General features: G+C 55.0%; 37 protein-coding genes (1 of these 37 cut by a window edge). 11 read left to right on the top strand and 26 right to left on the bottom strand.

Annotated elements, in window-relative coordinates:
* Together EAH74_RS28240 and EAH74_RS28235 are read left to right on the top strand one after the other, a co-directional pair.
* Positions 1-252 (top strand): transposase domain-containing protein (locus EAH74_RS28240; RefSeq protein WP_140683057.1); only part of this gene is annotated, 252 nt, incomplete at its 5' end.
* Positions 253-322: 70 nt separating this feature from the next.
* Positions 323-934, top strand: coding sequence for a tyrosine-type recombinase/integrase (locus tag EAH74_RS28235; RefSeq protein WP_205012929.1), 612 nt, complete (start codon positions 323-325; stop codon positions 932-934).
* Positions 935-1522: 588 nt separating this feature from the next.
* Here EAH74_RS28235 and EAH74_RS28230 read toward each other — a convergent pair.
* From EAH74_RS28230 to EAH74_RS28180, 10 genes are all read right to left on the bottom strand, one after another.
* Entirely contained in the window at positions 1523-3724 is a 2202-nt protein-coding gene (locus tag EAH74_RS28230) for a hypothetical protein (RefSeq protein ID WP_140683051.1), read from the bottom strand.
* Positions 3725-4882 (bottom strand): ATP-binding protein, encoded by a 1158-nt coding sequence (locus tag EAH74_RS28225; RefSeq protein WP_140683048.1) that lies wholly within the window; start codon positions 4880-4882, stop codon positions 3725-3727. It lies immediately after the preceding gene.
* A 770-nt stretch (positions 4883-5652) separates the two neighbouring features.
* Positions 5653-5865, bottom strand: coding sequence for a HEPN-associated N-terminal domain-containing protein (locus EAH74_RS28220; RefSeq protein WP_140683045.1), 213 nt, complete (start codon positions 5863-5865; stop codon positions 5653-5655).
* Positions 5866-5981: 116 nt separating this feature from the next.
* On the bottom strand, positions 5982-7586 hold the full coding sequence (locus EAH74_RS28215) for a DUF2357 domain-containing protein (RefSeq protein WP_140683042.1): 1605 nt from the start codon (positions 7584-7586) through the stop codon (positions 5982-5984).
* Between the two features lie 3 nt (positions 7587-7589).
* Entirely contained in the window at positions 7590-9851 is a 2262-nt protein-coding gene (locus EAH74_RS28210; RefSeq protein WP_170206643.1) for an McrB family protein, read from the bottom strand.
* Positions 9852-10522: 671 nt separating this feature from the next.
* A complete protein-coding gene (locus tag EAH74_RS28205; protein WP_161600344.1) occupies positions 10523-12259 on the bottom strand; it encodes a GTPase in 1737 nt (578 codons plus the stop codon).
* Positions 12252-16112 carry a GTPase gene (locus tag EAH74_RS28200; protein ID WP_140683033.1) on the bottom strand — a complete coding sequence of 1287 codons (3861 nt, stop codon included), beginning with the start codon at positions 16110-16112 and terminating at the stop codon, positions 12252-12254. Before EAH74_RS28200 ends, EAH74_RS28205 begins: the two co-directional genes overlap by 8 nt.
* A gap of 409 nt (positions 16113-16521) precedes the next feature.
* Positions 16522-17178 carry a helix-turn-helix transcriptional regulator gene (locus tag EAH74_RS33495; protein ID WP_240050578.1) on the bottom strand — a complete coding sequence of 219 codons (657 nt, stop codon included), beginning with the start codon at positions 17176-17178 and terminating at the stop codon, positions 16522-16524.
* A 206-nt stretch (positions 17179-17384) separates the two neighbouring features.
* Positions 17385-18152, bottom strand: coding sequence for an NACHT domain-containing protein (locus EAH74_RS34015; protein WP_430539803.1), 768 nt, complete (start codon positions 18150-18152; stop codon positions 17385-17387).
* Positions 18153-18358: 206 nt separating this feature from the next.
* On the bottom strand, positions 18359-18691 hold the full coding sequence (locus EAH74_RS28180; RefSeq protein ID WP_140683027.1) for a hypothetical protein: 333 nt from the start codon (positions 18689-18691) through the stop codon (positions 18359-18361).
* Positions 18692-19340: 649 nt separating this feature from the next.
* On the opposite strand from EAH74_RS28180, the gene EAH74_RS28170 reads away from it, so the two are divergent.
* Positions 19341-19805: a helix-turn-helix domain-containing protein gene (locus EAH74_RS28170; protein ID WP_140683025.1), complete on the top strand. Its 465-nt coding sequence runs from the start codon at positions 19341-19343 to the stop codon at positions 19803-19805.
* 177 nt (positions 19806-19982) lie between these two features.
* Here the strand turns inward: EAH74_RS28170 and EAH74_RS28165 are convergent, their stop codons facing one another.
* The 11 genes from EAH74_RS28165 to EAH74_RS28115 form a co-directional block, all read right to left on the bottom strand.
* The gene (locus tag EAH74_RS28165) at positions 19983-20246 is read right to left on the bottom strand and encodes a hypothetical protein (RefSeq protein WP_240050577.1); all 264 of its coding nucleotides are present in this window, start codon (positions 20244-20246) and stop codon (positions 19983-19985) included.
* Positions 20239-20754: a hypothetical protein gene (locus EAH74_RS33490; RefSeq protein WP_240050576.1), complete on the bottom strand. Its 516-nt coding sequence runs from the start codon at positions 20752-20754 to the stop codon at positions 20239-20241. The genes EAH74_RS28165 and EAH74_RS33490 overlap by 8 nt, the downstream gene beginning before the upstream one ends.
* A 912-nt stretch (positions 20755-21666) precedes the next feature.
* Positions 21667-23619 carry a TniQ family protein gene (locus EAH74_RS28155; protein ID WP_140683022.1) on the bottom strand — a complete coding sequence of 651 codons (1953 nt, stop codon included), beginning with the start codon at positions 23617-23619 and terminating at the stop codon, positions 21667-21669.
* Between the two features lie 151 nt (positions 23620-23770).
* Positions 23771-24703, bottom strand: coding sequence for a TniB family NTP-binding protein (locus tag EAH74_RS28150; protein WP_161600343.1), 933 nt, complete (start codon positions 24701-24703; stop codon positions 23771-23773).
* A 29-nt stretch (positions 24704-24732) separates the two neighbouring features.
* Entirely contained in the window at positions 24733-26634 is a 1902-nt protein-coding gene (locus tag EAH74_RS28145; RefSeq protein ID WP_140683016.1) for a transposase family protein, read from the bottom strand.
* A gap of 9 nt (positions 26635-26643) precedes the next feature.
* Positions 26644-27195: a hypothetical protein gene (locus tag EAH74_RS28140; RefSeq protein WP_140683013.1), complete on the bottom strand. Its 552-nt coding sequence runs from the start codon at positions 27193-27195 to the stop codon at positions 26644-26646.
* A gap of 391 nt (positions 27196-27586) precedes the next feature.
* Positions 27587-28429 carry an amidohydrolase family protein gene (locus EAH74_RS28135; protein WP_140683010.1) on the bottom strand — a complete coding sequence of 281 codons (843 nt, stop codon included), beginning with the start codon at positions 28427-28429 and terminating at the stop codon, positions 27587-27589.
* A 28-nt stretch (positions 28430-28457) separates the two neighbouring features.
* Positions 28458-29747: an MFS transporter gene (locus EAH74_RS28130; protein WP_140683007.1), complete on the bottom strand. Its 1290-nt coding sequence runs from the start codon at positions 29745-29747 to the stop codon at positions 28458-28460.
* A gap of 135 nt (positions 29748-29882) precedes the next feature.
* On the bottom strand, positions 29883-30614 hold the full coding sequence (locus EAH74_RS28125; protein WP_140683004.1) for a GntR family transcriptional regulator: 732 nt from the start codon (positions 30612-30614) through the stop codon (positions 29883-29885).
* Between the two features lie 298 nt (positions 30615-30912).
* On the bottom strand, positions 30913-31056 hold the full coding sequence (locus EAH74_RS33705) for a hypothetical protein (protein WP_193560152.1): 144 nt from the start codon (positions 31054-31056) through the stop codon (positions 30913-30915).
* Positions 31057-31129: 73 nt separating this feature from the next.
* Complete coding sequence (locus tag EAH74_RS28115; RefSeq protein ID WP_140683001.1) at positions 31130-32032, bottom strand: LysR family transcriptional regulator; 903 nt, start codon at positions 32030-32032, stop codon at positions 31130-31132.
* Positions 32033-32198: 166 nt separating this feature from the next.
* On the opposite strand from EAH74_RS28115, the gene EAH74_RS28110 reads away from it, so the two are divergent.
* From EAH74_RS28110 to EAH74_RS28100, 3 genes are all read left to right on the top strand, one after another.
* Positions 32199-32396 (top strand): tautomerase family protein, encoded by a 198-nt coding sequence (locus EAH74_RS28110; protein WP_140682998.1) that lies wholly within the window; start codon positions 32199-32201, stop codon positions 32394-32396.
* Between the two features lie 84 nt (positions 32397-32480).
* Entirely contained in the window at positions 32481-32834 is a 354-nt protein-coding gene (locus EAH74_RS28105; RefSeq protein ID WP_170206642.1) for a putative quinol monooxygenase, read from the top strand.
* A 70-nt stretch (positions 32835-32904) separates the two neighbouring features.
* The gene (locus tag EAH74_RS28100) at positions 32905-33519 is read left to right on the top strand and encodes a nitroreductase family protein (protein ID WP_140682992.1); all 615 of its coding nucleotides are present in this window, start codon (positions 32905-32907) and stop codon (positions 33517-33519) included.
* A 293-nt stretch (positions 33520-33812) separates the two neighbouring features.
* Here EAH74_RS28100 and salA read toward each other — a convergent pair whose 3' ends face one another.
* A complete protein-coding gene (gene salA / locus EAH74_RS28090) occupies positions 33813-35096 on the bottom strand; it encodes a salicylate 1-monooxygenase (RefSeq protein ID WP_140682989.1) in 1284 nt (427 codons plus the stop codon).
* Positions 35097-35271: 175 nt separating this feature from the next.
* Entirely contained in the window at positions 35272-36612 is a 1341-nt protein-coding gene (locus EAH74_RS28085; RefSeq protein WP_140682986.1) for an MFS transporter, read from the bottom strand.
* 338 nt (positions 36613-36950) lie between these two features.
* On the opposite strand from EAH74_RS28085, the gene EAH74_RS28080 reads away from it, so the two are divergent.
* Positions 36951-37853, top strand: coding sequence for a LysR family transcriptional regulator (locus EAH74_RS28080; RefSeq protein WP_123364014.1), 903 nt, complete (start codon positions 36951-36953; stop codon positions 37851-37853).
* 190 nt (positions 37854-38043) lie between these two features.
* Here EAH74_RS28080 and EAH74_RS28075 read toward each other — a convergent pair whose 3' ends face one another.
* From EAH74_RS28075 to wrbA, 3 genes are all read right to left on the bottom strand, one after another.
* On the bottom strand, positions 38044-38721 hold the full coding sequence (locus tag EAH74_RS28075; protein ID WP_140682983.1) for a dTMP kinase: 678 nt from the start codon (positions 38719-38721) through the stop codon (positions 38044-38046).
* A gap of 7 nt (positions 38722-38728) precedes the next feature.
* Entirely contained in the window at positions 38729-38824 is a 96-nt protein-coding gene (locus EAH74_RS34010; protein ID WP_430539802.1) for a hypothetical protein, read from the bottom strand.
* Positions 38825-39222: 398 nt separating this feature from the next.
* The gene (gene wrbA, locus EAH74_RS28065; protein ID WP_008155417.1) at positions 39223-39825 is read right to left on the bottom strand and encodes an NAD(P)H:quinone oxidoreductase; all 603 of its coding nucleotides are present in this window, start codon (positions 39823-39825) and stop codon (positions 39223-39225) included.
* 1041 nt (positions 39826-40866) lie between these two features.
* Here wrbA and wecB point away from each other — a divergent pair.
* The 4 genes in view from wecB to EAH74_RS28045 are tightly spaced (at most 41 nt apart) and all read left to right on the top strand, a layout consistent with a single transcriptional unit that may run on beyond the window.
* Positions 40867-42105: a non-hydrolyzing UDP-N-acetylglucosamine 2-epimerase gene (gene wecB, locus EAH74_RS28060; protein WP_140683066.1), complete on the top strand. Its 1239-nt coding sequence runs from the start codon at positions 40867-40869 to the stop codon at positions 42103-42105.
* A gap of 41 nt (positions 42106-42146) precedes the next feature.
* Positions 42147-44360 (top strand): hypothetical protein, encoded by a 2214-nt coding sequence (locus EAH74_RS28055; RefSeq protein WP_140682980.1) that lies wholly within the window; start codon positions 42147-42149, stop codon positions 44358-44360.
* A gap of 12 nt (positions 44361-44372) precedes the next feature.
* Positions 44373-46487 carry a glycosyl transferase family protein gene (locus EAH74_RS28050; protein ID WP_140682977.1) on the top strand — a complete coding sequence of 705 codons (2115 nt, stop codon included), beginning with the start codon at positions 44373-44375 and terminating at the stop codon, positions 46485-46487.
* Positions 46484-47741, top strand: the 5' portion of a protein-coding gene (locus EAH74_RS28045) for a bacteriophage N4 adsorption protein A (protein ID WP_140682974.1). The gene runs 1286 nt beyond the window's last position; the window shows 1258 of its 2544 coding nt (coding positions 1-1258); the start codon lies at positions 46484-46486; its stop codon lies off the right edge, out of view. The genes EAH74_RS28050 and EAH74_RS28045 overlap by 4 nt, the downstream gene beginning before the upstream one ends.

The following is a 47741-nucleotide window of genomic DNA, read 5'->3' as shown; positions in this document are numbered from 1 at the left end:
ATCGATAACAACAAGGCCGAGCGAGCGGTAAAACCCTTTGTGATTGGTCGCAAAAATTGGATGTTCAGCGACACGCCCAAGGGCGCGACGGCCAGTGCGCAGATCTATAGCCTGGTCGAAACTGCCAAAGCCAACGGCCAAGAGCCCTATACGTGGCTGCGCCACGTACTTGAACGCCTGCCACAAGCTACTTCGGTAGAAGACTTCGAAGCCTTGCTGCCGTGGAACTGTTCCCCGACTATCTCGCGCTAAATGCACACATCGGTTTTTTGCCATGTGTGGTTTATGGGTCGCTTACCTACTAACGCATCTCGAACAGGCCGTGAAATGGTTGGAAACAGAAGCCGCCGCCGCGCTCGATCGCGGTGACTACAAGACGCTCCTGCGCCACCGCCGCTCGGTGGCAATGGTGCTGATCGGATTCTGGCGTGGGTTCCGCGGGGATGAGCTGGCCAGGCTCACGGTGGAAAACACCAAAGCCCATAGCGGTGAAGGCATCACGTTTTTCCTGGCTCACACCAAGGGTGATCGCCTGCACGAAGGGACAACCTTTCAGACGCCGGCGCTGACAATGCTGTGTCCGGTCGAAGCCTATATCAACTGGATTACCGTAGCAGGCCTCACGAAGGGGCCTGTCTTCCGCCGCCTGGATCGCTGGGGGAATTTGGCGGACAAGGCCATCCAACCTCATAGCTTGATTCCTATGCTGCGCCGGATCTTCAAGGAAGCCGGGCTGCCCGAAGAACTGTATAGCGCGCACTCGATGCGACGGGGCTTTGCAACCTGGGCGTCGGCCAATGGGTGGGACATCAAGGGGCTGATGAGCTATGTGGGCTGGAAGGATATGAAATCGGCGCTTCGTTATGTCGATGCGGGGGTATCGTTTGGCGGCCTGGCTGCAAAGGCCGCTCCCGCCCGCTTGGGGGCATCCTGATCGAATTCGCAACGCGCCAGCAGGTGAGTCAGGAGCGCACATCGATCGCACGATTACCGCAGAGCTGTCCTTTGATCCTGGTCATGGCGCCCAGAGCGAACACCTGCAATTTTATCTTAATCTTGCTGGTAGAGTATGACTTCCTGATACCGATAGACTAGTGCGCGCCGACAGCAGTTATCGCGCCATGCCGAAACCTATGCATGTTGCTCTGCGCAGCACATGGGGTGGCTTCATACATTGGCAAGCCGCGCCAACGTGGCTTCCTGCCACCTCGCGTCGTTCGGCGCTTTCTCCCCATCCACCGTGCTCACAACCTATGGATTATAGGGGCTCCATAGCCTTGCTTGAGGTTCATCATCAGTGACAGTCTGGCTGTGGTCACTCGACAACGCTCAGGTCAGGATCGTCAGCTCATGAAGACGTTTCGGAGGGGGTGTGGACATCATATGGTTAAGCGCTGCTGCTGCGTTTTGCGCAACCGCGATCAATCTTTCCTCCTTGGCTAGGTCGTCGACATTGGAACCTCCAAGTAAACCAGGCCTTTACAGCAGCAACACTCGGCCACTGCAAAGGCCTATCAAAAAACTAAAGAGCCTCTGAATCTTTAGTGAACAAGGTATTAATACCCTTCAGGTGCGATTCCATGTGAATGCAAATAAACTCGTTCAGCTTACTCGCAACATTTGAATGGAGAGCAATTTTACCGATGCAAAGCGCGACAATGAATTCGAGTGCTGCCTCTCCGCGTGAAGACCCATAGCCCCGGACTATCCGCTTGATGATGTCAGACATCGCCATGCTGTAGCCTTCGTGCTCTCTATAATCCATTTCTGCCGGGTGAGCTGCCCGAAGAAAGGCGGCCTGAATCACACCATCGTCGTAGCGTGAGAAAACTTCCGGAGAAAGCAAAACCTGCTGAAGCTCGATGGAGGCCAACTTCTTGCCCTCCTCAACTTTAGCGGATTGCCTGGCATTCTGAAGCACCCAGTTTATCGTCAGGAAAATCTCAACGCTGGTACTGGATGTCACATCTGTTTTGTCATTTACAAATGCAAAACCTTTGGTGATCTTCATTGGGTCGCCCGTGCGACTTGAGCGCCAAAAAGCGGACTCAATGAGACCAGAATCACCCGTGATCTTTAGCTCACTGGCTCGCTCGATGACGAAAGCCGGTGGTCGAGAGCTTTGGCTGATAATCCGCGATAACAGGTTATCCTCATCTTCCCAATGGCTATTGCAGATTGGATTTGAGACAGGGAATTCCAGATAGCTCTTGACCGAATAACGCTTAGCGCCACTGGGTGGCTGGGTCAAATTAGAGGACAGCTCTGTAATCTGATCATACGATCGACCAAGGAGTGCTCCGACGAGATAAACCCGTGTCCCACTTTCCTGATTGCTTCTCAACCGTCGGCTCACGCTCAGTAATCGAGACCCCCTCTCGGCCGCCGCCGCCAAAATCAGAGCACCACCGACAAATGTCTCCAAATTCTCCAGATCGTCAAAGCTCAGAAAATGGAGAATCGTGAGCCCGTACCCCTCCAATAGCGACTTGGCACGCGTCGCCATTGCCAAGCTAGCGGGGTCATCATCATAGATAATGGTATTCGTCGATAGCGAGACTTCTTCAATGACGCAATCACTGAGCCACTTCTGAAACTCTTCGTCTGCTGCCAGCTTTGCCCTGTCTGCCCAAACAGTTCTTCGATTGCCAGTTACGCCTTGGCCATAGCATCCAAAAAAACCTTTGCCGACAAATTTTTCAAACCGTTCTTGCAACTTATCATGAGCATGTTTGACAGAGATGTTTAGAAATTTTGTCTCGGAATGCTGTGCTACGAAACGCTCACCTTGAATTCTGATCAATGGCCGAGGGTCTGAACCGTCGCTGGTGCTGAAATCATGGGGTTTCTCCAAGGGTAAAACGATTGAGCAGTATGGCGACTTCTTCAGAAATGACAGGATGGTGATTATTTTTGAGGCATCGAAACCATTCTCTTCGTACCATTTCTGCGCGAGGCCGCAATTGGTTGATGCCGAGATCAGGCAGAGCGCAACGCTGCCCGAAGGAGCGCATCCCGACATACCTTCATATGATTTGAATGACCGAATGGCAAGAGGGCTATTTTTGCCAAAAGTGTTCAGTAATAGCTTTATCGACAAAGCGACAGGGAGAAACGAAATCGTGTCTATGTATATTACCTTTGGGGCTGTGGAAAGCTCCGCGGGGGCTACATGTTTTAGGCACGCCAGTGCAATGAAATGAGAGTTGGCGGCCTCTGCCAATAAAGCATCTGCCCTTATGAAATAGTTCGCCGCGCGGGACGATGGCTTTGAAAATAAAAAGCCGGATGGCGCCCTCTCTAGCACATTGCATTTTTTTGCCAAACACTTCAGGCCGGCATCCAAAATATAATCGAAGGAGTTGATGATCCGCTTGCTTAGGTCTTTGTCAGTGCCTTCATATATTTCGTGGCTTGAAAGTCGTCCATCATGACTAAAAAAACCAAACCCATACTTGACATTGGATGATTGGCCTTTGCGCTGCAGGGCTATAGAGATATCCGAGCTGTCCTTTTTTAGCTCATCCTTGACCTGCCCCCGGAAGATATCAGGCGTCAGAAACAAAACATGATCTGGAAGGACATACTTTTGAAGCTGTACCTGCAATGCATACGTGATTTGCTCGGGAGTTATCCGGTCAGGCCCATTAAAAAACACCACAATATTGATGGCGTTAGGAGAACCTTCATTGAGGCAAGCCTCAAAATCCAAGAGATCTGTCATTTAGTTCACCGGGATGCATATAGTGAAGACAGTTCCTTCCACAGCTGACAGTTCTCCATCTGCTTTCCATGGCTTAGGGGCGAATTTTGCAGTCTGCGGCTTTCCGCTGAATGTTTGCTGAAGGGACAATCTCCCGGTGCGGAGCCTGACGAATGCTCTGAGATCGTTCATGGCCTTCGTAGCTCGATGAAGTCCCATGCCAGATACCTCATCATCTTTTGATGTCACATGCTTCTCAAAGCATTCCATGGTTGCTGCCAATTCTTCTTCGATAGTGACGGTCGTGAGATCGTTAATGATCCGTCCGTGTTTGTGCGATAACCATCTACGCGCCATGCCTGGGCCGCTATCAATAACTGAAACCTCCAAAAGGTCGAGGGTATCACCCTGCGTCATATTGTTAGCTAGAAACCGTTCAAACGTCGCAGCCGACCCGGTAAATTTATCTTTCAGCTGACTTCTCTGAACCTTGGTGTATTTAATAGTTAGCCCGCGCAATCCCTTTTTATATTTTTTACCATCAAGACTAGTAGTAGCATGCTGATCAGCGTTTAATATTAGCTCAAAAATTACATTACCTAATGAGGCCAGACCATGCTTCATCAAGGCACGCCTATCTGCTTTGGTCTGCATCAGAGTGGATGCCTTGTCAATGATGCCTGCAAAAGCATCACTAGGATGTACTGTGGGCGCCACACCTCCAGCGTAAAAAGGTTTGATATACTCTCGTCGTGCGCTGCTTACGCTAAACAGGTTGATGACCGTGGGACGGGCACCTCTTGTGTTGCTCGTTTCTTTTAAAACTCCGTCATACATCGCCTGAATCATTGGTAACAGTGTCAATAAAGCATCGCTTTTCTCGATCTCGACATGGCTTTTTGTGTCAACTTTAGTGCACATGACCAAACCGGCGAGGCCGGCGCTGGATCGACCCAGCGTGGCAACATGGGATGCCCATTCGTCTTTATCGCAGTGGAGGTGTAAAACCTTCTCACCCTCCCCTTTTGCCCAAGTGATGATGAGCTGGGTCAAGGCCGCTTCGATACCGAATATTCCGCCATAGCTGGTGTTAAGCGGAATGCGTACAGAATCATGCATTGACTCTGTGGCCAGCAGTTCTTCAATGCTGTCTATGGTTACAGATTTTTGAATGATCACTTCGCGTCCTTGTGCAAAGACTTGATACGGTGACTCGGTTGGCGACGTTCAACTAGGCTTGAGGCAAATGATCCTCAGCTCAGCTTGCCGTGATGGTTACAACTACTAGATCGAAAAACCTTATTCATTCGCGTCTGCAGCCTCTTCATGATAATGCCAAATTGCTAGCGGATGATCCATCGCGCTGCCGTTCGGCCGCCGACAACTCAATGGTGATGGGATCCGCGAGAAACCCTACGAATGGGTCAGCTCACCACTGTCGATGCATCGAGCTTGGCATTGGATGATCGCTCATCCGCCTTGAAGGGGTCTGAAGAAAAGCGCTCGCATTGTTACGAACGCCCTCCTGCTACATGCAAAGGATCTGACCATCAGGGCTTAGAAAGTATATGTGAAACCCGTTTGAACGGTGCGAGGTGCACTCTGGCACCCGCCGTTTTCCATGCCATGGAGCACGAAGAGGGGATTTCCCCTGCCTGGCCATTCAGTTATGACGAGCTGGAGCCGTGGCACGCGCAAGCGGAGTCTCTATAAAAAGTGCGCGATGCGCTGAATCAAATCCAACCGGGCCCCACCATTCAAAGCCGTTTGACTACCCGCCTATTCCAATCGCTTGGGAAATCTGGCGGACACCGCCATCCAACCTCATAGCCTGATTCCGATGCTGCTCAGGCCGGATTGCCTGAAGAGCTGTACCGCACCCACTCGATCCGGCGAGGCTTCGCATCCTGGGCGTCGGCAAGTGGCTGGGACATCAAGGGGCTGATGAGCTATGTGGGTATCCATGATGAATAACTACGGGGGGGTTGCTCGGCATAGGTAAATGACGCCTGAATTGCTTCTTCGAGCTCCTCAACCAGCTCTTCCAGCGTTACGACCGGCCGCTCCTCGTTGCAGTAGTCGCATTCGTCGACATCGTTGTCGGCAAAATTCGTCTGTAAATAACTGTCAGTGATGCAATCGACACATACCTGCTTGCTCATGGATTCTCCATTTTCCTGTGAACGATGGCCTCGCCAACCAATACGCCGGGAGCCGAAGACTTTATTTCGGGTTGCGGGATCGTCAGCGAGTTGAGCGCTACCGGGGACGCAATCGATTACTTCGCCGTTCCAGTTGCAATTGTACGCGCCGGAGCGGCCGCGATTGGTATTGCACTCAGAATACGTTTGAGCTCGATCCCCAGTGCCTCCCCTTCTGATTCAGCCCCGATTTGCCAAGCTCCGACCCCATAGTCCGCATGATAGGTCGGGCTGACAAGCGCCGTTACTTTGTCTGCCCTAGGTATCAGCAGCAATGAAACGTCAGGCTTGATGCCCTTCCACCGGAGACTGTCGTGATAAATGTGCGCTGACTCCATTGCATCCAGGACGCTGGCGCGGGCGCTGCGATACTTCGCGTCGAAAACCAAGAAGCGCTTCGCCGAAGGCGAGTCCAACGTCACGACGATGTCCGGATATCGCTCTCGCGATAAGCTTTGAAAACCGCGATGCGCAGGTTGATCAATCGCTGGGCATCGGACTTGGTAACACGCCTCAACGGTCACATCAGCCGCTATTCCCCGCCACACGATTTCTTTTAAACCCACCGATCGATATTCACGACTCCAGACGAGTTCAGGAAACTGACGTTGCAGCTGTGAGACTACCGTCACAAAGCACCACCGCTCATAAATCTCCCATGTTGGGCTGACCCACAGCGTCTCATCAGGATCCTTTCCAAACCAACCTGAACGCAACGCGTACCAACCAAACCGATAAGCTCGCGCGTATGCAGGGTGAGCAGAGATCGCATTCAATCCAGAAGCCGATAGACGCCTGGCAGTCACGATGCAGAAAGGTCTCGCGCGTTGAAGCCGTTCAAGCTTGCGAGCAAGCGACTCGGTGAACGCGATTCGACGTACGAGCCTTGGCGTTAACGCTGATCGGGTTTCGCAGACCACTTCAGTGGCAGCTGCATGCTGAAGCCCCCTCACCACCTGCCGACAACGTCTAAGGAGATCGAAGAGAACAAGTCCAATGGCCTGATTGGCCGGATTGTCCTCTTCCTCGTAAGATCTGCTGACCTCAAAGCGAACAGTATTCAAGGCCGGACGCTGAGTGCTAGCAGGATGCAAGAGTGCCTGTCCCGTCGGCCCTCTGAGTGCCTTATGCACGGATGCGGAGTCCAACCGCTTGACCGTGTGGGCACTCACCGACGTGCGATCGCTCTTCAAGGTTGTTAGCGGCCGCTGAGATATCTGTTTGAGCGCGCGGTGAAGCCGATCCCCATAGCGCCTCAGCCTCGCATACTGCAAATGCGGGTTGGTTAGTGCTCCATCATGGCCAATTCCAAACTGAGCCTCTTCTGTGCCCATAACGAGAGCCGGGTCGAAATCCAGAATCGCCTCAACCATGGCAGCGAATGCCTGGCCTCCGAGCTTATTATCAGCTGCTGAGACGTCCAGCCGGTAAATGGCGGCAGTCCGCCCCTGGTCATCCAGAAGCTCTGCCGCGACCTCTCCTGCATAAAAGCCTGGCGACCATAACCACGCACACGCCCCGTTTTCGTCGACCGTCTCGATCAAGACGTCATCAATGTAGAAGGAGAAGCCTTCAAGCGCGGTAAAACGATAAGCCTTCTTCTCCATGAAACCTGGGTTCAACTGACCTGGGTGCACGTCAAATCGAGCATCCCCCTGCTCTACCTGCAAGATGATCGACATGGTCTACCGCCAGAATCTGGTCGAGCCGGAGTGAGCCAGGTCGTCGGCCATTTCTTTGACCTTGCGCAGCGACATTCCCATCCCCGCATGTTTGAGCGTGGTATGGAGCAATGTGAAGACCTCCTGCAGTCGAGGGCTGTCTTCACCGCGCAACTTGGGGAGTATCTTCGAATAAATGGCATGGTCGAGTGCACGTGAGAACTCGATGACACCACCCGCCTGCGTTTGCTGCAGATAGCCAATCACGTCGTTGAGCGTGCGCCACCCGAAATGCAGTCGAGCTGGACGAAGCACATCCATGAGTGAGGACATGAGATTTCTGACGATTGAAATCTGTTCATCCTCAAGCGAGCTCTTCTGCCAGCCAGGAAATGCTTTGACCTCAATGTCCCAAAATTCGATCACAGAGGCTCGATCCAGCACCTTGTCGCTCAATCCATGAGTGGTCTCGTCCATGTTCACGGTGCCGATGATCACGAGGTTGCTCGGATATGGAATACCTGGAGGAACACCATCGATCTCGTCGACTTGACCGTGAAAGACGATCGTTTCGCCGGTTTCCATCGCTGAAAGCAGAGGCGCCAGATATTGTTCCGGATGAGAGAGGTTCATTTCATCAAGAACCAGTGTGTAGGGCTTCGTCGGGTTGGCGCTTGCCTGCAGGAGGAAATCCAGAACGCCGGTACGCACATACGCGTCTGACTCCAGCGGATTAACGTAACCCAGCAGACTCGTGTAGTCGTGCCAGCCTGGCTGGACAGGAACGATCAGCAACCCTTCACTTGGCTCGGGATCGTCCTGCCACAGACTCAGCGCATAGTTACGGGCAAGTTGCGTCTTTCCCGCACCGCTCAAGCCTGTCAGCACCGCGAAATGACGCCTCGGATGCCCCCACAATCCAGCATCAAGTTGTCCGATCAGCTCTTCTGGGAAGCGAAACTCTTGATCAAATCGGGCAATCACGGCACCTAGCTTCGGCCTCTCAATTTCGATATCGAGCTGTACTGGGGCTACTTGAGCCAAGGACGAGCTGATACCTGGAATGCTCGCGAGGCCCTTAGGCTCCCAGTGAATGCGATTAACCCACTGCTTACCCCTTTCGGTAAGGCTGAGCACTTTCTCGGAGATCGTGACCAGATCAAGGTATCTGAACCAACCAATAATCGCTGATGGGGCGAAATCAGTTGTCCATCCAGGGTTTGCCTTTCTGAGTGTGAGGATGGCATCACGGTTGGATAACGGTGTGTCACGCAATGCCGCTAGCAAATAGTCAAACCCCAAGATGCGGGTGATCATCCAGTCAATGATCTCATCTGGATCACCCGACTCCAGGAATGCCTCACCGCGGGGTGTTAATTGCAAGTTATTTGCGTTGGCACGCAGCACGCCCCATTCGGCGATCAGAGCGTTCAGCTGAGTGTTGCAAGTCGACGTTTTTGATTGAGGGCTGATCGATTGCAAGTGTTGGATGAAGTCTTCACGAGTGCATCCATCTGTTGCAAAGTCGATCATGCTTTGAATGGTGGCCGTGCCTCCGCCAATCGCCAGCAGACCGCGCCTCCTCCTCTCAGGAGGCAAGGGCTTGAGTACTTCGTCACCTGTCTCTAGATCGGATATTTCGGTGGCTTCGCCTTCTGGGTTCTGAACATAGTTAACGAACATTAGCCAAGGCAACGTCAAACGTGAGACGCCCTCCCTGGAATAAACGTCAGCCACTTCCCCCAGCACTTCATTTAACCGGTTCAATACGAGTCGGTGCAGATGACGCCTCTGACCGCTTAGTGGAAGCCCCAAGGAATGAGCCAGCTCGCGCAGTTTCCGATGATGCGCTATCGACGTGAAAGCGCCTGGACAAAGCAACGCGAAGACGCGGTACATCTTGAGTCGAGGGTTTCTTTTGGTCAGCCCAGCAACCGCGGATGCAATTTGAGACCAAGCGTCAGCGATGAGCATCTCATTCTCAATAGGATCCCGGGTCTGCGCGTACTTTTGCTTCAGTTGCCAGAGGCTTTCTGCGATTGCCGAATTTTCGGCGACCGCAGAAATGTTGATGCGCCCCATGCCTGTTGCCGAAACGGCCTCGGTGTCCCAGAGCGCCAGTTGGAAGTCCTTGCTTAGGAACTCTTCATGAGACACATCCCTGACACGCACCAACCATTTCTGGAATTCGGTGATCCAGCTTTGATTGCCCGCCAAGGACATCACCTGCTCCTGGAGGCTAATACATGCAGCCCTGAGCTGTTCGTCATCCTTAAGATCCAGCAAGTCCATTCTCCACCAGCGATATTTATAGATGGCGAGATAATGTCATCACTGAGAGGCGGATGCCAGATTCGGCCTCTGCATCAAGAGAAGGCACAAAACAGAATTTTCGCAGGCCCTGCACTGAGTAAGTCGTCGTTGGGGGGGGGAGATCACCAGCAGTTGCAGCTAAACGTAATGACCTTTCAGAAAATGGCGTTCCCCGACCAAATCTGCTGATTTGCTTTGTCAGCGAATGAGCAAGGTGGGTTGAAGGTCGAACGTCGCCACATACCGCCGTTGAAATCTACCCGGTCGGATCGAGTGCTCTATTTGGTTGGAGTGACGCAGCAGGGATCCAAGTTGTAGCGAGACGTTTTCGACGTCGCGAATGGAGATGTTTCGACCAGGGGCACGCAGCAGCTAGGCTCCTATTACCAAAGTGACGGTCGCCGCCCACTTAACGAAGCTGGGTAAGCGAAGAAGAATAAAGGACTGTTCGCTTCATCGAGGCCGACTCATCTGGTGTCTCTGCCCTCTGCAGGATAGTGCGCTAGCTCACCAAAACTACAGAAGTGCAGGGGCATTCTCAACGCTATGCCGCGTTACCATCCAGCGCCACACAATCTGAGCACGAACGATCAGGGGTTTAGGCCCGGATCGGCTGGTGCGTTGCGCATACGACGATGTTGGGGTCAGTCGAGCAAAGCTGTTAGCCCTGTCAGAAAGGTTTCAGCCTGTAGGCGCTGATCCAGCACTTCCTGCTTAGCTTCGACGCACTCCTGCTGACGTGCCAGCAATTGTTGATCCAAGGCGCGGCTTGAATCCGTGTAAAAGCGCAAAGCCTGCTCCCGAATAACACCTATATTCTTATCAAGCTGTCTTTGGAGCGACTCGCGCTTTTGGATTCCCGCTTCAATCTGCTGTTGACTTAAATGCTGCTGCAGCAGGTCAGTGCCTACAGACGCCAGTTCTGTGACAAGCGGAGCCAATGCAGTAATCGCCGAAGTCCAGCGCACGTAGCTGCTGGCCTTTTCCATTGCCTCCTTTGACTTAAAGATTTTGGCGATTGCGTCCTTCAATTCGTCCCCGGTCAAACCGACAAGCTCCCCGAGCTTGACACGCGCCTCCTCGATCGACATTCCAATGTCAGACTCAGCTAACTTTTTTACAGACTGGCCGAGCACAGGAAGGAAACCGAACAAGCGCTTGCTGTGCTGGGAGAAAGACCCCGACTCAGCCTCGTCTTTATTGGAAGCCTGGGCCGCAAACCCCTCCTTATTTAACAGGCTGCCGATGTCCAACCGGCTATTGGACTCACGGATTTCAAGTTCTATTTCCTGCGCCAGTCTCTGCAGTGTTGAGGTGCTGTCCGTCGCCCACAGCCCGATAGTTTCAGCAAGCGTAGCCTCCAATTGCTCCAACACCCTGTGTATGTCCTCCATATCTGCCTGTGCGGTGGGGCGAAGCGCTTCTTCGATGCGGCCTCTCAAGTCCATCTCAGCGTGGGCCGCTTGGCTTTGTAGCCTTTGGCTAAACAACGCGTACCGTTGCGAGTCATTGTCAAACCGCTCTGCTTGCAACTTCAGAACACCCGACTGGGCCCGCACCGCCTCTTCCAGCTCTGCGGCTATCGAATACACAAAACGCAGTCCCGAGAGCTCGCGTAAGCGTGGCTTGTCTTTTTCCAAGCTATGGAGCGTCGTTTCAAGAGCGGCAATTCCGTCCCAGTCCCGGCCAATGTCATACATGCTTCTATCTGGATCAGACATGTTGCCAACCATTTGATACGGGTCGGCCACGACGCAATGAACCACCGCAACGTTTTTTGCCAAGTCATCCTTGGAGAGCATACTGGCAAGCTCTTGCAGCTTTTTCTCAACCTGGCCTGCATAGCCATCCGGACTGTCGCCGGGATCCACCCCTGCTTCGTCCATGCGGGAGATGACAGCAACGGTCACGCCTTTCAGCGCGGTAGCTGGCAGTTTCGGGTGAAAGAACCTACCACTGATCAGTGAGACATAATCAGACTGGCCAGAAGTAACGAGTTGCGGTGGCATTACCCAGATGTAGGCGTCAGCAAGCTGCAGTGTCTTGCGGGTTATCGTGTCATGCTCAGCGTTACCGCTTCCCAAGCCAGGCGTATCGATAAAGGTGATGGAACCCGCGCGGGTTTCTGCACTTTCGAACGTTTCACGTCGAGCACTGATCACAACCCAATCAGGCACCGGGCTACCGGAATCGACCAACAACCGCTTCAACAAGCTACTTTTGCCAGCATCGTAAGCACCGAAGATGACGAATCGGGCGGTAGGTATCTCGGCAATCGTCAGCCACTGGTCGCGGTACTTCGCCACCACATCCGTGGACGGGACGTAACTCAGTAGGTGTTGCCAGATTCGGTCGATCAGGTGTGCTGTCGAGTTACTCAAGTTCGTCTCCATTCTTACCTAAAAGTATCAAGCCCCTGCTGCATAGGCTTCGATACACATCAACACGTTCTGAAGTCGTTTCATACTGCTGGCTGAGTATCAGAATATCGCGCCCCAACGCCTCGTCGCACTCTCGGAACCTGCCGACAAGCTCATCCTTTCCTCTTATGAGCCCTGGAGCGTCGTCTGTACCCTCGGTCAAGATTTCAATCAACTGATCCGAGGATTTATCCAGCGAATCGGCCAGTGCTTTCCGGGCGGATTCGCGCTCTGCGACTCGCTTCTCGTCCACAAAAATGAAGGCGAAGTCCACCACAACTCCGATCACTGCAATCACCGCCCCCGCTTTGGCGAAGGTTTTGGCCAGCTTTACTGCGCCCCATGGTCGGAACTTGAAACCAAGCGATTTGCCAATGCTGTAAACGACATCCCGGGTAGCGCCGCCAAATGAACGTCCGACTTTATCGAAGATCTCAAACGCCCACCCCTTACCTTTGGCATCGTTAATTTTTTCGCCTCTAGGCTGTTCGCGTTTGAAGGCATGCCGAAAAGTGACAGATTCTATCCGACGAGAAATACGTTCATTCGATAAATGCTGCCATCGCTCCAGATCCTTACTGAACATTGTCTGCCAGTCGATAATATCCGCTTCAAGCTCCGGGTCGCTCCACCAGTTATGTAGGTGTTCCGCTTTTGCTTTCAGCTTGACTGGATCACGCTCCGAAAGCATCGATTGCTTAAGCGCGTTCGCCTTGTTGTGCACAAGAGATCGGAGCCTGAACCGATAATTCTCACCAAGCCGATCGCCTTGGTCGATGCATTCCAGGATGAGCAGCTTGAGTTGTTCGAGCTCTGTAGTTTGCCTGCGCATCTGTTCCAGCTCAGATCGCAACACCAGTATTTGTTGCCACAGCCGATGGATGCCTCCGTGCAGGATCGAATGGGCTATGCCCGACACCGACAAACCTTGTCGCAATGCACGAAGCTCCACCATAAAAGGCGTGAAACCATCCCAGTTTCGATAGGGATCAAAAGCTGACGCGTCTGCGTCACTGCGGTCGCCGACGAGCCCATAGGGATCGCTCGACATGAAAAATATCTGCCTTTCATCAACATTGACAGAACGCGACGCCAGCGCCTGTCGCAGTTCTACACCTTTGCGTTCTACCAATTTCAGATAGACGTCAGGAGAAAGCTCCGGGTCGACCCCCAGTTCGTCTGAGCGGTTGACAATGAAGTACGTGCTGTCTCGTTTATCAACGATTCCCTTGCCGTAGTCGCCAGAAATGACCGTACGCAACGGTGAATCATCTCCCACTATCAGGTTGGGTTGCAGGAGGAAAATGACGATGCTGGCGTCAGCCAACGCGGCCCAAGCTTCTTGAGTATGCACGTGGTGGCTGCTTTGGAAGCCAGGACTGTCAATAAGGTCGACACCGTCAATGTCGTACGTGTGCGAAACATCCGTCAATGGCTTGCCGGCCACCTTGAGCGTATCCGGCACTGGGAGGCCAGCATCTAGCAGCAGCCGCTTGATGAAGCTGGATTTGCCGGTGTTGTAGTCGCCTATAACATGAATGCGCGGCCTGCCTGACCGCGAGTAATCCACGAGGGTTTTCAGAACGTCTTCGTCTCCTGGGTAACGCGCACAAGCTTGCTGCACATCATTGAGCCACGCCAGGGAGTCCGGAAGTGTGAGATCGCGGGTAAATCGACTAAGGAAGCCGCGCATGCCCAGAAACAGCTTCTCGAATACGTTGAGTTCGTAAGTTCTGGCTCTTCCAGCGATTGAGCCTCCCTGAGTCAGCGTCAGGCCGTGCGGATCCTCAATCCAATCCTCACCTAACCAGTAAAGCGCGCCAGCATTAGGACGTTTGCTGAACATCTCCCGCTCGCGATTTTGGGCGATCTCCCATACCAGCAGCTGTGCGTTGCGTGAGACATCAAGAGAGCCAGATTGCTCGTTAATGGTCTCTATGACTGTCGCGCATCTCTGCGCGACCAGGCGCAACGAAAGCGCGTTACGAACAGCTGGAAACAACAGATCGCGTGTAGCACTCAGTAGGACGAGCTCCGATTGTGCAAGCACCTCTTCCCTTACACCACTATATGCCTTGTATATGAGCTGATGCAGCTCGGCCGTGGCCCCCCGCCTTCCTTCCAGATGCTCACGCTCTGCCTGATCTCGCGCCTTCTGCCCTCCCCAACCGAAGAAGCTAGCGGCGACAGCGCCAGCAAGACCTATGGCCGCCGCTGCACCAGCTGCCCACCCGAAAGGATTCCAGGCGTTGATGGCAGCGAAGCTTCCTAATGCGCCAATTACACCGGCCAGTACACCGCCCCCCTTTATCGCCCAGGCGCTGTACTTCCAACCACTGCCCGCATCACCATCGATCGTGCATCCTTGAAGCCGAATATCCATTTCCAGCTTGGCATCACTGAGTGTCAGTCGCGCTTTAGCTTGAAGAAACCGCAAGCCGCGCACCAGCACGGACTGCGCTTGCTCGATAATTTCTTTTTCATCGAAACACTCTGCCCTGACGTCTTCCGAAGACAGCTTTTTACGACGTTCGAATGCAACGCGGACAATGCGATCGGCTTTACTGAGCGAAGCGTGACATAGGTTGCCCAACGTGGTGCCGAGCATTAGTGAGATTTGCTGAGCGTATTCCCCCTCCTGCGACGCCTGGAACCTTCCGCCTCTGATCTGTTCAAGTTCAGTCAACAAGTCCACGTCATCAACTGCCAGAGTTTTTCTTCTATCCGAATCATCTAATGCTGGATAGCCCACGAGCGCCAGCATCGGTTCAAGCATGTTCCTCTCTAGTGACTCGGCACCCAGAATGGACTCATGCCTGATTTCATCGATAGCACGCCTCAAACTGCTAAAAACACCCCTTAGCTGGTCATTCAGGGAGCCAAGCCGAATATCAACCGCCGCATCGGTGATCACCGACACCAACAGGTCTTCGAGACGCGGATAATTAGACCATTGCTCCAGACTGTCACAGCTGTACAGATTCCTCTGTTTGGTCAGGCTTTCAAGATCAGGGCCTTCAAATGGCATTGTCGCCCGAGCGAAGACAGCACGCTTGGAGCTGACCGCAACAACCGGTACGTCATTCACGCCGAGGCGCGACAATTCATCTCGGATATTGGTCGCATGCTCGCTGACTGCTCGTGAAAGATTACCGCGGGCCATTGGTGCGGACACGCGGCCCGGCATTCTCCACATAGCGTTTCGCGGGTTGAGTACCGCGATTACTGGTTTGCGATACTCGCTGACCCACGCGGCAAACTTGGCAAACTCATCTGCCTGCTGGCTTTGGCTGTCAAAGCAGACCAGAACAAAATCGGCGACCTCGACTGCCTTACGGGCCCGCTCTTCAAGATCTTTGCGCGCGTTATTCCGTCCCCACCCGTTGATGCCCGGCGTGTCGTAGATCAAGCATGCATTCCAGGCGAGTGGTTGAACGTCCGTTGTCCAGTCACTTTCACCTTGGGAAACAATTGATCCGTTACCTCGCGTGAATGCTGTGATCAGCGAGCTCTTTCCCGCCCCCGTACGACCAAAAAGCACGATATTGAACGTGCTCAGTGCATTTCGTTGGCGCTCAACGAGATTCAGGATCAATCCACGCTTTTCGTTCAGAATGTCAGCTAACGTCTGGGCTACGTCGCCTTCAGCGTCCGGTACTCGCTGGGAGAGCGCAAAGTCTGCCGTCTTACTCATCTGGGCCAATACAGAGGCAACACGCCTGCTGAGCTTGCTCACCTCGTCCTGGCTTTTCGCGACCGCATCTGCGGTCGCCTTGGATAATGCGTCTTCCAAGGCCTCATTTGGTTTGCTCATGGCAATACCTCCGCCTTCAATGCGCAGAAAGAACTGAGTGCGGATTTGATAGGGTTAAGCTGGGAATAATTTATTCGGTGCGGAAATTGAACGCGGCCGGAGATACACCGGGCAGTACAAGCCATACACTCACTTCCTTGTCGAAATGCGCTTAAGCCCAAGAGGCTAACGAGGTAATTGGCAGAATGATAGCGTCTACCCCAGGCTGCGGGATAGCCGGAGATAGTCTCATTCGCGAGTCAGCGAGCACTCAAACCTTCGCGTTCGGCGCAATGAATCCCTACCGTTACCCCAGGTTTCGGATCTTCAGGGATGACCCGCTCAGGGGCTGATGTGGGATTACTAGTTTATTCACTGAGGCTGGCCAAGATACAAAATCGAGTGGTCGCTACGGCCACCGGTTGCTGCCTCAATCGCTGAGGAGGAACCAGGGCACCCGATCCGGAAAGATTAGCGACGCGCAAAGAGCGCCGATTCTCGTTGCAGGATGGCGCAGCGATGTGTCGTTTTCCATTTGCGGGATGCACGCAGTCTTCCAACGCTCAGCAACATCTGCCACCGTCCAGACCTTGTGGCCGATTTGGAAAACATGGTTTATCCCATTAGGAACGAATGGCTGGCTGAACTCTAGGTAGCTTTGCGGGATGAAGATATTAAGATGCACGTGATCGAGACTCGCCAGGTTGTAGTCCAATTCTTCTTCCAGCGAATGTCGCTCACTTATTAGAAAGACAAGCGCTAGTGTCACAGAAGGCGAGTTGCAAAAGGGTTTCAAAGCAGCCGAGTCCTTATCAGCGCGTGCCTTGAGATACGTGCCCCCTTTCAGAGAAGTGATACTCACCACGCGGGCTGCGTGAGAAGCCCTTAACATCTTGGCGGTATCCGCCGTCATCGGGATACCCGAACTGTCATAGAAATTTCGAACAACGCTTTTGCGAGGTGCTCGCTGGCCTTGCTCGTAAGACCTCCAGGTACGCTCACTCACCCCGGCGCACTCTGCGGCTCTGAACCTGGACATTGAATGCGCGATTCGGGAATTCATAAGGGCTGCGGCAAATGGGGACATAGCAATGCTCCTTTTCTGATCAATCAGCGTAAGGGTTTGCCAAATTTGATAACAGCTGGCACAGAGTGTCACTGGACTTCAAGCCCGTAGGAAGCTGACATCCGCCCGCCCAATGGGTATAGCGGACGCAAGTCGTTCAATGCAAACGTGCACGCAAATCCCCACGATAGCAATATGCAATAGGGCGTCGCTCGCATGTAAATTAATTAAGACGTAAAAGACTCCAAGACTCGTTTGCGAATAACGTCAAATTCTTCCGGGTCAGGCCCTGGCATCCCAACCACCTCTCCAAAACTCCCAGGCAATGGCTCTATGGTTCTGGAGGTTAAGATCCATGCAATCTTGGGATATTTATCACTTAACTCAGAGTGTTCTGCTCTGAGCTGGGATCCCCCGTCGAATAGCTCGTCATACCCATCGAAAACCACACTCACTATCCCCGATGAAAGTAGCTTCCTAAACGTTCGCGATGAACACCGAGAGGCTTTAAAAACATGCTCATACAATGTTTGATAAAGACTCCTATCGTACTTCCATCGTGCGAGAGGCAAAACCACGACTACGCGCCCAGTAGCTTGGGCCTGCAAGTAACGCCTCGACGAGTCTGAAGCGTAGAGCTGTGCCCATGTCGTCTTGCCAGTCCCTGCTGAACCTCTGAGCAGAAAACCATGCTGCGCACGACGTTCTAATTCGTCAAACCCTGGCAGTCTGATTACGTGGCCCAGATTCGGCTCCAGTGAGGCCACTAGAGATCTACAGTATCGAAAAGCGGCCCTATGACTCGGCAGCAGGGCCGTCCCGACTCGAAATACACCTACAGTTGGCAGGCGCGACAGCGAAGAGATCTCACTTGATCTCAGCTTGCGGTCAACGAATATCAGAATGACTACGCTGCCTATCAAACCTGAGCCGAGATTGAGCAGCAACCCTGCCCAGTCCGGAGTTTTCTGTAAGAAAAACCCCGTTGATATCATCCCGCCGGCAATGAGGGTCAATGCGAGATAGAGTAGAAGGGAAGGATGTTGATCTTGAACGACAGCGATTTCAGCGTCCCGTTGCTTGGGCAAGGGCTGTGAAGACATACCTTAATAACCTTATATAAAAATTTACGGGGCGGATTGCAGCCACATCGCACTATGACCACTGAAGATCCATCGGTACGGTACGCCGGATGAATCCACTACATAGACTTGACCGACACCACCTCGACATATCGGTATTTCTTCTTGGCCGCTTTCACTGCTTCCTGCTCTGCCAACAGCTTGCTGAGCGTGTCGGCCTCGTGGATCAGCTCAAACGTTTTGCCTTCAAACTCATTGCCTACGCGCAGGGTTACCTGCAGCCTGGGTGTGAAAGCCTTCGCTACCTTCTTCTTTGCCACAGGCGGCGCTAGCTTCACGAATACCACTTGTGGAACCGATTCCTGCTCCGGTGGTTCAGCCCCTGTTGGTGAAGGCTCAGTGTCGCCGAAAAGCGCGCTGCGCATCTCTTCTTCAGTTAGATCTGGGTTCACACAATATCTCGAGGGAAGCTCTACTCAGTTCGGTAGAGTTTACTAGGGTTGCTAACCGCTGTTATCCCCGATTGTCCAAAGAGCTTTGGTGGACTCATACCGTCCGCATAGCCGAGGTGGATAAGGAAAGGAGCCGCGGCAGGCCGGGGCGATCGATACCTAAGGTCAGTGCCAGCGGGCGACGGAATGGGTCGCCCAGTTCTCGTGCGAACGGTGTGCTACGACATAGACACCTTCGGCTGCGATGATGAGCTCGTACTCCTCTACCCAGGTTCGGTCTTCGATGATGCCGGTCTGAAAAGGAGATCCGTCGCGCAAGCCTCCGCTTTGATCGCAAAACGACAGGCCGGTCACCCTACCCTGTTGCTCCAACGCACATGGTAACTAATCCGTAACACCTTCCGGAAACAAGCCGACACAGCTTGCTCGATCGCTTTGGGCCGCTTACTAAATCCCGTTTTCGATATTGATATTGATATCTAGCAGAGAGATGTCACCAAGCCATCGAATTGCACTCAGCTCTCTCAATCTCCCGCCAGAAAGGGGCTGCCTTGTGCGTACCACCTAGTAACTCATTGCCTACTATATGCGTTAGTGTGTTACGGCACGACATCGCTACATCCTCGCATTTTGAGAAATGCTTGCGCCGATGAAGGTGCCTTTCGCCGCGATACTTCGCGCGCTGCGATCTCAGAAAGGGTTGACCCAAGAGTCAATTCCCGAAGGGAGCAATCGTCAGTACCTGCGTCAACTCGAACATGAAAAGTCGAGCCCAACCTTTAACAAGCTGCAGGATTTGTCGGAGGCGTTCGGCGTCAGCACCGTCGTCCTCATCGGAGCGGCCACTGCGGTCAAAGAAGACCTGACAGTCGATGGACTGATAGCAAAATTTACCGCACAGATGAAGGCTTTAGAAGCCGAAGGCATCTTGGCTGCTGCCCGCGCTGAATTGAGCGGTGAGTTGCTCACCAGCCCCGCCGGCCGCGTGATCGACCCTGCCTTGAGGGCGTCGATTCAGGAATGCAAAGCTCAGGGGCAGACTCAGGCACAGACATGCCAAAATCTGGGTGTGAACAAAATGACAGTAAGCAGATATTGGCGCGATCCTGACTGACGTCCTCAGCGCGCTGAGTGTGCCGATGATTGGGGGCTTGAGTTCATCCACCAGCCAAGAGCATTTTTGGTTTTCGGTCAATGAGGCCGCGGGAGATGTCAGGACTCAGGCGAAGTCAGCATTGCCGGGATCTTTGCCAGGACGGAGGCAGCGGCGCTTGGAGTTCGCAGGCTGGACTCACTGGCGCACGGCACGCTTGCCACGCTTATGCGTCTTGGCTGGTTTACTAAATCTAGAGTCACCAAGTTGCAGCGCGCGACCAGGATCTATCAGCGCCATTATTTCAAGTGAGCTGAAATCATATTCCCCGGCCAAGTTATCTAACTCAGCCAAAAAACGTGCAACCTTAACAACTTCAGGATCACGCAGAAGCGGCGCAATCGCCTCATACTCCATTGTTATTCTATTGCTGAGCTCGATAAACTCTTCCACGCTAGTCATGAGACTTTTCTCCGACCTTAGATTCATTATCTTCCACATCAGTCGCCAGATTGAGATCATGCTCAGCACTGCGACCGTTAAGGGAATAAAATCCACTCTCCTGAGTCGAATTTTGATCTGACTTTGAATACAGCTCAGAGTTAGACTCTGATTTAGCGGAACACCCAGTTGAAGACTTATTTGGCATGCCATCTACATCTTCTGGCGATGGATCATGTCTTGGCTCCAGGCGCTGCATCATTTCCAGAAGTGCTTTATTGGTTCTCGCGTTCAGCTCCCCTGCGCCGCCACTCGCTTGCTGAGCTGACCCCTCATACCGAGACATCAGCAGATCAAACACCTGTGTCATGCTATATCCATGCCGCTCGGTCAGGTCTTCAAGCTTATGGTAAAACTCTACGTCCAGCTTGTAATCGAGCTCTTCCTGCTGCTTCTTGAGGTTGCGCAACGCCTGCTCAAGCTCAAACTCCTTGAGCCTGTATTCGACAAGCGTATGCGTTCTGACCATCAATGACTCCGGCTTCGCGAGAGGATTCGAAAGACGACATACCCAGTATAATAGCCTTCGACCTTGAGAAAAACCTTTATCGAAAGTCGACAAATCACGATGCAATCCTGTGGATTTTCAAATGGTTATGCTTTGAGGAGCCTGCCTGCATTACCTTCTGTCGGAATGGCAAACCACAAGGCATAGACGTCATTTCCGGGAACATGAGTTTTTTTCAACATAGATTCACCGCCGTTCCGACTGTTACTCAATAAGAAATAATCCCCCCGCCCCCTGTCTCAAGAGGTGGCCCTAGTCCCTCACACCAGCCAATGTCAATTGATTGATAAATACCACATCTAAAGAAATCTGGTACGGCTGGATCAGTCTAATCTCCCTGCCGCTAGTCTTGCCCGATAGACGCCAATATACGGATATCGTGGGAACAGTGCTGCGCAGCGATGGCTGTGGAGTACCAAGGATATCAGCGTCTTGCAGCCTGCTTGGCATGTCGATTGTAGTCGAAGTCAAACATGAGCAAGCCGAACCTGGCGCAGGATGGGTCAGAGTCTGACACTCTCAATATCACCCTAAAACGACGTCATCCTTGGTCTGGGCACGCGTGCTGGAAAACTGCTGCTTGGTTCATGGTAGCGGCATACTTTCAGGTCTGTGAGAGCAAGCTTCTCACTGTGCCAGGTTCACGGCGGGTGCCAGGTACAATGCCAAGGCGACTCACTGCCAGATGAACTGTGATCGCTTCAGTGATTTCAAAGGTCGTGCGATTGGCTTCGCGAGCGAGGTGGTCAAAGAATGAATTGAAGCCGATCTGGGCTGGCGCCATCTCTCAAACCTTTACAGTCGATGATGTCCAAGTTGAGTTAGCACGCCATTGCCTGCGCGTTAATACCTGCGCTTGCGCCGACGTTTAATTTAAAGGGCCCAAGCGATGCTCTCAAAGTCTCGTTCGCTAAACCTAGTTCTTGCCAAGGCCAAGTAACACTTTTTCTGCCGTTTATTAAGTGCAAGCAAACCTAATAACCCTACCTCGTCGAGGGAAACCGGGAAAGGAATGGAGTACGGTCGAGTAGTGTCTCTTATGAACTGCGCGTCGGCTGAGTCAATCACGTTGAATGCTATTCCTAGCATCCAGTAGGCAACTGCGACATCACGAGGCCGCGATGAGTCTGGCATAAGTTGAGCTGACAATTTACCTTGCTGGCGTTTTGTCGCGGATATTGGCTTTGATGTACGGAAGAAAAAGTATGATCGGGCAAAACCTTGAGCGCCAGTCTCGCTTGAGTCTTGGAGCCAGCATGCCAGCAAGAACTCTGCGGCATCTGCGGAAGGCGAAGTCGTAGCCGACAGCCCTTCGAACCAAGATTGGACTTTGGCCGTCAATGCAACAAGACGATCGCTGTCCTTCTCCGCCTGATTTGAGGATGAGTGCTGAAGGGGGAATTTCGTCGTGAGCCTGGAGGCTGGGCTGTCGATGTACTCCGCGTAAGCTCGCCACGCCTTGTCCAAGAGCGTGAAGCCCGACGTACCGACTCTCTCAAGCATCACGGGCGTATCGTGCCGCAAACATACACACCGTCGCGCCTGTCGCCATTCAAGGCGCCAGGCCGGGCTCACGCCCGCCGCAAGATCGGATGTGAAGCACCCAGGACAGTAATTGAGAGCCTGCTGGTAGGGGATCATGTCAGCCACGGCCGTTCTGAACTGCTCGGATATGTAGAGTCGATCTGCCACGCTCAGCGATCTCAGCAGCTCAAGATTGCCGAATTGCATGTCAGGGTCGGTTCCGCCCTTACTGCAGAATTGAATGAGCTCTTCAACCAGCATGCACTCAGAGCTGTGCGTCACCACCATGCTGAGTCTCGCTACCCAGGAGGAGAAAGACTCGTTGTCCATGGCTGGAAAGGAATGCCGCAGATCCGTCGAAAATGGCTCCGATGCGATGACAGGTGTCTGTTTACCGCTTCCTGTATGACCTACTGCCTGACCACGATCGCGGGAAACCGATTCCTCTTCCTCATAGGCCTCGACCCACATGGTGGAGATTTCAGACGCAACCTCGGCCACGTAATGATGTAGGTACGCTTCGTGGTGTTCTTGGTGTTCTTGGTGTTTGGTTGACGTCTCGGTTGAGAGATCAGCGATCTGCTGCATCAGTGTCGTTACTGCTTGTCCTACCTTCCCTTTCGACATTGCATGCACGGCAGCAACATCTATCTCATCTATACGTTCTAGCGGGCACGGCGGCTGGACACGTAAAGCCAGACTTGTGATGAAGTGAACGAACCGCTCGTCAGCGGGCATCGGCAGCAGCTGCAACGTTCTGCTTTCGATATTGGCATCTCTCAACGCAACCTTCATCCATTTAGCCGTATAAGGGACACCCAAGAGCACGAATCCGGCCTCGGGGTTACCTCGAATCAGCTCGACAATAGCCGCAGCATTGGTCGATTCATCGACCTCATCGCTCCCGTAATTCTCTAGGTCGTGAACAATGAAGGCGTCGTAATGCCGGGCTTCCAATACAGCTCGCTGCAAGCGATGCAGGGTGGCCGAGGTCGACCCAGCCCTTTTGCTGATTTCGTGAATCTGGAGCGAGACGTCCAGATTGGATTTGAAGCGGCCAGGATCACGGACAGAGACCTTGTCCATCAGTAGAACCCGTTGCCCTCGTTCCCGAAGTCTGAAGTTGAGCTGCCTAGCAAAGGCCGTGGCTCCGCAACCAGGCTCTGCAAGGACCATCATCACTTCGGGTCGACCAAGAGGCGCCGGCTCACGCTGGCGGGTCAAGAACTCAAGGCAGTCATTGAGCGCCTCTTGATTGCCAGATTTATCAGACCAAAATTCAAGGGTGTCGTGTCTGACCAAAAATTGAGTTCTCCTGAAGCTTGTTAGGGCTCTTGTGGACGCTTTATGAGCCCACCACACCTGCTGGACTAGTAAGTTCGGTCAGTCGCGAGCAGAACTCCTGCTGAATTCTCTCAGGACAGCTTGATTACGGTGCCGATGTGGGTTCATATCAGGGTTCGGGAATAGTCTCTCGCGCCGGGACTTCCCGAATTTCCAGTTTTTTCAGAGCACCGGTCTTGCCCTGCATACTGTTCCAGGCGTGAAGAATGCTGTCGGCATTGATGTATTCCTGTTCACTCTCCACCGCCATACGGCAAGCCTCCCCCACGACATCTCTAACAGCGCGGCGGGAGCAGTATGTGATGTACGCTCCATCGACTAAGGCCGTTGTCTTAGTTTTTTCTTTCAAATTTTTCAGGAGCGTGTCATTCACGACTGATGGCTGCATCAGGGGCATGTAGTACAAATAGCCTCGAATGAACGACTCGCCCTCATAATCATTGTCCCATGGTGCAAGCGCGGCCACCCGGAGGTTGAATCGGGATTTCAGGGTGTCGTCCTCCCCATAGACCTTATTCAGCCCTCTAGGTGTCCCGCTCAGGATCACATTTAGCTGCCAGTCGGCGCCAGCAAAGCCTTTGATCGCGCCGTACTCTCGGTTTATCCGCTTCTCCGACAACGTCTGTTCTACCAGCGGGATCTCATCGATGAACACACCGCGCACGTTGTTTTCCCTGATCAGCCTCTGCGCCGTCGCTACGTCCCGGTACGATTGGTTAAGGGGTCTTTTGTAGAACCTAATACCAATCTCGGCCAGGAAGAGCTTCATGATGTTCAGATTTGCAATATTCTTGACGAGGTCGATGTAGATGACTTTTCCCGCCCACTTGGATTCCGGAATGGAGCTTTGCGTTTGCCACCGTTGACCCAATGAAGATTTTCCGAGACCAGGGAGCGCGACCAAGGACATGCCGGGATTAGAGGTGATGCGAGGCAAAGACAACAACCGTTGGACACTCTGTTCAGCAGCCATCGCCGTGGGGTGCAGCAGGAAAATCTCGCGCATGCACGCCAGCGCCCTCTCCTCGCGAGGCAATTCCAACAGTTGCTGAGTCCTTTCATTAAGGTGATTCATAGGTCATCGTCTCCCATCATCGGAGGGGCTGGGCCACGCTGCGGTTGAGCGCTACTGTCAGGTTTTTTGTCGCCGGCACTCTTTTTAGCGTTGTCGAGGCCTGTAGGGAGCAACGTAGACACCACACGCTCCCGCAGAGCAGCTGACTCTTCGAGCCTTCTCTGCTCGCCATCAGTAATCAGCGTCTTCATCAGATCTCGTTGATCATTAATCATACGCAGTCCGGCATCGGTTACTTCGCCCCGGGGCAGGCCAGACTTTCGCTTGATATTCCACTCCCACATTGTTTTTGGAACATAGAGTGGATGATCCTTGCCGATACCCTCATTGTTTTTTAGCTCTATTTCATGCCATTTATCTTCAAACTCAACCCAAGCACGGTGTAAATTGTTATGGTCAAGTTTGACCCGTACACGCGCACCAACCTGATTCCTGTATGGCCCAACCTTATAGAGCAGGCCTAGAGTTAATATCCCTTCACGCCGAACTCTTACATGGCGCTCATGCATGGCATCTATTCTAAACTGAAGAGGATCCTTCACAGTTCTTGGAGATTTTATTATCCCATCTTGGATTCCAAAACTTTTGATCCAAAGCTGGTTTGGTGTAAAGCCATCATCTCCGGGAGTTTCATGCCAAATGCAAATCTGAGTTATGATCAGTATAAATAAGTCAGTAACGCTATACGTCGCCATAGACTGGGGGTCTTCGCCGCGTGCAATCTTTCGATTGGAGGCTATCGCACCGTTTAACCTTTGCAAAAAAAGAGGATTGATCTTGCCTACTCCCCGCTCGACCTCCCCTCCACTTTGGGGGCGCATTCGGTTGTCAGGCTGCATACCGTGCTTAGCAAGGGCTGCCAGAACAGTTTTTGCATTTAAATCCCCCCCGCCATCGACACGATAAAGCTCACCTGCCCCGTACTGTATCCAGAAATACGTAACCGAAAGCCCAAACTCTGTAAGTAGATCGGCCTTAGGAGTTATGGCCATCAACATCGCATCAGCAAGTGTGTTTCTTGACGGATATCGATACGAAAGCGAAAACCCTAAAAATGACCGCGTATGATCATCCACAATTAACGTCAGATGGGGGCGACCGAGCCATTCTCCAGTTTCAGGATCTATGGCGTGACAGTCTATCGGGCTGTTATCTGCATGGACAATCTGCAAAGCGTGAGTGGTCAAAGTTCCATTATCGAAAGTATTAAACTTATCACGCGCAGCTTTCTCTCCTTTATTACTAGCGAGTGCTTGGCGAGCTGAAATCTGGTCGTATCGTCTCCGGATGGTCGCATCTGCCGGAGCTTTCTGATTACGTTCTAAACAGCGAGCGCGAACTCCATTTATGACAGCCTTTACTGTCCCACCTGGGCCAGTATGATCCTCGACGATGGCAGTAGCTATTATGTCCTCGATATCCTTTTCAAAACGGGTATCGCCTTTGCGTCGCCCTGGTTTACCAGGAATGAGAGATTCCCAGCTTGGCCACAGCCGGTATTTCGCTAGAAGCTCATTGAGAACTGTTAACTTAATGCCTAGCTTCGTCATTGCTTGTTGCTTATCTTCCGTCGTTACCTCTGCAGCTTCATGCAAGTGCCTGATGACTCGCTCTCTCGCCTTTGCCGCCAAGATCTGCTCAGGTGTGTAACGGGAGGCTGGTTTGGGTTCGCTGTCCTCTTTCGCACGCCGCTCTGCATCAGCCAGCGTCTCGACTCGCATACGATCTGTAGCCTCTGAATTGATTTTCTCCAGACTACCCCGTGGAGCGAGGAAAGGCGGTGTCAGTCTGTCTGAGGCCTGGACAATATAGCTGTCCGATGCGACGTCATATTCAGTAACCGTAAAGAGGCCACTGCGATCTTTGCTGAACACGGGCTCGCCGACTTTGAATTCCATCGGTTACTGCTACCGTTGCTTAAGTTTAATGCGGTATTTATCGCCTTGCAGCCGTTGCTCCAGTTCAGCGCGGAAGAGATGACCGCTGTAGACCCCCAATCGTGATCGCACAAAACCGAGCGACGGTCGCTTGAGGCCAAATAGGTCGCACCTTAGGCAGACATGTCTCCAGCAATCGGTGACGGAATATTTAGGATGGGAAAACCTCTTATATTCCTGTTGGATGACGTACGTAGTGATGGCAGGTAGCCGATAGCTGGCTTCAGCCAGGGACGTGATTTCGAGGTACTCATCCATAGAACCGCCCTCGCTCTGAGGCGAATCTGGAGCAAATATAGAGCTGGAGAGCTTCCGGGCTTTTTTTATTTCAACAGCCATGTGCTCTTCAAACGCGCCGGTGCCGTCAGGAATGACACTCACGCGCGAAGGGGGCAGCGTAAGCCGGAGACCATCCGAAAGCCTGCAGAGGCGAACTGCCTCGCGAGGCGGCTTATGGATGCTTGTGATGATCAGTAGATCTGGATGGATGTCCGAATTGGCGAAAGCCCCTACGTAGGTCATGGCTCGACTCCAAGGTAGCGACCGGTATGGTCGGAATGCAATCGGAGGAAAGAATAGACGTAGGTGGTCAGTAATGCAGACCGCTTGTCCAAATTACCGGAGATATGTAACCTATTGATTTATATAGACTACGTTTCACTTATCACCGTTTTTTTGGTTCAAATTGCCGGAGTTTAGTGAAAGCTAAATTTTTAGTTTTGGGATTTCAAGGGGTTAGGGAACGGCCGGAGATATGTGAAATTGGACATTTATGTTGCTGGTAACTGAAACCGGATTTTGCCTCTAGTTGCCAATCGCCTAGAAGCAACTTTGCAACCATACGCACACGCACATCAGCTCGCGTGTCTCAAACCTGATACTGCGCAACACCTGAAGTTACAACCCTTGCCGGTTAGCGGCCAAAAGCGAACCCCAATAACGCTTGAGGCGCGTCTACTAGCAACGCCCGCATAAGCTGAGTCGAACACTCCAGCGCTTGAAGCTGCTCCACCACCGTTCCGAAACCAATGCTTCCTTCATGCTGGGTATGGGGCCAATCGCTGCCCCATACCAACCGGCGAAGGCCGAAGCTCTGCTCCAGCAACGGCAATGCAGTCCGGGCAAATTCGAGGTTCTGTTGTGGCGTGCCTGCCAGGCGATAGATGCCTGAGACTTTCATCCAGATCTGCCCGGTGAGTCCCAGCTCAAGCATCTCGGGAAAGCCGAGTTGATCAATGCCCAAACGCGCATCGGGACGACCGAAGTGATCAATCACGAGTTTGATGCCGAACGGCATCAATTGACGAATCAATCCCGGTACGTCCTCCAGCTGTCGGTGCAACTCGACATGCCAGTCCAGTTCAGCGATGTGGCCGAAGAAGTCTTTCCAGGCAGCGTCGCGAAAGTCAGGCAAGGCTTTGCCCATCAGGTTCAAGCGAACGCCGACCACGCCAAGTCGAGCCATGTCATTCAACACGACGCGACTGACGTCTTGCTCCACCACCACGACCCCTCGCAATCGCTCAGGCGCTTGGCGCAAAGCCGTCAGCAGGTAGCTATTGTCGGTACCGAGAAAGCTTGGCTGCACTAACACGCCATGACTCAGGCCATGGGCGTGCAAGTGCGTCAGATACTGCGCAAGCGTGGCGTCGTAGCCAGGGGTATATCTCCGAGCAGCGGTCAGATTCAGCTCGCGGCTGAACACATGCGCATGGGAGTCGATTCCAGTGATCGGCACTAAACAGGTATCAGACATGAATTTTATCTATTTAAGGTAATGATCATCAGGCGCGGACGTTCTGGTCACCGTTGACGGTGACAGGTACCAATGGGTTCGTGGCTTCGAGGCTGCGCCCACGGGTTTCAGGCAAGCAAAGTGCCGCGATCACCGCTACGCCATAGGCAATTCCGGCGTCGATGCCAATCGCCGAACCCAAGGACATGGAGTCGCTCATGTGTCCGACCAGGAACGGGAACACCGCAGAGAGCACCCGCCCAAAGTTGTAGCAGAAACCGACACCGGCACCGCGTACATCCGCAGGATACAGCTCGTTGAACAGTGCCCCGAGGCTCGCCGGAATACCGGCAGCAAAGAAGCCGAGGGGAAATCCCAGGAACAGCATCTGGGTATTGGTCAGCGGCAGGAACACATAGCACTGCACGGTGACGACACAGGCCAGCGCGAACAGCACGATGTTTTTACGACGGCCAATGCGATCGATCAGAAATCCGCTGACCACACACCCACACCAGAAGGCGAAGATGATCACCGCCAGGTAGCCGCCCGAGTTCAGTACCGACAGGTTACGCTCGGTCTTGAGGAACGTCGGCAGCCACGTCATCACCGCGTGATAACCACCGTGCGCCCCCAGGCCCAACAGTCCACCGAACAACGTCACGCGGATCAGTTCGGGGCGGAAAATGCCAGACAGGGATTTAAAGAAACTTTGCGGGATGGCGTTTTCTTTTTGCAGGCGCTGGAAACTGTCGGGCTCCTCGACATTGCGCCGCACCCAGATGATCAGGAACGACGGTAGCAGCCCGACCAGGAACATCACACGCCAAGCCATGTCCTGCGGTACAAAGGAGTAAATCAGCGTAAACACCCCCACCGCCAGCCCCCAACCCACGGCCCAGGCGCTTTGGACAGTGCCCATCACTTTGCCGCGATACTGCGGATTGATGGTTTCGGCCATCAATACTGCACCTGCTGCCCACTCGCCGCCGATACCAAAACCCTGCAGCGCCTTGACGATCAAGAGCTGGTTAAAGCCGGTTACAAACGCAGAGAGAAAGGTAAAAAAGGAGAACCACAAAATCATCCACTGCAGCGTTCGCACCCGGCCGTAACGGTCGGACAACGTCCCCCCTACCCAGCCACCAATGGCTGAAGTAACCAGGGTGACGCCGCTGATGAGCCCCGCGTCGCCTTTGGTCAGCGCGAAGGCAGCGATCAAAGCCGGAATCGCCAGACCGAACATTTGTACTTCCAGTGCGTCCAGCGACCATCCGCCGAAGCAGGCCCAAAACGTTTTTCGCTCCCGAGGAGTGACTTGGCGATACCAGCTAAACATGATTCTTATCCTTATAGGTGGAACGTGAGGCAGCCGAGAGCGAACCGCGCCGCTACGGGGCCAGTCATGGCAATCAAAACAATGAGATCAGCAACGACCGAGTCGTCGCTGAGTGATCCGCTACCCAGGCACGGGTTAGCGAATATCCACGCTGTAACGGAAGTGCTCGGCATGCCCGCGAGAACGACGCCATTCCAGCGGCGTTCCGGCGTAATCACGCGCCAGCCTCTCGATCACCACCACCGGGCTGTTGATCGGGACTTGCAGCAATCGTGCGTGCACGTCATTCACCGATTCAGCGGTCAGCGTTTCTTCGGCCGAGGCGACGACCTGACCGCAGACCTCTTCATAGATCGGATACAACAGTGGCCCTTTGCGACTCAGGTCGATCTCCAGCAGCGGCTGGAAGCGGTTGCGGGGCAACCAGATTTCTTCGGCGAGCACTGGCTGAACATCGAGCAGACGTACACGAACAATGCGAATCACCGGTGCATCGGGTGACAATCCCAGCGCTTGGGCTACTGCCGATGGCGCCGCCACCGGTTCGATCGACAGGATGCGACTCTCGGGTACCTGGCGTTCGCCGGCAGCAGTTTGAAAACGGAAGAAACGGAACAGCGAAGATTGAAACTGAGGACGGCGAATGAACGTACCTCGGCCTTGCTGACGTTCCAGAATGCCCTCACTGACCAACGCGTCGACTGCTTTGCGAACGGTGCCAGTGGACAGTTGGTATTCCGCTGAAAGCGCGGCTTCGGTGGGAATGGCCTCTCCAGGGCGCCAGCGATTGTTGGCGATCTGTTCAGCCAACTGGTCACGCAAGCGTTGATAAAGCGGCAGGCGGATATCACTGGACAGAGAATTCATCGACTTTATTCACCTTGTTATCTAGTCATATATATGAATATGGGGGCGAGTATTTCCCCAGACGATCGGGCTGTCAAGAAGGGTCAGGGCATCTTGCTGACGAATGGTGTGGCACGCCGCAAAACCAACCTGAGTCAATTCGACTCGGTAATTCTCACCGTTGTCTCCCCTACCACCTCGCGAATCTTGTCCATCAATGCTTGCGCAACAGGCGATTGAAGCACTCCTGACCTTGAGATAAATCCAATTGGCCACGTTGTACGGCGAAGAGAAAGCGGCAGTTGAACAAGATCACCGCTCACCATTTCGTACTCCAACTGGAGACAGCGGCAAGCATGTCCGAGCGAAGTAACACACTGCGCAGGATTGCCAAGTCGGCCGTTTCGATCACCCGACTGGGTGCGGCAATGCCAATGTGGGCAAAAATCAGCTGCATTTCCATGAAGCAGAAAACCTTTAAGTGAGGCCTGCGGTGCGGGCGCCTGACGCTCAGCCTCTTCACTTGTCGGACTGAATCACTGCCAATGCGCACATAGCTTGACCAGTTCATCGACCACATACCTGACCTTCGGCCGCAGGTGAGACACCTTTGGCCATACAGCATGCACATCGACAGGTTCGGGTTCATACCCTTGCAGAACCTCCACCAGCCTGCCCGCTTCGATATCGTCCTGGAACAGGCTGCGTGGCATCTGGCACAAACCCGTGCCGGCGACTGCCGCGAGAATCATGGCTTCACCGTCGCCAATCTGATGGGTCGTGGGTGGCGCATATCGAACGGTCTCCCCCGCCTGCATGACCCGCCATGACAACGGCTGGCCGCGTCGATGCCCGACAATGCAACGGTGATGGCTCAAATCTTCCAGGGTCTGCGGAACTCCAAAACGCGTCAGGTAGTCGGGGGCGGCACAAATGGCCCAGCGTTGTCGAGTCAGCCGCCGCGCCACCAGACCGCTGGTGTCTTGCAATTCTCCGAAGCGGACCAATAAATCGATGCCCTCCTCGAAGGGATCAACCAGGTGGTCGGAGAACGTCAGGTTCAATTGCAATGCCGGGTATTTGTTGGCGATCTCAAACAGCAATGGGGCCACGACCCGACGCCCGAATGCCACAGGAATGTCGACTCGCAGGCGTCCGGAGGGCTCACCACCACCGGGCCCCAACCCGCTCTCTGCGGCACCAATTTCTTCAAGGGCGCTAGAGCACGCCACAAAATACGCCTCACCATCCGCGGTTAGGGAAATGCGACGCGTCGTGCGATGAAACAACTGTGTGCCCAGGCGTTCTTCCAGGCGCGCAATGGCTTTTCCCACGGCGGATTTGGACACCCCGAGGCGCTCGGCAGCCTGGGTGAAGCTGGTCGAGCGCGCCGCCACGACGAACGTGATAACGCCTTGAAACGAATCGATAGGTACCATGCCGGCTCGATAATTGTAGAGTTTTGATCTACCCAGATTATAGTTTTAGGTCATTTATCGCCAGAATACTCAACAGTAAGATGGGCTCCAGCAATGCAACGGTGCAGATCGTGATCGCACGTCGCGCACCTCTATCTCGATCATCAATGCCCAAAAGGACACCATCATGCCCGTCGTACGTGTGAGCTGGTTCGAAGGTAAAGAACATGCACAAAAAGCCGCTGTTGCCGCCGACATCACCGAAAGCATCGTTAAACACACCGGTACAGATGCCAATTACGTCTACGTCATTTTCGAGGACGTCGCGGCTTCGGATTGGGCTGGCGCCGGCAAATTGTTCGGGGACGCGCCCGAGAAACCCTGACCCCATCAGCATCGAATGCATCGGCTGGGCCAGCGATGCATCCTCAACAGGCTTTTTATGAAGCCTCTGACGCAAGGGCTACTCATGCACCCACATATTTCCTGCCTGTTCTCCCTCGCTGTAAAACCCGAAGCGTTTCCAGAGTTCAAGGCGCTGATCTCGAACATCGTGGCAGCCACCCGCACCGAGCCAGACACGCTGGTTTACGAATACAGCGTCAACGAAGACAACAGCACCGTTCACATCCTTGAACGCTATAACGCCGATGCCGTCGTCAGTCACGTAGACACCACCTTCGCACCGTTCGGCAAACGTTTCCTTGAGCTGTGCACCGTTTCCAGTCTGGTTGTCTACGGCACACCGGATGCGCAAGTCCGCAAACGCCTGGACCCGTTCGGCGCGGTCTACATGACCCCTTTCGACGGCTTCAGTCGCTAAGTTCATTGGCCGCGCAGGCCGACGACGACAACCGTTCTGCGCGTATCCCCTTCCCTGCACAGAGATCACTATGTCTGGTATTGCTGAAGTTATTAAGTCCCGAATTTCCGCCAACAGTTATGACACTGAGCGCGAGCTGACGGATCAACAGGTTACCGACCTGATCGATCTGGCTACGCACGCCCCCTCCGCCTTCAACCTGCAAAACTGGAAGTTCCTGGCAGTTCGCAGCAGCGAAGCAAAGGCGCGGTTGCTGCCACTGGCCTACGGACAACAGAAAGTCATGGATGCCGCCGTGACCTTTATTGTCTGTGGCACCCTCAATCCCCATAAAACCCTGCCATCAGCTCTGAAACCGACACTGGATGCGGGGATCATTGATCAGGCGATCTACGACATGTGGGTTGGCGCCGCTCAAGGCATGTACCAGGACAACCCGCAGCTACAACGCGACGAAGCGATCCGGTCAGGCTCGCTGGCCGCCATGACGCTGATGCTCGCCGCCAAAGGGCAAGGCCTTGTTTCGACACCCATGATCGGGTTCGACCCGTCGGCAGTGGCGCAAGCGTTCGGTCTTTCCGCGACGGAGATCCCGGTGATGTTGATCACCGTTGGCTATCCTGGCTCGGCCAACTGGCCACAAAAGCCTCGTAAAGCCGTTAACGACGTTCTGCAGTTCGTGTAAGCGAATGCTGCCAGCGATCGCCAGGCAAGTCCTGTCTTCGCTGGCGATTGCTTAGCTGATCTCGCACCACAATGTCAGTAGGGCAAACGCCCGTGGCGACCACACGGACGCGCACCTCGGTTGGCCGTGGAGCCTCGAGCACCACATCTTCAATCTCTAATGGGGCTCCCGAGGTGCAAGGAGCTCGTCGAAGTCGAGAAAACGTCGGCTTGTCAGGCAGACTGCAACGCTCGCGGGCGTTGGCTGCGAAGAGAGCCGCTGGATGCTCCCTCCGTGTATGTCGGTTCAAGTCGTTAGGCAGATGCTCGCCAACCCAACTGGGCACGAGCCTCTTTAAGGTCGGACTGCATATCGTGATTCCACAGCCAGTCGAAACGCTCGGCGAGGGTTTTGCTCAGCAGTTGTTCGTCATCGGCGACGGCTGGATCACGCAATTCATAAAGCTCCCCGGCTTCCCAGGATGTGCGCTGTACACGACAGGCACGTGGACGACGGATTGCGTCGTAAGCCGCGAGCACCTCTTGTGGCTGGCTGGTCAGGACCTGAGGATCGGCCAGCAATCGCGCCAGAAGCCAGGCATCTTCCAACCCCTGACCTGCGCCAGCGCCCTGGTGCGGCAACATTGCATGCGCAGCATCGCCGATCAGCCCCACGCGACCGTGTACGTAGCCTGGCAACTCTTCGAGTTCATGAAGAGCCCAAAGGGTGGGTGCCGGAATGCATTCGAGCAACACCCGTGCAGCATCTCCCCAATGATTGAAGGCAGAGAGCATTTCTTCCTGGCTGGCATTGCGCACCCACGGAGAATCGCTCGGCCAGATTGGATCAGGGCGGCTGCGATCGGAAATGAAGGCCACAACGTTGATAAGCCGGCCTTGTTTGACGGGGAACGTGAGGATATGTGCATCAAGCCCCAGGTACATCTGCGGGACATCGATCAAGTGCTCATCGACACCCCGAGCCCGGTACGCCGCACGCAACTGTTGGCTGTCGATCATCCCGCGGTAGGCGCAGGTACCACTGAAACGCGGCGCCACAAGTGGTTGGCCAAGGCCGTTGAGAACATGATCACGAATCGATGACTTGATACCGTCCGCGGCGATCAGCAAATCGCAGCGATGCTCAGTGCCATCGGTGAACAGTACGCGAGCCTGTTCGGCATCCTGTTCCACGCTGACGGCACGCTTGCCGAACTGGGCGATCCCTTCGGGCAACTGGCTGGCCAGCGCATCGAGGAAGTCAGCACGATGTACCGATGACTGCCCTACCCCTTCGGCCAGGCTTGCGCCCAGATAACCGGCATCTTCACCACGACGCCATTCGAACCAGATGTCCTGCCAGGGGTCCTGCGTCTGGTCGGCTATCTTGCGGTAGGGTTCGGCAATACCCAGACCCGCGATGGCTCGAACGGCATTGGCGCCGAAGGAGACACCTGCTCCGACCTCGCCAAAGGCTGGTGCCGATTCGAACAGCTGCACACTCAGGTGGGAATGACGGCACAGGTCAAGGGCCAGAGCCACGCCGGCAATACCACCGCCAACAATACCGATGTGCAATTTGGATTGAGAACTACGCATAGCAAGTTACCCATGAGTCTGATTGTTATTGGAGTAACCAAATCATCGCCATCCGAGCGCTATTGATAAATACCGCAACTCCCATACATTCCATCATGGATATGAATATTACTCTTGCCCACGAACAGTCATTGTTCAGACGAGCCCTACTTGAGCTCGCCTGTTTCGGCCATCGTTACTGCGACACGGTTTGCCTGGATGAAGCGGTCTGGCGACTTGAAGCGTTCTGAATCAGAAACACCAGAATAGCGACGGCCCCTATCAGTCCTGGTACTGCGAAGATGAGAAAGCTCGCCTGCAGCGGCAATGACGAAGCGTGCAGTGCGCCGCCCAGCAAAGGACCGATGATGGCTCCGGTGCGCCCGACGCCCATCGCCCAACCCAGCCCTGTAGAGCGTATGTGTGCGGGGTAATACTGCACCGTGCAGGCGTTGGCCAGGATCTGCGTACCAATGGTGCACGCCCCCGCGATGGCGATGAGCAGATAAAGAACCGGTAACGGCGCCTTGAGCGCTAACAGGCTCAGGGCTAACGCTCCGCAACTGAAAAACCCGAACAAGACTTTTGCGATTCCAATTCGATCCCCCAGCCATCCTCCGGCCACCGCGCCAATAATCGCGCCGACGTTTAGCGCCAGCAGAAACGCCAGGCTGGAGTTCAATCCATAGCCTGCGGCAGTCATGAGTTTTGGCAGCCAGGAGCTCAGTGCATAAACCATCAGCAAGCAACAGAAAAACGCCAGCCACAGCATGAAGGTGTTCAACTTGCGCCCATCCTCGAACAGCTGCGCAATCGACACAGTCGTACCTTTGGCGACCATCTGGTTCAACTGGTCATTTGCGTTTGGCTCATAGGTCGGCGCGGCTAGTGCCAATAGATTTTGGGCCTTGAGGGTCTGCCCGGTACGCAAAAGAAAATCCATCGACTCTGGCAATTGTCGTATCAGAAATGGCAGGGCCAACAGCGGAATCAACGCTACATAAAACACCGCTTGCCATCCCCATTGAGGGATCAGCACCATGCCCAGGCTCGCCGATAGCATTCCCCCTAACGAGTAGCCACTGAACATGATCGCGACCAAAGTGCTACGGGATTTCTTTGGCGCGTACTCGTTCATCAACGCCACAACGTTGGGCATTACACCCCCGATCCCAAGACCGGCGATGAATCGGCATAAGGCGAAAGCCTCGGGGCTCCGTGCCAGGCCGTTGATCGCTGTGACTGCGCTGAAGATGGCGACACACATCATGATGGTTTTTCGTCGGCCTATACGATCCGACAGTGAACCGAAAAACAGAGCACCCAACATCATGCCCACCAGCGCACAGCTACCTAACGCACCCGCCTGTAACGAACTGAGGCCCCACTCGGACATCAGTGAAGGCAACACGACCCCATAGATGACCAGATCATAGCCGTCGAAAATGATGATGAGCGCGCACCAGAACAGCACGCGCGCATGGAAGGAATTGAAACGTGCCCCGTCAATCAGGGCTGATACATCAATCGTACGCATGGCATCGCTCTTCTTGTCATTGTTATAGAGCCGGAGGATCTGACGCCTCCGGAAATTGCGCGGTGCCCAATGGTGTTACGCAGAGCGTTCAGCACTGGACATGGACTCGATCATGGGCAAACGATCGACCGTGATAAATGCAGCCAGGTGAATAGGCAGTATTTCGAAGGTGAATAAAGATCGAAGGGAGGCAAAAGATCCCTTCGATCTCACGATGGACGCGGCGGTCTGGCACTTGTTAGGCTTTGGCTCTTGCAGCGGCGATTTCAGAGCGGTGCAGATCCAACAACGGGCAACACTCTATCGCCCGCATGAGCGCGAAATCTGCACGAGGCGTTATGGAATTACGTGAACTTGATCTCAATCTGCTTCTGGTATTTAACCAACTACTGATTGACCGCCGGGTATCGACGGCGGCGGATAATCTCGACCTGACCCAGCCCGCTGTCAGCAATGCGCTGAAGCGATTGCGTGTCACGTTGAACGACGAGCTGTTCGTTCGCACTTATCAAGGAATGGAGCCCACGCCCTATGCCCGGCAGTTGGCTGAACCGGTTGCACTGGCCATTCAGACCTTACGCGATGCGCTGAGCCGACAGGACACGTTCGACCCGCTCAACTGCAATCGCAGGTTTACGATGGCGATGACCGATATTGGTGAAATCTACTTCATGCCGCGGCTGATGGACGCGCTGGCTGAACGCGCTCCGGGCTGCTCGATCAGCACGCTGCGCAACACCTCCGATACCTTGGCCGAAGGATTGCAGAACGGTGCGATCGACCTCGCCGTTGGATTACTGCCGCACCTGCAAGCCGGATTTTTTCAGCAGCGCCTGTTTCACCATCGCTATGTCTGCATATGCCGCAAGGACCACCCCGCTACCAGGGAACCGTTAACGCTTGAGCGTTTTTGCAGTTATGACCACGTTCGCGTCGTAGCGGCGAACACGGGGCACGGCGAAGTCGATACCTTTCTGGCACGGGCCGGCATCGAGCGAAACATACGCCTGGAGGTTCCCCACTTCGTCGCAGTAGGCCACATCCTTCAACGCACCGACTTGATGGCGACAGTGCCTGAACGATTTGCCAGCAGTTGCGAACAACCCTTTGGGCTTGCGGTGCTACCGACGCCGGTGGAGCTGCCAAACATCGAAATAAACCTGTTCTGGCATGCACGCTATAACAAGGATCCGGCCAATCGTTGGCTTCGCCAACTGATGTTTGAGCTGTTTTCTGATTGAGGCATTCCCTCAGTCCCAGTAACTTCTCAGTCTGCGCCAGGCAGACGCGTTGCCCTCTTGGCCTATCTCCAGCAACCCGCTCGAACCGTCTGATCATGTAGGCGGCTTCGGCTCAGAGTTCGATGACAGGCACCCAGATCAAAGCGTCAACCGGCTACCGTTGCGGCGACAAATCCCCCCTTCGATCTTGCTAACGATCCATATCTACGGCTATCTCAACCGCATCAAGACCGGCGCGGTGAACTTCGCCTATGGGGCATCGAAGGACTCTATAGATCTCCGAAATCACCTGCATCGTTGCGTCTTCGATCGTTCCTTCATTCCGGCATAAAACCCAGCCGTGATCTGCAATCGCTCGCTCGAACGTCTTGGTACAAGCGACATGTTCTTCCAGCTTATGGATCACAGTACTGCTCAGCCCACGCCGTCGTGCCGCAGCCCTCGCCCATGAAATATCAGGGGTGGTGACAACCCCGACATGCAGGTCCGGCACTCGCACGTTTCGATCAATGTTTAACTGTAGAATCTCTGCAAACGGGATTAGCCGGCGAAACGCGGCATCAGACGGGTACCAGCGATCGATCAAGATGATGCTGCCTGGTGGCTGTTTAGCCAGCACGTGCTGGGAAATCCAGGCACGACTATCAGCAAAGCGCTCACAAACCCCGAACTCCAAATCCCGGGTGGGATTTCTGACGAGTTTGTTCACGAGGGTCATTGTTTCACCCCTATAGGGATCGCTTTTTTTCTCGCAAAGTCGGATCACCTTTTTGTTGTCGGCCCTCAGTACTTTCGTAACGGCCTCCAACAGTGTGGTTTTGCCGGTTCCTTTGGGCCCATCTAGAGAAACAAACAGCGGACGATTCATTCTTCAACTAACGATTGATATACGGTTTTTTTACCCGGTTCGTTCGCTGGAACCGCTTGGCGCGACTACGCGAATCGAGTGGAGGGCCCTTGTGAACAGACATTGATGAACACTCTAACCTGATTTGCAGCTATTGCTGAACATCGCCCAAGTCATTCCAGTATGGCGGAGTGCCAATCACATCAAGAAAGTAGTCCCATACCACTCGCACCTTCTGGGACCTAAGTCGATTCTCGGGGGATATCAGATGTATCTGGCTGATTGCTCCACCGAACCTTCCCAATCAGGCAAAAGGCGAATGAGTCAGTTTGACTGACGGGATTAGGAGCGACCTCGTTAGAGCGTCGCTCCTCTGAATCCAGAGACGCTTACGTCTTCTTCAATGAAATCGCCAAGCCAACCGCGAGCATTGGCAGCGCGGTGGTGAACTCCGCCCCGGCGTTACACAGGCCTGCGAAGCTCGACCTCTGTCCTGCAGCATGTGCCCATTTTCGTGCTGCGTTAACCCGCGATCTTTTTTGCAAGCTCAGCGACGTGTTTGCCTTGGAAACGCGCAATATCCAGTTCATTTTGTGACGGTTGCCGTTTACCGTCGGCGCCTGCCAGGGTGGTCGCGCCATAGGGCGTACCGCCGGTGATCTCGCTCATGTTGGTCAGCCCTGCGCAGGTGTAAGGCACACCCACGATGACCATCCCCTGATGCAGGAGTGTGCTGTGGAACGACGTAATAGTGGTTTCCTGACCACCGTGCTGGGTGCCGGTCGACGCAAAGACACTGCCGATTTTCCCGACCAGCGCGCCGCTCATCCACAGTCCGCCGGTCTGGTCGAGAAACGTGCGCATCTGTCCCGCCATATTGCCAAAGCGCGTCGGTGTACCAAAGATGATGGCATCGTAATTGCCCAGCTCGTCAGGTGTCGCCACCGGAGCCTTCTGGTCAAGTTTGACGCCAATGGCTGCTGCCTGTTCGGCCGGGATGGTTTCGGCGACACGCTTGAGCGTCACGTCGGTGCCGGGGACGGATCGTGCGCCTTCGGCCACTGCGCCAGCCATCGTTTCGAGGTGACCGTACATTGAGTAATAGAGAACCAGTACCTTCGCCATGATTTTTTCCTCGATTAAGTGCCATTCGATGGATCAGGAAGATCTTGGATTACACCGCTGCCAACGACCAACAGCGGCAGGTGCAGGGCTTGGTCACGTACAAAACTGCGGCTCACACCTACCCGACTGCAGAGACTTTGACGGCATGCGGACTTAACACTAGCAGCTCCATATGCTGCCTGCCGGCAGGCTGAGATGCTTTTATTGCCCTTCCCCACCCCAGAGCAGGACCAGACTTGCTTGCGCATCCTCCGGTGGTTGGGAATACCCAATCTACCCTTGCGCCGAGGTAACCGGCATCCTCGCCGCGGCGCCACATGCGCAATCCCGGTACAAAATGCCTGGAGGCGTGCCGATGGCATGGTTCTCCCTCGCACGAAAGCCCTGAACAATCACCGATCAAGCGATTTATAACGGTGGAAGATGGAATGTTGCTTCACTGTTATGGGTGACTCAAAGATCCCCTTCTTCGAGTTATCTGCCTGACCAATATAGGCGGAGGGCTTATCAATAATTGAAGACAGAGGGGAAATTCATTTATTAGTCCGAAATAACACTTATTGCATCATGACAATATACAGGCGTCAGTTCAGTGACTATCATAACCCTCACGCTAGAAATCCAGACCGCAAGCGCGTTGATCGCGACCGTTATAACGAATGAATAATTCATTAAAGCTGACGAACGGGGATAAAAAAAATAATAGTCATAAAAAACAATGAGTTAAATGCATAGTAATAATAGGAAAAACCTTCTTAAAATCATGAAAAACTAAACAAGACCGACCACAAACATAAAAGTTTCAACTGCTAATCATTAAAACGAATTACACATATAACGCTTTGAAATATTCGCTATCAATGCTAATAATCCGGCCGGTTCCGGGTTCTTGGGCAGCGCACCACCTCACATGAAGTGAACATCAGATCTCACGCTGATTGTCCCGGTCTTTACTCAATTCAAATAACGATGGCGCGCTCAAGTTCAATAAAACTTGGGTCGTTGTTGTGCTGCGCACTAAAACTGCGCAAGGAAGACATCATCGCTCGCCATCATTCAAGGATTAAAATCCTTTCGATCTTCGGTACCCGCCCAGAAGCCATCAAGATGGCGCCTTTAGTCAAAGCCCTCGCTGCGGAACCAGGCATTCATTCGCAGATATGCATCACCGGCCAACATCAAAGCATGCTTAAGCAGGTACTGGATCTGTTCGACCTCAAGGCCGATTACACCCTCGATGTGATGACGCCGCACCAGTCGCTCAACTCGTTGACCGCGGCGCTTTACGGGGCGATTGACCCCGTGCTGGAAATGACCCGCCCGGACCGGGTGCTGGTACACGGCGACACCACTTCGGCCATGGTTGCCTCAATGGCTGCGTTCCATCGACGCATCCCGGTCGGTCACGTCGAAGCTGGACTGCGAACCGGCGATATCTACAGCCCGTGGCCGGAAGAAATGAACCGCCGCTGCATCGACCTCAGTGCGGACATGTTGTTTGCGCCGACCCACGAATCGCGTCAAAACCTGCTCGACGAACGCCTTCAAGGTCGCGCCTTCGTGACCGGCAATACGGTGATTGACGCTTTGCAGATGACGGCGCGGCGCATTGAGCAAGACGCTGACCTGCGGGCAAGCCTGGACCAACAGTTCTCGTTCCTGCAAGCCGGCCGCAAGGTTCTGCTGGTGACCGGGCATCGCCGGGAAAACTTCGGCGAAGGCTTCCTGGATATCTGCAAGGCCCTGAGCCATCTGGCCCGGCGCACGGATATCCAGATCGTCTATCCGGTGCACTTGAACCCCAATGTCATGGGCCCGGTCACCGAGCAGCTGGGCGATCTGCCCAACGTGCACTTGATCAAGCCGCTGGACTACCTGGCCTTCGTGCGCCTGATGCAACGTGCGCATGTGATCCTCACCGACTCCGGTGGCGTGCAGGAAGAAGCGCCGTCGCTGGGCAAACCGGTGCTGGTCATGCGCGATGTGACTGAGCGCCCCGAAGCTGTCGCCGCGGGCACCGTTCGGCTGGTCGGCACCTCGCCGGACTCGATCATCGCTGGCGTCAACGCACTGTTCGATGACGACCTGCTGTGGCACCGATGCTCCCAGGCGGCCAACCCCTACGGCGATGGCAAGGCCAGTGCGCGCATCGTCGATGCCCTGATGGGGCGCCCGGTCGATGATTTCGTCGTAACTGGGGTGCGATTGCCCAAGTTCCAGCACCACCCGTCAGGGCTAGCTGTACCCGAGAAAAGTCTCCCGGCTTTCACATCTTTATAAACCAAACCGCTCCTCCCCTTATCAGCTCGAGATCTACCTGAATGAAGTCTTCCGTTGCCATCCATACGGGCACGCTCAGCGCCCTTGCCTGTGGCGTGAGCCTGCTCGCGCTCATGCCGACTTTCGCCCTGGCCGCGGACAGCCCGCTCACCCAGGCGATCAACCGACTCAACGCCGACACGCGACAAGAGCGTGAGATCCGCTTGAGCGATCTGGGGATCGATGCACCGATCATCCTCGGCTCCACCGACGCCCGACGCGAGCTGTATCTGCCCGTGCCGGCGGGTGTGCCGCTGACGGATGCCACACTGAATTTCGACGCCAGCTACCTCAATGGCGAAGGCGGTCGCAACACGCTGCTGTTGTCGCTGGACGGTTATCCGGTGCGCGCGCAAGGGCTCAGCGAACCCCAGGGTGACGCCAGCGTCACGCTCGGCGTGGATAAGAAAGCACGCGAAAACGGCTCGTTGCGCCTCGGAGTTGCCTGGTCGTCAATCGTGTCCCGTGTGCTGTGCGAAGACGAACGCGCGATCGGCAATGTATTGCGTATCGAACCGGACACCCGCCTCAATTACAGCTACGACGCCAGCCAGTTACAGGACGTCGGCGCCGCCTGGACGGCATTGCCCGGCAAGCCGGGAATCATGGTCGCGCCGGGCACCTTGTCAGCCGACAGCTACGATGCGGCCTGGCGTCTTGGTGTCGCACTGAAGCGGATTGGCAAGCACAGCCGCGTTCTGCCCTTCCCCGCCGTACAGGACACAGTCGACCTGACCAGCCTGCGCATCCCGGCCGAACTGCTGGCTATTCCAGCGTTCGCCAGCCTCAATGGCAAAGGCCCGCACGTTCTGGCCAACCCGGCGCAAATCGGTGCGGTGTTGATGTTGGGCCAGACCCCGAACGTCCAGGCGGATCTGGCAATCAACGACCCGCAACTGCTCAAAGCCGTCAACGAATCGCTGGACGCGTTGCAGAGCCAGGTTCAAGGCCTCGACCCCACAGCCGCCAACGCCTTCACGCAATGGCGTGAGCGGCATATCAATGCAGGTCTGGCCGCCACCGGCACTGACAACGTGCGCCTGGCATTGCTGGGCACCCGCCCGGTGCTGATGATCGCGCCGCAAGCAACCGGTAAGGCGCTGGCCCTGTTCAGCACGGCCTGGAACGCACTGGCACGCAGCCGCCAATTGACCGTCAGCGAAGCACAAATGCCCTTGAGCGCCGACGGTCGTGTGGCCTTGTCGCGCCTGGGTGGTAACCCCGGCGCCATTGACGTGCTGGCCAAATCCGACTGGAGCACTTCGTTCCCTCTAGGCAGCGTGGCTTACGACGGTCGTCTGCCGGTGAAGGCGGTAGTCGATGTGTCTGCCGCACCCGGTGCATCGGACACCGCGCCGGTGGCCTCGCTGTTTCTCAACGATTACCTGATTGGCGCGCAACAGCTCGTGGCCAACGGTGAACAGCAACGCATCGAAGCCCATATCCCGCGTTACGCCCTGGGTTCGAAGAACGTTTTGCGCGTGTCGTTCCAGCGTCAGCCGGTCAGTGATCGTTGCCTGGAAACGCCACAGGCCTTCCCGGTCTCGGTGCTGCCGACCAGCCACATCGTGCTGGATAAAACTGCCCTGGGTGATGACTTCTCCGGCATGGCCGCGCGCTTTGCCATGGACGCGCAAATCCTCGTGCCACAGGCCTACCTCGAGCATCCAGCGAGCAGCTTGCCACACGTGATTTCGGTGGCTGACGCCGCCGGTGTTTCGCCGCTGCGGGCGCAACTGAACGTCAGTGCCGACCCGAAAGCCTTGGTCGCACCGGACAAAGCCTTCCTCGCCTTCGAGCTGCCGATCAAGGACAGCAAAGAGTCGGTGCAGGTCGATGAGCAGGGTCGCCTGCGCATCAATCACAAGGATCAGGTGCTGCTGGACGTGCATCCCCTCAACCACCTGGCCTCGTTGCAAGTGGTGGATGCCGGCGGCCAGCACGGTCTGGTCTATCGCGCCCTGGGCAATGACGCGCCCCGCTTTGCTAGGCAGATTCTGCTGACCCGCGGCGACGTGGCCATCCTCGGTGACAACGGTGCACTGACCACCTTCGACACTCAGGACCCAAGTGGCAGCCAACTGATCGACAACGAAGAACCCAAGGGCCTGGACGCCTGGCGCTCACCGTCGCTGTTGTGGCTGATTCCGGGTGGCATTCTGTTGGTCCTCATCCTGTTGCTGGCCGGCCGTAACGCCCGTCGCAATCGCCAGTAACGGAACCTTCCGATGACGTCGCTTTATTGGCCCTATTGGCTGGCCCACTACTACAGTTTCCTGGAAATCTCGACCATCGTGATCGCGGTGCTGATCCTGATCTCCAGCCTGGACGATTTGTTCATTGACCTGTGGTACTGGTCTCGCCGCCTGTTTCGCAAGTTCACCGTGGGTCGCAAATATAGGCCGCTGACCGCCGAGCAACTGATGGCCCGGGATGAACAGCCGTTGGCGATCATGGTCCCGGCCTGGCTGGAATATGACGTCATCGCACCGATGATCGAGAACATGGTGTCGACCCTGGATTACCAGAACTATGTCGTCTTCGTCGGCACCTACATCAATGACCAGCGCACCATCGATGAAGTGGAACGCATGCGTCGGCGCTACAAGCAGCTGCATCGCGTGGAAGTCCCGCATGCCGGGCCAACCTGCAAGGCCGACTGCCTGAACTGGGTGATCCAGGCGATCTTCCTGCACGAGAAAACCCACGGCATGACCTTCGCCGGCGTCGTATTGCACGACAGCGAGGACGTACTGCACCCGCTGGAATTGCGGCTGTTCAATTACTTGCTGCCGCGCAAGGACATGATTCAGCTGCCCGTGGTTTCGCTGGAACGCAACTGGTACGAATGGGTGGCGGGCACCTACATGGACGAATTCGCCGAATGGCATGGCAAGGATTTGGTCGTGCGTGAAAGCATGACCGACACGGTGCCGTCTGCCGGGGTTGGCACCTGTTTCTCCCACCGAGCCCTGCGAGTGCTGGCCGGGGAAACCCAGAACCAGCCGTTCAACACGGACAGCCTCACCGAGGACTATGACGTCGGCGCACGCCTGGCCAAGGTCGGCATGAACGCGATCTTCGTGCGCTTCCCGGTGCAGTTTCGCGTGCTGCGTAAATCCTGGTTTCGCAAACCTTACGAATCGACCCTGAAGATGCCGTTGTGCGTGCGGGAATTCTTTCCCGATACATTCCGTACCGCATTCCGCCAGAAAGCCCGCTGGACGCTGGGCATCGGCCTGCAAGGCTGGGAGCAAATGGGCTGGAATGGTTCGCTGGCCAACCGTTATCTGCTGTTTCGTGACCGCAAGGGCGTGGTGACGGCGTTCGTCAGCATCATCGCCTACGTGATTCTGGTGCAGCTGCTGGGCCTGATCATCCTGCGCCAGAGTGGCCTGTGGGATGTGAGCTTCCCGACGCCGTTTGAAACCAACGGTTTCATCAAATACCTGCTGCTGGCCAACGGTATCGCGCTGGCCTGGCGTATCGCGCACCGCTGCTATTTCACCACCGTCTTATACGGTTGGCAGCATGGATTGCTGTCCATCCCGCGCATGGTGGTGGGCAACTTTGTCAACTTCATGGCTGCATCACGCGCCTGGCGCATGTTCATCGTCGGCAAGGTAATGAACCGCAAACTGGTGTGGGACAAGACCATGCACGACTTCCCGTCCACCGACCTAGTTGCCTTCGCACCGCGCAAGTTGGGCAGCGTGTTGCTGTCCTGGCAGGCGATCAACGAAACCGACCTGCAAAGCGCGCTCGACGAACAGAAAACCCGGCACATGCCATTGGGACGGATCTTGCTCAGCAATGGCTGGCTGGACGACGAGACACTGGCGGAAGCCATAGCCTTCCAGAACGATCTGCCGCGGGTGTTCGATGTGGCCAGCAAGGCACAGGCGTCGACCCCTACCCTGGACGATGAATTCGCGCTGCGCTGGCGCGTGGTGCCGGTTGGCTTGAATGCCGAGGGCCGAGTACAACTTGCCGTGGCCAGCCCGTTGCCGGCCGAAGGTCTGCAACAAGTCAGCGAGGTACTGGGCAGCGAACCGGTGCAGCTGATTGCCCGGGAAAGCGAAATCGTCGCGCAATTACGTCAACTGAACGTGCGCGAAGGCCAGTCCGTGCCGGATGCCCGCGCGCCACTGCTGGGTGACTTGTTGATCGAAACGGGCCTGCTGGATCGCGACGTATTCAATCGCGCCATGTTGCAGTACCGCCCGCAGCGTCACGGACGCATCGGCGACTATCTGGTCGACAGCGGCGTGCTGCCCCGCTCCACCATCGAAAAGGCCGTGGCGCGTCAGCACAGCCACTACCCTGCGGAGCTTCCGGCATGAAACGCCCCTTCCTGACCCTCATGGCCACGGGGCTAAGCCTGTTACCTGGGCTTGCTCTTGCCGAGACGTTGCCGCTGCCATTGACCGGCCCGGCCTATGTCACTGCCAACGAGGCCTACAGCGCCTACGCGCGCAAAGATTACGACCTGGCCATCGCCAAGGCCCGCGAAGCCTTGCGTCAGCGGGCTGACATCACCCGTTTGAACACCTTGATTGTGCTGGCTCAGCGCGACAAGGAACTGCGTGATCATCCCAAACGCTACCCACAGTCGCGTCAGGCCCCAGGCTTCGGCGCCGCGGCCCAGGCGTTCAAGGCCTACGATCGCGATGACTTCGGCACGGCTGCCCAGGCATCACGCAAAGCCATCGCCCAAGCGCCCAAACGCATGGATTACCGATTGCTGCTGATCGAGTCCTTGCAGCGCCAGCAGCACTTGCAGGAAGCGGATCAAGCCACCACCCAGGCGCTTGTGGTGTTCCCGGACGACGATACCTTGCTGATGCGTCGCGAAGCGATTCGTCGTCAATTGGCCGCTCCGCTGGCGGTTGAGGGTTATCTCGCCCTGGAGCAAGGCCAGGTGTCCCTGGCCGTGGACCAGGCCAGAAAAGCCGTCGCCTGGGCTCCGGAAATCGTCGCCAATCAGCAACTGCTGATCAGTGCCCTGCTCGCGGCCAAGGATTATCCAGGGGCCGAACAGGCCGCGTCAGGCGCTTTGGCGCAAGACGATGGGGAAATCGCTCCGTGGATTCTGCGCAGCTACGCCCGTGATCGTCAGGGTAAAACTCAGGCTGCCCAGGCTGACCTGAACCACGCCCTGGCCATCGATGGCCTGCTGGAAGCAGAAACCCGTGACATTCGTTTCTTCGCCGCGGACGCTGCACTGGCCCATGACGAGCCTCAGCAAGCGCTCGATCATCTGCAGCCATTGGCCGACGATGAAGGCGGTGAAGTGGCCCGCCGACGCACCAACGCCCGCTTGGCGTTGCGGCAGAAAAACAACGGCGCGAACGTTATTGCCCACTTCCCTGCACCGGCCTTGAACTGTCAGGAAACGGCTTTCGGCCTGGTCTGTGATATCTGGCCGGGCAACCAGCGTGATGGCGGAACCGACATGGCCGGCCAAGCCTACGCGGCCCTGGCCCGCAAAGACGCCGCTTCGGCGGTGGTTCTGGCCAACCAAGCCATTGTCCGCGCACCACAGAATCCGGCGTACCGCCGACTGCTGGTCAGCGCCCTGAGTGATCAGAAACGTG

Origin of the sequence: Pseudomonas mandelii, from assembly GCF_006438925.1 — a bacterium.
Lineage (GTDB): Bacteria > Pseudomonadota > Gammaproteobacteria > Pseudomonadales > Pseudomonadaceae > Aquipseudomonas > Aquipseudomonas mandelii_C.
This window is presented reverse-complemented; position numbering and strand designations above follow the sequence as displayed.

Coding starts and splice junctions, on each gene's coding strand:
- EAH74_RS28230 (WP_140683051.1), bottom strand. CDS start 3,724: ATGACAGATCTCTTGGATTTTGAGGCTTGCCTCAATGAAGGTTCTCCT.
- EAH74_RS28220 (WP_140683045.1), bottom strand. CDS start 5,865: ATGAGCAAGCAGGTATGTGTCGATTGCATCACTGACAGTTATTTACAG.
- EAH74_RS28215 (WP_140683042.1), bottom strand. CDS start 7,586: ATGTCGATCATCTTGCAGGTAGAGCAGGGGGATGCTCGATTTGACGTG.
- EAH74_RS28200 (WP_140683033.1), bottom strand. CDS start 16,112: ATGAGCAAACCAAATGAGGCCTTGGAAGACGCATTATCCAAGGCGACC.
- EAH74_RS33495 (WP_240050578.1), bottom strand. CDS start 17,178: ATGTCCCCATTTGCCGCAGCCCTTATGAATTCCCGAATCGCGCATTCA.
- EAH74_RS34015 (WP_430539803.1), bottom strand. CDS start 18,152: ATGATATCAACGGGGTTTTTCTTACAGAAAACTCCGGACTGGGCAGGG.
- EAH74_RS28170 (WP_140683025.1), top strand. CDS start 19,341: ATGAAGGTGCCTTTCGCCGCGATACTTCGCGCGCTGCGATCTCAGAAA.
- EAH74_RS28165 (WP_240050577.1), bottom strand. CDS start 20,246: ATGACTAGCGTGGAAGAGTTTATCGAGCTCAGCAATAGAATAACAATG.
- EAH74_RS33490 (WP_240050576.1), bottom strand. CDS start 20,754: ATGGTCAGAACGCATACGCTTGTCGAATACAGGCTCAAGGAGTTTGAG.
- EAH74_RS28145 (WP_140683016.1), bottom strand. CDS start 26,634: ATGGAATTCAAAGTCGGCGAGCCCGTGTTCAGCAAAGATCGCAGTGGC.
- EAH74_RS28140 (WP_140683013.1), bottom strand. CDS start 27,195: ATGACCTACGTAGGGGCTTTCGCCAATTCGGACATCCATCCAGATCTA.
- EAH74_RS28135 (WP_140683010.1), bottom strand. CDS start 28,429: ATGTCTGATACCTGTTTAGTGCCGATCACTGGAATCGACTCCCATGCG.
- EAH74_RS28130 (WP_140683007.1), bottom strand. CDS start 29,747: ATGTTTAGCTGGTATCGCCAAGTCACTCCTCGGGAGCGAAAAACGTTT.
- EAH74_RS28125 (WP_140683004.1), bottom strand. CDS start 30,614: ATGAATTCTCTGTCCAGTGATATCCGCCTGCCGCTTTATCAACGCTTG.
- EAH74_RS33705 (WP_193560152.1), bottom strand. CDS start 31,056: ATGGAAATGCAGCTGATTTTTGCCCACATTGGCATTGCCGCACCCAGT.
- EAH74_RS28115 (WP_140683001.1), bottom strand. CDS start 32,032: ATGGTACCTATCGATTCGTTTCAAGGCGTTATCACGTTCGTCGTGGCG.
- EAH74_RS28110 (WP_140682998.1), top strand. CDS start 32,199: ATGCCCGTCGTACGTGTGAGCTGGTTCGAAGGTAAAGAACATGCACAA.
- EAH74_RS28105 (WP_170206642.1), top strand. CDS start 32,481: ATGCACCCACATATTTCCTGCCTGTTCTCCCTCGCTGTAAAACCCGAA.
- EAH74_RS28100 (WP_140682992.1), top strand. CDS start 32,905: ATGTCTGGTATTGCTGAAGTTATTAAGTCCCGAATTTCCGCCAACAGT.
- salA (WP_140682989.1), bottom strand. CDS start 35,096: ATGCGTAGTTCTCAATCCAAATTGCACATCGGTATTGTTGGCGGTGGT.
- EAH74_RS28085 (WP_140682986.1), bottom strand. CDS start 36,612: ATGCGTACGATTGATGTATCAGCCCTGATTGACGGGGCACGTTTCAAT.
- EAH74_RS28080 (WP_123364014.1), top strand. CDS start 36,951: ATGGAATTACGTGAACTTGATCTCAATCTGCTTCTGGTATTTAACCAA.
- EAH74_RS28075 (WP_140682983.1), bottom strand. CDS start 38,721: ATGAATCGTCCGCTGTTTGTTTCTCTAGATGGGCCCAAAGGAACCGGC.
- EAH74_RS34010 (WP_430539802.1), bottom strand. CDS start 38,824: ATGTCTGTTCACAAGGGCCCTCCACTCGATTCGCGTAGTCGCGCCAAG.
- wrbA (WP_008155417.1), bottom strand. CDS start 39,825: ATGGCGAAGGTACTGGTTCTCTATTACTCAATGTACGGTCACCTCGAA.
- EAH74_RS28055 (WP_140682980.1), top strand. CDS start 42,147: ATGAAGTCTTCCGTTGCCATCCATACGGGCACGCTCAGCGCCCTTGCC.
- EAH74_RS28050 (WP_140682977.1), top strand. CDS start 44,373: ATGACGTCGCTTTATTGGCCCTATTGGCTGGCCCACTACTACAGTTTC.